The following is a 57,475-nucleotide window of genomic DNA, read 5'->3' as shown; positions in this document are numbered from 1 at the left end:
TCACCGAGGAGGCTTCGCGCGGCGACCGCCTGCAGCTTGTAGGCCTGACGGTGCCGCAAGGCGAAGCGCCTCTGCCAACCGGCGCGCATGGCGTCAAGCGGAGCGATGGCAGACTGCACAGTCAGGGCTTTGTCACCTCCAGTTATCAGAGCCCCACCCTCGGCCAGCCGATTGCGCTTGGCCTGATCGAACGGGGTGCGGCGCGGCACGGCGAAACGATCGAAATCCAACATCTCGGCAAGCTCGGGACGGCGACGATCGCCGCCCCTTGCGCCTACGACCCGTCGGGAGACCGGCTCAATGCGTGATCTCGCGGAAAAATGGTCTGTCGCGCCGGACTGGCCGTCGGCGACCATCAATTCACCCGGCCTGGCGGTGCGCGCTGTCCCTGGCCTCGACCAGATATTGGTCAGCGGCGACCTCGACGCCTGGGCTCGCCTGTCCGACATGGACGGGACTGGCGTGGGCGCCCTTGGCGCGGCTCAGGGTGACCGCTATGGCGCGCGGCTGGCGCGCGACCGGCTGCTCGCCGTGTCGAACACGCCGCTTGCCCTTGCCGCCGGTTGGCACGCGGAAGGCTTCGCGGTGACGGCGATCGGCGCCGGGCTGCAGGTGTTCGAGGCCGAAGGCCCGGCACTCGATGCTTTCATCGCGCGTGGAACGACGCTCCACCCAAGGCAGCCAAGTGCCAGCGCGGCGCTATCCTTCGCCGGCATCAGCGCCGTCGTCTATCGCCATGACGGCAAGCTGCGCATCCACGTCGATCGCGGTCTCGCCGCCTATCTCTGGACGTGGATGGAGACGGCTGCCGCCAACATCGCCGCCGAATCACCGAGTTAGGCAGGCGGCGACATTCACGCTCAGAGCGTGAAAGACCAGAACAGGCAGGCCAGCGTCGCGACGGCAAAGATCACGAAGAACAGGCTGCGCAGCAGCACGTTGCGGCGCAGCTCGTTCATGACGAAGTGGCAGCCGATGATCGCGGCCGCAAACAGGAAACGCCAGTTCAGCACCGCCCACAAGACATCCCGCTGACCGAAAGCCCATCTGGCGACGAGGCAGCCAAGGATAGCCGCAAACAGTACGATGACGGTCCAGAAGATCGCGTCCGCGGCGTTGGTCAGCACAATGCTGGCTGCCCTGATCGGCAGGAGCATCATCAGCAGGGCGCTGAAGAAATAGACCGCGGCAAGTGGAATGAACGTGCCGGCATCGGCGATGCCGTCAAGCCGTCTCACACCGATGGCGCCATAGGGATAGCCGTGCCTGGCCACCGCCAGGCTGAGCGCCATGAGCAAGGCGGTCAGCACCGCGACCAGTGCGAAGGATGTGAGGGCTTTGCTCATGATGTTCCTGTCCCGGGCGAATCAGACAGGAACCGGTGTAGCCGATGGTCGTAAATTGCGCGTAAGCTTTCCCCGCCACCGGCACCCCGAAGGGGGTAACCGGCAGGGCGAAATCACTTGGCGATGACCGTATCGACGATGGCGCGCGTCCGGCCGCCGGTGGGAAATCAGCTCCAGGCGTGCAGCGGCGGATTCTCGCCATTGAGGAAATATTTGCCGAGGATCGAATATTTCCAGCGCACCGGATCGTGCAGCGTGTGCGTCCGGGCGTTGCGCCAATGGCGGTCGAGATTGTGCTCGGCCAATGTCGAGCGCGTGCCGGCCAGTTCGAACAGCTTGTTCGTCGCCGCAATGGCGATCTCGGTCGACAGGATTTTTGCTTCCGCGGTGACGATCTGGGCGTGCGCCACGATCTCGGCGGTCGGCTCGGCCACCGCCTTGTCGATCGCGTGGCCAGCCTTTTCGAGCAGCGCCTGCGCCGCGTGCAGGCGCAGCGTCAGGTCGCCGATCGCCTGGATGGTGTAGGGATCGTCCCAGGCATTGTCGACACCGCTGTCGATCCAGGCGCGGCTCCTGGTCCTGACGAAGTGGACCGTCTCGTCGATCGCCGCCTGGGCGATACCGGTATCCACCGCCACCTGGATGATCTGGAAGATGGCGCCGTCGGCGGTCGGCTTGTCGTAGCCCTTGTAGCCGGGCACCAGATGCGTCTTCGGCACCTTGACATTGTCGATGATGACAGTGCCCGACAGCGTCGTGCGCTGGCCGAAGCTCGACCAGTCGTCGACGACCGTCAGGCCCGGCGCGCCGCGATCGGCGATAGCATACCAGGCACGGCCCTCGTCATCGAGCGCGACGATCGGCACCAGATGGGCGAGCAGCGCGCCAGAGGAATAGAATTTGCGGCCATTGACGACGACATGGTCGCCGGCATCGGTGAAGCGGGTTTCGAAATCGGCGGCGCGTTTGGAGCCGAACTCGGAAAAGGCGTTGCCGAACCGCGTGCCCTTCAGCGCCTCGGCGAAAAGCAGCTTCTGCTGCTCGATGTCGGAGACGGTGCGGATGGCGGCGACGACGCCGAGATGGTTCTGCGCGACCTGGCCGATCGAAGAATCGGCCGCCGAGATGATCTCGATCACCTTGGCCAGCGTTGCATAGGAGACTTCGGGACCGCCGAATGCCCTGGGCACGTTGATCGACCAGAGGCCGCTTTGCGAAAAGGCGTCGAGTTCGGCTACCGGCCAAATTCGCTCGCGGTCGCGCTTCGACGAATCCTTGACGAATTCGGCGGCCAGAGCGTGGGCGACGGCGATCGCTTCGGCGTCGTCCCTGATGATATGTGCCGGCGCCGAGGGCCTTGCGACCGGCGGTACGGCGGCGGAAGCATGGTCGGTCTTGACGGTCGAGACGGTCATTTCATTGCTCCTTCAAATTTCGGTTCAGGCAACGGCATGGAGATGGGGGGACTTGGGGGCGGGCGTCGGCTGCTGGCCGAGATAGAGCGCCCTGATATCCTCGCGCTGGCGGAGATCGGCGGCTGTGCCGGAGAGCACGGAGACGCCGTTTTCGAGCACGGTGGCGTGGTCGGCATAGCGAAGTGCTACCGCCGAGTTCTGCTCGGCGACCAGGATCGACAGGCCGGTCTCGCTGTTGAGTTTCCTCAACGTCTGGAAAATATCCTGCACGATGAGCGGGGCGAGCCCCATCGACGGTTCGTCCAGCACGAGCAAGCGCGGCCGCGACATCAGCGCCCGGCCTATTGCCGTCATCTGCTGTTCGCCGCCAGAGGTCAGGCCCGACAAGGTCCGGCGCTTTTCCTTCAGACGTGGGAAAAAGGCATAGATCCGTTCGAGGTCGGCGCTGATCTCGGCGCGGCGGCCGCCGCGGCCGATGCCGCCGGCGACCAGATTGTCCTCGACGGTGAGGCTCTTGAAGCAGTGGCGGCCTTCCAGTACCGGCACCAGGCCGGCACGCACCAGATCGCCGGGCTTGCGGCGCGCGACATCCGAGCCCTCATAGCGGATGGTGCCGGCGTTGACCTGGCCCCGTTCGGCCGGCAGCAGGTTGGAGACGGCCTTCAGCGTGGTGGTCTTGCCCGCGCCATTGGCGCCGAGGAGCGCCAGGATCTCACCGCGCCTGATCTCGAAGCTGACGCCGTGCAGCGCCGTGATGGCGTGGTTGTAGGTGGCGTGGACCGCGTCGACAGCAAGGATGATTTCGGTGTCGGGCATGACTGTCTTCCGTACTTGTCGGAACCGAACCGGCCCGGCGCCGCGGAAGGCATCCGCGGCACCCGGCCTGTTGATCAGTTGGTGGTCACTGCGTTGGCATCGTCGGCGGTGCGTAGCTTGATGCCCTTCTCGGCGGCATAGGCTTCGGCGGACTTTTCGATAATCGGCCGCAGCAGCGCCCAGTCCGGGGCGATCCAGTCGGAGACGACGTTCCACTTCTTGCCGTCCCACTGCTGGAAGGTGACGTAGCCCTCGCCCTCATGGTTGTCCCAGCTGACATTGATCGAGTGGAACAGGTCCTTGGCGCCGAGCGCCTCGACCTTGGCCGGATCGAGCTTGAGATGCTCGAAACCCCAGCGGACCTCGTCGCCGGTCAGCGTGCGGTGGCCGAACTTCTCCTGGGCGACGCGGATCGCCTCGACGTTGAGAATGCCGTTGACGATGCCGAGATTGTGGTAGACCGAGCCGATACGGGACTTGTCCTCGAGGTTGCCCTTGCCTGCGCCGTAGACGGTCTTCACGATTTCCTTCACCACGGGATAGGAATTGCCCGAAGCCTGGGTGGTGATGGCGGTGTAGCCCTTGGCGGCGTCGCCGGCGGGAATGACGTCCTCTTCCGAGTTCGACCAGACATTGCCGACGATGTGATCGACGGGGTAGCCGACCTTAACGGCGGTCTTCAGCGCCACCGGGTTCATGACGCCCCAGCCGCGCAGGACGACGAAATCAGTCTTGGCGCGGCGGATGGTCAGCCACTGCGACTGCTGCTCGTTGCCGGGATGCGGCACTTCGATCTGCTGCACGGCGAAGCCGTATTTCTGCGCCAGCAGTTCGTAGATCGGTATGGTCTCCTTGCCATAGGGCGAGCCGTGATAGAGCACGACGATCTTCTTGCCCTTGAGCTTGTCGATGCCGCCCTCCTTCGAGGCGATGTAGTTCACGATGCCCGACGTCTCGCTGTAGGGGTTGAGCAGCAGCGGGAAGACGTAGGGGAAAACACGCCCATCGGTGGAATCGGTGCGGCCGTGGTTGACCGTTATCAGCGGCACCTTGTCGGCGGTGATGCGGTCGATCATGGCGTAGGCGATGCCGACCGAGAGCGGGTTCCAGGCGGCCGCGCCGGCATGGCTCTTCTGGCGCTCATAGCATTCGACGCCGCGCTCGACCTCATACTGGGTCTCGCATTCGTCCCAGGTCAGCTTGACGCCGTTGACGCCGCCGTCGCGGATGTTGATGAGGTTGAGATAGTCGATGAAGCCGCCGAAGAAGCCGGTGCCGCCGGCCGCATAAGGCCCGACGCGGTAGCTCTGCAGCGGGAAATATTGTTCGTCGGCATGGGCTGATGGCAAGGCCACCGACACGATCATCGCCGCGGACAAAGCCGCCGCCTTGAGTGTGCTGAGGAAGGTCATGGTTGGGGTACTCCCGGTATGGGCCGTCTTGGGTTCGGCCTCTGGTTCATTTTCAGGCGTGAATGCGGGGCTCAGGTCGACTGCCAGGCGAACAGGAGCCGTCTTCGGACCCTGTCCCACAGGGCCACCAGCCCATCGGGTTCCAGGATCAGAAACAGGATGATGAGGGCGCCGAGCACGATGCGCTGGCTCATGTCGAGCACGCCCGAGTCAAAGACGTCTCCAAGCAGGAAGCCGCCAAGGCGCGACAGGGCGAGCGGGAACACGACGATGAGGGCGGCACCGAAGAAGGCGCCACGGATCGAGGCCAGGCCGCCGATGATGATGATGAACAGGATCTGGAACGAGCGGTCGAGGTCGAAGCCATCAGGCTCGACTGTCCTGAGATAAGCGAAGGCCCAGATGACGCCGGCGACGCCGATGATGAAGGAGGAGATGGCGAAGGCCAGCAGCTTGGTCTTCAGCACCGGAATGCCGATGATGCGGGCGGCGATTTCATTGTCGCGGATGGCGATGAAGTTTCGTCCCGTCTGCGACGACACCAGCCGGTAGGCGAGGAAGGTGAGGATGCTGACGATGGTCAACGCGAAGAGATAGCGGCCGACGGCGCCGTCGAGCGCGAAGCCTCCTATCGAAAGCCTCGGCGCGTCGATGACGCCGGAGGCGGAGTTGTTCGAGAACCAGCTGAACTTGGTCAGCGCCCATTGCACGAAGAACTGAGCGGCAAGCGTCGAGACGGCGAGATAAAAGCCCTTCAACCGCAGGCTCGGCAGGCCGAAGACGATGCCGATCGAAGCGGCGACGATGCCGGCGAGAACGATACTGCCGATCAGCGGCAGGCCCTCGACGCGCAAGTTGAAATTATAGGCGGCGAAGGCGCCGGCCGCCATGAAGGCGGCGCTGCCCAGCGAGACCTGGCCGGCATAGCCTGTGAGGATGTTCAACCCCACACCGGCGAGACCGAGCGCCAGGAACGGCAGCAGTATGGCCTCGAACAAATAGCTCGATCCGATCAGCGGCACCACGCCATAGGCGAAGGCAAGCAACAGGACGGGCGCGATCCATTTCGGCAGCACCGGCGCGGAGAAGTCGGCTGCAATAGCGGCCATGGTCAGACCCTTTCCACGAGCTTCTGGCCGAACAGGCCGGAGGGACGGATCAAGAGGAAAACCAGCGCGACGACATAGGCGAACCAGCTCTCGATGCCGCCGCCGAAATAGTCGCCGATATAGACCTCGGCGAGCTTCTCACTGGCGCCGATCAGGAGCCCGCCGGCAATGGCGCCAAGGATGGAATCGAAGCCGCCCAGCACCAGCACCGGCAGCGCCTTGAGCACCACCAGCGACAGCGAGAACTGCACGCCGAGGCGGGCACCCCAGAGCAGCCCGGCGACCAGCGCGACGAGGCCGGCCGCCGCCCAGACGGTCGCCCAGATCAGCGGCAGCCTGAGGCCGACCGCGAGTGCGGCGAACTGGTCGTCGGCGACGGCGCGGAAGGCGAGGCCGATGCGGGTGTAGCGGAAGAACAGCGACAACACGACAACCATGCCGGCCGCGACCACCGCCGCGAAGATGTCGAACTGGCTGATCAGCACGCCGCCGATTTCCAGCGGCACGTCCTCGATGCCGAGATCGAGACCGTGGACCTGCGTACCCCAGATCAATTGGGCAGCGCCCTCGATGATGTAGGACAGGCCAAGCGTCGCCATGAACAGGGTAATCGGCGGCTTGTTGGTGAGCGGCCGGAGCACCGTGCGCTCGATGGCGATGCCGATCACCACCATGATGGCGAAGGTTGCCACCAATGCCAGTGCAAACGGAACACCGCGTTCGACAAGGCTGACGAAAGTCAGCGCGGCGAACAGCAGCATCGCGCCTTGGGCGAAGTTGAGCACGCCCGAGGTCTTGTAGATCAGCACGAAGCCGATCGCGACCAGCGAGTACATGACACCGGACAGCAGGCCGCCGACGAGCACTTCGATGAAGAACTGGTAGTCGAAATCGGCGATCATATGCCCGCCCTTCCTTCATCACAGGAGAGGGCCTCATTGTCGGAGGCGATGCCGAGATAGGCATCGATGACGCGCTGGTCGTTGCGGACCTCTTCGGGGGTGCCGTCAGCGATCTTGCGGCCATAGTCCAGAACGGCGATGCGGTCGGACAGGCCCATGACGACGCCGACATCATGCTCGATCAGGACGACCGTGGTGGCAAAGCGGTCGCGCGCGGCGCGGACGAAATCAGCCATTTCGCTTTTCTCACTCGCTGTCATGCCGGCCATCGGTTCGTCGAGCAGCAGCAGGCGCGGTTCCGCCACCAGCGCCCGGGCGAGTTCGACCCGTTTCTGCAATCCATAGGGCAGCGTGCCGGCAAGACGATCGCGAACGGCGGCGAGGTCGAGAAATTCCAGGATCTGGGCGGAGCGGCTCAAGGCGTCGCGCCGCTCGCCGCGCGAGCGGCCGATGCCGAGCACCTGGCCGGCGAAGTTGGAACGGACCTTGTAGGCGAGGCCGGAGGCAACATTGTCGAGGACGCTGAGCCCTTTGAACAGAGCGAGGTTCTGGAAGGTCCTGGCGACGCCCAAATGCGCCAGCCGCTGCGTCGGCACCTGGGTATAGCCGACGCCGGCGAGCCGGACCTGGCCACGATCTGGGCGGTAGACGCCGCTAATGACGTTGATCAGCGAGCTCTTGCCGGCGCCGTTCGGGCCGATGATGGCGCGGATTTCACCTGATCGAACCGATAGGTCGATATCGGCCAGCGCGACGACACCGCCGAACGACAGGGCGATGCCCTGAAGCGACAGCAGCGGAGCAGTTGCATTGGCAGTAGATCCGGCCGCCCCAGCGTCGCCTTCGGACAACTGTGCAGGCTGGAGCACGGAGGGCAGGCCGCGCGCAAAGACTTCCGGCGCGTAGACCGAGGCTTCCATCGCTCCTAAGGCATAGCTGGGCAACGGCATTCCAATCGTCCTCGATTTCGCCCGCAGGCGCACGAATTCTCGATGCCGCCCGAAAGATCGAGCGCGCTTGAAAACCTGTGCTGGCCGGGCTGCCCGGCCAGCTTTTGGGGGAGATGACTATTCCGCTGCCAGCGACGCTGCCTGCTCGGCGTTTTCCAGCTCGCGAACGAGCGGAATGACGTGCTTGCCGAAATACTCGACCTCCTCCTGGAAGTGCAGGAAGCCGAGCAGGATGAGATCGGCGCCGGCGCGCTTCAGGTCGACGATGCGCTCGGCGACCTGCCTCGGCGTGCCGATCAGGTTCGAACGAAAACCGTCATTGTACTGGACCAGATCGTCGAAGGAGGATTTTGCCCAGTTGCCCTCGCCTTCCGGCGAGGCCTTGCCGGCATTCTTGACCTCGTGGCCGAAGGCGTTGACAGCCTCGGGGTTAGCCTTGGCGATAATTTCGGCGAGCACCGCCTTGGCCTCGTCCTCGGTCTCGCGGACGATGGCGAAGGCGTTGACGCCGACCTTGACGGAATGATTGCTGGCCTGTGCCTTGGTCTTGAGATCATCGACCTGCTTGGCGATTTCGGCCGGCGAGTTGCCGTTGGTGAAGTACCAGTCCGAAACACGCGATGCCATGTCGCGGGCGGCGCGCGAGGAACCGCCCTGGAAGATTTCGGGCAGGGGCTGCGGCGGCTTCGGCTTCAGGGAGTATTCGTTGAAGCGGTAGAAATCACCCCGGAAGGTGAAGCTGTCCTGCGTCCATATTCCGCGCAGCGCGCGGATGAATTCCTCCGAGCGGCGATAGCGCTCGTCATGGTCGAGCCAGTGTTCGCCGATGGCGTGGAATTCGCCACGGAACCAGCCGGAGACGAGGTTGATGGCGACACGGCCATTGGTCAGATAGCTGATGGTGGCAAGCTGCTTGGCCGCCAGCGCCGGGTTCCAGGGGCCAGGCAGGATCGCGGCGATGACTTTCAGCGTGGTGGTGGCCGCCAGCAGATCATGGCTGAACGCGACCGATTCATGCTGCTCGTCGGCACCGTAGCCGGCGGTGAAACGGATCTGGCTCAGCGCGTAGTCGAAGCCCGCCTTTTCGGCGATCTGGGCCAGCTTGCGGTTGTACTCGGCCGAATGGTTGGTGCGCTGCTCGATGTTGGAAATCACCAGGCCGCCCGAAACATTGGGCACCCAATAGGCGAATTTGACCGCGTCGGTTCCTGCATGTGCCATGAACTGTCTCCCATTCCAGGCCGTGTCGTTGATCGGTCCGGCGCGTAGCCGGGTTTCTTCAATATTTATTATGTTTATGGAATTTATATACAAAGAAGGATTTTCCGTTTTTGGAGCCCTTGCGGGACGGAAATACCAATTTTCGCCGGCCGGGCCGGCTTGCGCTTGTCAGCGCGCGACCGCAACGCTCCCGGCATTGGCGCCAACCGGCTCGGCTGAGGGGAGCGTGTCGAACAACCCAGTGATTTCGGCCGCGACCCTTTGTGCATGACGAGCGACCTCCGGCAGGCCCATGAGTTCGCCAAACGTGCCCCGCGCCAACGGACCGGCGACGAAAAGCCCGGCAACCGGCTTGGCATCGCTGCCGATCGCAAGGCTATCGAGGCTGGTCTCGATACCGAGCCCGTATGTGTCGGCCCTGATCAGCCCGGCCTCAGTCAGCGAAAGCAGCGCCGGGTTTGACTGGAGCGCCTGGCCATGAGCCGGCCCTGTCGTGTTGATGACGGCATCGAAGCGTGCCGTCTCGATCCGCGTCTGTCCGCGCCGTTGGAAGCTGACCGCGAGGCTCTCGCCCTCGTCGTTCGACGCGACAAGCCTGGCGGCGATGGTGTCGAACGCGCCGTCCGTCTGGCGGCGGTCGAGCACGGCAGCGACCTGGGGGGCGATCCTGAAGCGATGCACGTCCCAGAACACGCGCAGCTGGCGGACCAGCCTTGCACGCTCCGGCGGAGAAAGGGCCGCCCACAGCGCCGGCCCCTGCAGGCGCAGCTGGTCGAAGACCGACTGCCAGTTGACCCTGGCGGCCTGCGCCGCCGCCAGTGTGCCGCGAATGTTCTTCAGCAGGCCGAGCGCCGATGTGGCCGGTGCCGACGCAAAGTCGCCGAAAGGCTCATGTCTGATATCCGGGTGGCCGCGCGAGCGCAGGCCGCGGCGCGACAGTGCCAGGATGCGGCCGCGATGGCCGCGGCGATCAAGTTCGGCCACCATGTCGGCCGAGGTCAGCCCGGAGCCGACGATCAGGACCCACGCCTCCGGGCCGATCCCGGCAAGTGCCGACGGTGCATAGGGATCGGCGATGAAGCCAGGTGCTTCAGCCAAGGAGGCAAGTGGAGTTGGGATCGCCGGCAGAGGATGCGTCGCGGCAAGCACGACGATGTCCGCCGCGACAGGTCCGGCGGAGGTCTGCACGGTCCAGGCCGCGCCATTGGCTTCTCGTATTACCTGCGTAGCCTGAGCTTCGACATGGCGGATAGCACCGGAGTCGAGCCAGGGTGCAAGGTGCTCGGCGACATAGCGGCCGAACACACGCCGGCGCGGAAACACATCGCCGTTCTTCCACAAGGCATCCGGGTTCCGTTCGATTTCGCCACTGCCGGCCAACCAGCGCGCAAAATGCTGCGGGTCTTCAGGAGCCATGCTCATGCGGATGGCCGGGACGTTGACGCGGTGGGATGGTTCTTCGCTGGAATAGGCAAGGCCGCCGCCAAGCGCGGAACGCGGCTCGATCACCGAGATCGACAGGCGCTCCGGCCGATTTGTCCGCGCAAGGTGCCAGGCCACGGCGGCACCGGAAAAACCGCCGCCGATGATGGCGATGCGCAATCGGCGGGCCGGAGGCAGCGCGTTCACGAGGCGCTGGCGAGCGACTTCGGCCGATGGTCGCCGGCGATGGTCTCGCCGAACGGTCCGGTGTTGACCGAAGAGCTGGCGGCCTTGACCGGATGATCGGTCGGCAGTCTCGGCAGCACCAGTTCGCCAAAACGGTAGGCTTCCTCCAGATGCGGGTAGCCGGACAGGATGAAGGTGTCGATGCCGAGGCGCCGGTATTCGTCGATGCGCTCGGCGACCGTGTCCGGGTCGCCGACCAGTGCGGTTCCGGCGCCGCCGCGCACCAAGCCGACGCCGGCCCACAGATTGGGCGCGATCTCGAGCTTGTCGCGGCGGCCGCCATGCAGCGCGCTCATGCGCGCCTGGCCGACCGAATCCATGCGGGCAAAAACCTTCTGCGCCGAGGCGATGGTCGCGTCGTCGAGCCGGCTGATCAGGCGGTCGGCGGCGGCCCAGGCCTGTTCGGTCGTCTCGCGGGCGATGACATGCAGGCGAATGCCAAAGGAAAGTTTGCGGCCGGCCTTTTCGGCCAACTCGCGCACGGCGTCGAGCTTGCGTTCGACATCGGCCGGGGGTTCCCCCCAGGTCAGATATTTATCGATTTCCTGCGCCGCCACTTGCGATCCGGCGTCCGACGAGCCACCGAAATAGAGCGGCGGATACGGCGTCTGCACTGGCGGGAACAGCAGGCGACCGTCCTCGATGCGGAAATGCTTGCCCTGGTGCTCGACCGTCTCGCCGCTCAGCACGCGCTTGTAGATGTGGAGGAATTCCTGCGTCACCTCGTAGCGCTCGGCATGCGAGAGAAAAATGCCGTCGCCCTTGTTCTCCAGCGGATCGCCGCCGGTGACGACGTTGATCAGCAGGCGGCCGTTGGAGATGCGGTCGAGCGTGGCGGTCATGCGCGCGGCAAGCGTTGGGGACTGCAGGCCGGGCCGCACGGCTACGAGGAAACGCAGCTGCTCGGTCAGCGGCGCCAACGCCGAGGCAATCACCCAGGAATCCTCGCAGGCCCGGCCGGTCGGCAACAGCACGCCGTAATAGCCCAGCGTGTCGGCCGCTTTCGCCACCTGCGTCAGATAGGGCAGGTCAACAGCCCTGCCGCCTTCGGTCGTGCCGAGATAGCGGCTGTCGCCATGTGTCGGCAGGAACCAGAGCACCTTGATGCGGTCGGCGACATCGCGGCTCATGACCTGCCTCCCGCTGGATGGCGGCGGTGACGGCCTAGGTCTGGGGCGGTTGAAGGCAGGCGCAAAAGGTCGGGCATGGCGTGGTCCTGTCCGGGAAACAGATCGCCGATGCAGATTGCTTATTCTATAAATTCTGTAGAGTTAGTTTATTCCAAATCCTCCGCCGCAATTAGAAATTCTTCCTCATGCTGCGCCGTCCGCAACGAGCGGAGAGGCCGGCCAACTATGCAGGGCCGGCCTTGGCCTTGTCAGAACGCCGGTTCCACCGCGTTGACATTGTCCTTGGTGACGACGGTCAGCGGGATCGGCAGCCGGTCCTTGACCTCCTTGCCGTCGATGATCTCGGCCATGGTGTCGATTGCCAGGCGGCCGTCCTCGACCGGCGACTGCACGATGGTCGAATACATTTCGTTGGTGCGGATCGATTCGAACGCGTCCTTCTGGCCGTTGATGCCGACGATCGGCGGCGCCGCCTTGGAGGGATTGGCCTCCTTCCAGGCGTCGATGAAGCCGCGTGCCATGGTGTCGTCATTGGCATAGACGCCGCTGATCTGGTCACCGAAGCGAGTGATGAGGTCGCGGCTCACGACCAGCGCCTTCTGCTGGTCGAAGTCGGCATTGACGGTGTCGAGCACCTTGATGTCGGCGCTGGTTTCCTTGAGGCGGTCGGTGAAGCCGCTGACACGGCCGATCGTCGTGCCGTTGCCGGCCTGGCCGGCGATGATCACGACAGAGCCCTTGCCGCCGAGCGCCTTGCTCAGCGAATCCGCCGCCAGCTTGCCTTCCTCGTAGACGTCAGGTCCGGTGAAGGACTTGATGAACGGCTTGGCGTCGTCGCTCATCGGCGAATTGATGAGGATCGCCGGGATGTTGGCCTGCTGCGCGCGGGCCAGGCCAGGGATGTAGGCCTGCGGGTCGAGCGGCCACAGGATGATGCCGTCAACCTTGCGCGCCACGCAGGTGTTGAGCTGCTCGGTGCCCTTCTGGACGTCGAAGTCCTGACTCAGGCTGAGAATCTCGACGCCGAGTTCCTTGGCACGGGCCTCGAGCGCCTTGTTGGCCGGCGTCGCATAGGCGTGCGAATCCGCCGCCGTCACATAGCAGACCGTCTTGGCATTGGCCCAGCCTGTCGACGCCAGCAACGCCACGGCGGCGATCTGGAGCATGCTTCTCTTGCCAATCATATCTTTCCTCCCAATCATGCTTTTCCTCCCAATCATGCTTTTCCTCCTTGAGTGATTGGATTGTCGCGAACGAGCGCGGGGCGTGTGCCCTGAGCCCTCCCCGTGGTGGTAACGGCCCGATCGAGCATGACGAGCAGGATCAGGATGAGCCCCGATACGACCTGCTGGACGTATGCGGGAACGGACTGGAACTCCATCGCGATGGTCAGCGAGCCGATCGTCAGCACGCCGCCAAGCGTGCCGAGCGCGGATCCCCTGCCGCCTTCGAGGCGGGTACCGCCGACAACGACCGCGGCGATGACGGCAACCGTCAGTTCCGAGCCGAAGACGGGCGACCCGGTGTTGGTGACGAGGCTCTGGAGAACCCCGGCGAAGCCAGCAAGCGTGCCGGCAAAGACAAAGCCGAGAAAGACGATGCGGTCCGAAGCGATGCCGCTCTCCTTGGCGGCCGCCGGATTGGAGCCGACGGCAAAGACATTGCGGCCCGGAATGGTGCGCGTCAGCCAGAAATGCAGCAGTACGATCAGGATGATGAACAGTGCGCTGCGAATGGTGAAGACATCGAGGTAGATCTTGGCCAGAGCCAGCGAAAGCATGATGTCAGTGCCCGACACCGGCTGGCTGTTGGTGATCCAGTGCGCCAGCGAGCGGAAGATCAGCATCGTGGCCAGTGTCAGGACGAGCGAATTCACCTTCAGCCCGACGACCAGGGCGCCGTTGATGGCGCCCGCCAGCGTGCCGGCAAGGATGGCGACGATCGCGGCGGGCAGGATGCCGATCTCTCGCTGCAGGATGACGGATACGATCCCGGCCAGCGCGAACACCGCGCCACCGGATAGGTCGATCTGGCCCGATATCAGAAGCACGGTAAGCCCAATGGCGATCAGGCCGATCGTGGCCGCCCTGTCGAGGCCGAGGCTGAGCGTCGAAGCCGACAGATAACCCGGAACGAGCAGCGCGGAAGCGACCAGGGTAAGGCCGAGGATGATCACGACCCGGTATCGCGAGGCGAGGACGAGAAGACGCATCAAGCCACTCCCCGCTTGCGCAACGCGGCATCCATGCCGACAGCCCCGACAATCAGGATGCCGAGCACGAAACCCTGGATCGGCGTGCGCACGCCGTCGAGCACCATGACGTTGGTCAGAAGCTGCACGAAGATCAGCCCGGCGATCGCCCGCGGCACGGAGCCGAAGCCGCCGATGATCGAGACGCCGCCGACCACCACCGCGGTGATGGCGCTGAATTCATAGCCGGCGCCGATGAGCGGTCGTGCGCTTTGCAAGGTCAGGCCGAGCAGCCCGCCTGAAATGCCAGAGGCGAGTGCCGTGATCACAAAGGCGCCGGCCTTCACGGCCTGCACGGGGACGGCACTTGCCTCGGCGGCGCTGTAATTGCCGCCGGTGGCGAGCGTCCATCGGTCCCAGAAGGAGCGCGACAGGACGAAATGGCCGATGAGGGCAATGACCAGGAAGATCAGCACCACGACCGGAATGCCGAACAGGCGGCCCTTGGCGAATTCGGCCGAGGCGGGATTGCTGCCATAGACGATGACGCCGCCAACGGCAGCCTGGACGATGCCCAGCCCGATGGTGCCGATGCCGAGTGTGGCGATGATGGGGTTGATGCCGACATAGCCGACCAGCACGCCGTTGAGCAGGCCGATCAGACCGGCGAGGCCGACCGCAAGGACAAAGGCGGGCAGAGGCCCGATCATCGGCTGCAGGCCGAGCGACAGGATGGCGCCGCAGGCTATCGTGGCCGGCACCGACAGGTCAGCCAGGCCACCGACCACCAGCACGAAGGTCATGCCAATGACGACGATGCCGACGATGGACATCGACGTCAGTACATTGAGCAAATTGCCTGACGTGAAAAAAGCGGGACTGACAGAGGAGCCGTAGAGCATGACGGCCAGGATGGCGAAAGCGAGGCCCGCCTTAGACAGGGCATCGACAAGCTTGCTGCCGCGCGTAAAACGGTCGGGGGTGACGATCTTCACGGCCGCGTCGGTCACGCCACTTCCTCCCCGGTCGCCAGGGCCATGATGCGCTCCTCGCTGAGTTCGGCGCGCTCCAGCGGCTCGCAGGCATGTCCGTCGCGCATGACCACTACACGGTCGCAGACGCCCAGGATCTCGGGCAGTTCGGACGAGATCATCACCACCGCCATGCCGCTTGCGACGAGCTGGCCGATGATGTTGTGGATCTCGGCCTTGGCGCCGACGTCGACGCCGCGCGTCGGCTCGTCGAGGATCAGCGCCGACGGCCTGGCGGCAAGCCATTTGGCGATGACCGCCTTCTGCTGATTGCCGCCGGAAAGGAGATTGATGCGCCGTTCGCCATCGGGCGGCGAAATCGAAAACTGCTTCACGTAGTCCGCCGCCAATGCCCGGTCGGCACTTCGCCTGATGCGCCCGAAACGGCTCAGGCGCCGCAAGATGGGCAGGCTGATGTTCTCCCGGATCGACATGCCAGGCACGATGCCATCGCCCTTGCGGTCCTCCGGAACGTACGCAATCCCGGCCTTAACGGCCTGCGATGGGGAATTGATCGAGACCTCGCGGCCGTTGACGCTGACCGTGCCCTCGACGAGGCGCGACAGGCCGAAGATTGCGCGCGCCACCTCGGTGCGGCCGGCACCAACCAGGCCGGTCAGGCCCAGTATCTCGCCGGCTCGCACCTCGAAGCTGACATTGCGGAAGCGCGTGCCGTCGCTGATGCGCTCGACGCGCAGCACCGACTTGCCGATCTCGGCCTGGCTTTTGGGAAAGACGTTACTGACCTCGCGGCCGACCATCAGCCTGATCATCTGCGCGGCGGTGATGCCTTCGATCGGGCGCGTCTCGATCATGGAGCCGTCGCGCAGCACGGTCACCTCGTCGGCGATCTCGAGCACGTCCTTCAAGCGATGACTGATGTAGATGATGGCGATGCCGTCATCGCGCATCTTGCGCAGGATCCTGAACAGCGCTGTTGTTTCATGCTCGCTGAGGCTCGATGTCGGCTCATCCAGCACGATGATCCGGGGTTGCGCGGCATAGGCCTTGGCGATCTCGACGAGCTGCTGCTGGCTGATCGACAGATTGCCCAGCCGCTCGCGCGGATTGATGGCCGCTCCGAGTTCGGCAAGGACGGCGCCGGCCTTCCTGACCATCTCGCCCTTGCGCAGAAAGGTCCATTTGCCGGGCATGCGGCCGAGATAGACGTTTTCCGCGACAGTCAGGTCCGGCACCAGATTGATTTCCTGGTGCACCATGCGGATGCCGAGAGCCTGGGCGTCGGCGGGACGGCGCATGCGTACCTCGGCGCCACCGACCTTGATGGTGCCGCTGGTTGGCGCGTAGGAGCCGTTGAGCACTTTCATCAGCGTCGATTTGCCGGCGCCGTTCTCGCCCACGACCGCATGCACGGTGCCGAATCTGACGGCAAAATTGACGTTTGACAGAGCCTTCACGCCGGAAACGTCTTGCTGATGCCTCTCATGTCCAAGGCGCAGTCGGCGGCGACAGTCATGTCTGGCTAGGTTCCTCCCGGCAGGCCGGCCCGTTGTCCCTGGCATCGAGCTGTTGTGTTATTTTAGTATAATTCTATTTTAGAGCGCGGAACCAATGCGGCCAGAAGGCATGCCCTCTCGGCGTGCAGCTTGGTTCAGGCCTTCACTTCGCGGTGAAATTCATCACTATCGAGGATCTATTGCACTAATATAACAGTTCTGGCAAGCTGGATTCCGATGACCTGCGCGACCATCCCATTGTCGATAGAGACCACCCCTCGCATCGGGTGCATTCCGATTTACATTCTAATATAATCTGATCATTTCCGGTGAACGAAGCTACGGATTTGCCATGGACCTTGACCCTTCGACCCTCAATCGGGCTCTGCCGCTCCGCGATCAGATCTATCACAAGATCCGCAACCTGATCGTCGTCGGGCAGATGAAGCCGGGGGAAGTGATCAACGAGGTGGCGATCGCCGAAGCGCTCGGCGTCTCGCGCACGCCGGTGCGGGAAGCCGTCAAGCGCATCAGCGACGAAGGCCTGGTGAAGATCCTGGCGCAGACCGGCACCTATGTCGCGCCGATCAGTCGTGCCGATCTGGAAGAAGCCTATGTCATCCGGCGGGCACTGGAGATGGAGAGCGCACGGCGCGCGGCCGTCAAGCTCACACCGGCGTCGGCCGAACTGCTGGAGGACAATATGGCGGCACATCGGCTTGCCATATCGCGCGGCCGATACGCCACCGCGATCCAGCTCGACGACGTCTTCCATCGCACCATTGCCGAGATTTGCGGCCTGCCGATGATTTGGCGCGCCGTCGATATTTCCAAGGCGCAGATGGATCGCGGCCGCTACCTCGCCATTCCAAAGCCCGGCTACGGCGAACAGACGATCGAGCAGCACGAAGCCATCCTCGACGCGCTGAAGCGTCACGATGCCGAAGGCGCCGCGCGGGCGATGGAGCACCACCTCGAAACGTCCTTCCGCAACACGCTCGAAGTCGCCGCCGAGCTTCTCGGCTGAAGCCGGACGGCACCGCAGCCGGGACATGATTGGCACATGCGAAGAATGGGACTTTGTATAGCCTGAAGGCATAGGCGATCGCGGAATACCAGCGCGCACGCCGCGGTCTGGCCGGAGGTGCTGGCCGTCATCCGTTCCGCCACCAACTCTCTTCCTTAACGCCCGGCGAACGCAGCTTATCCAGGCGACGCTTGACCACTAACATTCTATTATATTAGTATTCCTTGTGCCTTTCGCCCCCCGGCTTTGTTCGGGGTGGCCTTTTCAGAGTTTGGGTAATGACGCGCTTCATCAAGCTATCGCACGCCGACAACATCCTACTGGCGGTCGATCCATTGGCGGCCGGCGAAAAGGCCGGCGACGTGGCTGCGAGGGCTCGCATCCCGCGCGGCCACAAGATGGCCATGCTCGACATCGGGGCGGATGAACCGATCGTAAAGTATGGCCAAACCATCGGCTTCGCGCGTGGGCCGATCGCGGCCGGAGATTGGGTGCACGAGCACAATGTCTACCTGCGCGATTTCGAGCGCGACTACGAGCATGGCACCGACGTCAGGGAAACGCCGTTCCTTCCAGATGGCGAACGGGCGACTTTCATGGGCTACCGCAGGTCCAACGGCAAAGTCGGCACGCGCAATTTCATCGCCGTCCTGACCTCGGTAAACTGCTCGGCCAGCGTCGCCCGCTTCATCGTGGAAGAGGTCAACCGCTCAGGCATGCTGCGCGACCATCCCAATGTCGACGGCGCCATTGCGCTCGTGCACGGCACCGGATGCGGCATCGACACCAAGGGCCCGGCCTACGATCTGCTGAAGCGCACGCAGTGGGGTTTTGCCACCAATCCCAATGTCGGCGGCGTGCTGATGGTCGGACTTGGCTGCGAAGCTTTCCAGATCCCGCGTTGGATGCAATCTTATAACATCGAAGAAAGCACCACGTTCCGCACAATGACGATCCAGGAAACCGGCGGCACCCGCAAGACCGTCGATGCCGGGGTGAAGGCCATCGTCGAGATGCTGCCGATCGTCAATGCCGCGGAGCGGACGCCGCAGCCGGCTTCCGAGCTGGTGCTGGCGCTACAATGCGGCGGCTCGGACGGCTATTCCGGTATCAGCGCCAATCCGGCACTGGGCGCGGCAGTGGATCTGCTGGTCGCCCAGGGAGGGACCGCCATCCTTTCTGAAACACCCGAAATCTACGGCGCGGAGCATCTCTTGACGCGGCGAGCCGAAAGCCGGGCCGTCGGCGAAAAGCTGGTCGAGCGTATCCGCTGGTGGGAGGACTATACCGCCAGGCACGACATGGAGATGAACAACAATCCGTCTCCCGGCAACAAGCTCGGCGGGCTGACCACCATCCTGGAGAAGTCGCTGGGCGCCTCCGCCAAGGGCGGCACGACCAATCTGCGCGCGGTGCTGGAATATGCCGAGCCTATCAACGAGCACGGCCTCGTCTTCATGGACACGCCAGGCTACGACCCGGTCTCGGCGACCGGTCAGGTGGCGGGCGGCGCCAACATATTGTGCTTCACCACCGGGCGCGGTTCGGCCTTCGGCTGCAAGCCGACGCCGTCGATCAAGCTCGCCTCCAACTCCTTCATCTTCGAGCAGATGCCCGACGACATGGACATCAATTGCGGCGACATCCTCGACGGCGTGACGCTGGCGGACAAGGGCGAGGAGATCTTCGCCGAGATCCTGCGCGTGGCATCGGGCGGGCGCACCAAGTCGGAAGCGCTCGGCTATGGCGACAATGAGTTCGTACCCTGGAGCCTCGGCGCGACGATGTAGCAGTACCGCTCACTTTCAACACGTACCCCCCAGTATCTCAGACGGAAAGAACCGCTCGGCATGAACAGGATAGACCTTGACGGCCAACACGCCGTGGTTACCGGAGGCGCGCAAGGCCTCGGCTTCGCGATGGCAAAGCGTTTTGTCGCCTCGGGCGCGACGGTCACCTTGTGGGACCTCGACGAGGCGCGCCTCGATACGGCCAAGCGGGAACTCGGCAAGGCAGCCACGACGCTTGTCGTGGACATAGCCGATTGGGGTTCGGTGGACGCCGCGCGTGCCAGGACGGAGGAGATCGCGAACAAGATCTCCATCCTCGTCAATTCGGCGGGCATTGCCGGCCCCGCCGCCCCGCTCGACACCTACGACGTCGATGTGTGGAAGAAAATCATCGACGTCAACGTCAACGGCACCTTCTACGTCAACCGCGCCGTGGTGCCGGGGATGAAGGAGCGCAATTACGGGCGCATCGTCAACATCGCCTCGGTCGCAGGCAAGGAGGGCAACCCCAACGCCGCCGCCTATTCGGCCTCGAAGGCCGCCGTCATCGGCATGACCAAGTCGCTCGGCAAGGAGCTGGCGCAGTACGACATCGCCGTCAACTGCATCTCGCCGGCCACTGCGCAGACGCGCATCCTCGAACAGCTGACGGCCGAGCACATCGAATACATGCGCTCGCGCATCCCGCGCGGCCGCCTGCTGGAGGTCGACGAGGCCGCCGCCATGGTCGCCTGGCTCGTCTCCAAGGAAAACAGTTTTACAACCGCTTCCACCTTCGACCTGTCGGGTGGGCGAACGACCTACTGACGAAAAGACGCTGTTCAGGCGGGCAGCCGACCAAGGCTGGCGGCGAAGCGCTGCACCATCGCAAGCCCGGTCTCGTTTGGCCGCATCGCTGGCGCACGGTCGTGAATCTGGATACCGGCGCGGGCGCCGAACAGCCGCTTGCCGTAGCAGATCAGGTTCTCGATGCCTTGCATGACGAAGACCGCCGCCGGCAACATTCTTTCGTAGGCCGCCTCGGCCGCTGCTTCGTCTTCGGCGCGGAACGCATGATAGGCGCGCACGGCGTGGTCGATGCCATCAGGCGCCAGGATCATGCCACGGCAACCGATGCGGAAATTGTCGGTCAATTCCAGCCCGCCCCGCCCGTTGAAGACGGGGATGCGGCCTTCGGTGCGCTCGATCAGGCCGGCAATGTCGGTGACCGGGCCTTCGCCCTTGATCAGCCTGATGTTGGGGTGGAGCGTGACGAGCTCGCGAATCTCGTCCGATGTCAGGCCACGGCCGAAAAAGGCCGGCGCGTTCTGGATCGCCACCGGCAGGTCGGTTGCCTCGGCGACGCGGCCAAAAAAGCGGATGTATTCGGGCGCTCCATAGGATCCAACTGGCGGCGGCTGCAGGATGACCCAATCTGCGCCGAGGCTTTCCGCATGCCGGACCTGGGATATCTGCTCGGCAACGGAAGACCCGAAGATGGTGAAGGCGAGCGGTACCTTGCCGGCGGTGTCCTGCGCCGTCCACTCCATGATCGTGCGGCGCTCCGCCTCGGTCAGCTTGGCGACTTCTGTCGCGAGGCCAAGCGCCGCCATCCCATGCACGCCGCTCGCCAGGCAGATCTCGACCTGCCTGCGCATCGCCGCGCGGTCGAGTTTTTCCTGGGCGTCGAACAGGGCGTAGAGGATGGCGTGAATGCCGTGGAAATCATCGGGCTGGAATTTTGGCATCCCACGCGCCCTCAATGGCTTTCGCGCGGAATGGCGTGGCCACGGTTGCCGACCAGAAAGTCGAGATCGGCGCCACGGTCGGCCTGCAGGACATGGTCGACATAGAGGCCCTGATAGCCGCCGCGCATCGCCGGCTCGGGCGGCTGCCAGGATTGGCGCCGCCGCGCCAGCTCCTGTTCCGACACGTCGAGATCCAGCTTCCGCGCCTCGACATCGAGTTCGATCATGTCGCCGCTCCTGACCAGCGCCAGCGGACCACCGACGGCGGCTTCGGGTGCGGCATGCAGCACGACCGTGCCGAAGGCGGTGCCGGACATGCGGGCGTCGGAAATGCGGATCATGTCGCGGACGCCCTTTTTCAGGAGCTTTTGCGGCAGCGCCATGTTGCCGACCTCGGCCATGCCCGGATAGCCCTTGGGGCCGCAATTCCTGAGCACCATGATCGAGGTCTCGTCGATGTCGAGTGCGGGATCGTCGATGCGCGCCTTGTAGTCGTCTATGTCCTCGAAGACGACGGCGCGGCCGCGATGCTTCATCAGGGATGGTGAAGCGGCCGACGGTTTGATGATGGCGCCATCGGGTGCCAGATTGCCACGCAGCACCGCGATACCGCCATGCAGCGTCAGCGCCCTGTTGCGCGGACGGATGACCTCGGGATTGTCATTCCGGGCGTCGGCGATGTTGTCGCGTACGCTCTTGCCGGTGACCGTCAGCGCGTCGAGATCGAGCATGTCGGCGATCTCTTTCATGACCGCCGGAATGCCGCCGGCGTAGCAGAAATCCTCCATCAGGAAACGGCCTGATGGCATCAGGTCGAGGATGGTCGGCACGTCGCGACCGAAGGCATCCCAGTCATCGAGGCTGAGTTCGGTGCCGACGCGGCCTGCAATCGCCAGCAGATGCACGACCGCATTGGTCGAGCCGCCGATGGCGCCGTTGACGCGGATGGCGTTGGCGAAAGCCTGCTTGGTAAGAATGGCCGAGGGGCGCAGATCGTCATTGACCATCTCGACGATACGCCGCCCGGTCATGCGGGCGATGCGGTTGCGTCGCGCGTCGACGGCGGGATAGGCGGCGTTGCCCGGCAACGCCAGTCCGAGCGCTTCGACCATCGAGGCCATGGTCGAGGCCGTGCCCATGGTCATGCAGTGCCCAGGCGAGCGCGACATGGCGCTCTCGGCATTGGCGAAATCGTGCTCGCTCATGATGCCGGCTCGCACATCCTCGGAGAATTTCCACACATCGGTGCCGGAGCCGATCTGACGACCCTGGAAGCGGCCATTGAGCATCGGCCCACCGGAAATGACGATCGACGGCAGGTCGCAGGAGGCGGCCCCCATGGCCAGCGACGGCGTGGTCTTGTCGCATCCGGCCATAAGCACGACGCCATCCATCGGATTGCCGCGGATCGCCTCCTCGACATCCATCGAGGCGAGGTTGCGGAACAGCATCGCCGTCGGCCGCAGATTGGATTCGCCGCAGGAGAACACGGGGAATTCCAGAGGCAGGCCGCCGGCCTCCAGCACGCCGGCCTTGATGTGCTCGACCAGGCCGCGAAAATGCACATGACACGGGGTGAATTCGGAGAAGGTATTGCAGATGCCGATCACCGGGCGGCCATCGAAAGCATCGTCGGGCAGGCCGTTGTTCTTCATCCAGCTGCGATGGATGAAGGCATCCTTGCCTTGGCCGCCGAACCAATGCTGCGATCGTCTCCTGGTCAATGGCCTTCTCCCGGTGCTCAGGCGGGATGCTGAAGCTGGCTCAGCCCGCCATCGACGACGAGGGTCGCCGCGTTCATGAACGGGCACTCGTCGGAAATCATGAACACGGCGGCAAGGGCGATCTCGCGCGCCGAGGCAATGCGGCCGCCGGGATGCAGCGCCATGGTGTTGGCGCGCGCCGCCGCCGGATCAGGAAAACTGTTCCAGTAGTCGATGGCCTTCTGCGTCTCGACATAGCCCGGCGCCAGCGCGTTCACGCGCACGCCCTGCCCGGCATATTCGAGCGCCAGCGATTTGGTCAGCCCAAGCAGAGCGTGCTTGGCGACAGGATAGGGAAAAGTGTGTGGGATGATGGTGAAGCCGTGGGTCGAGGCGATGTTGAGGATCGCCCCGCCGCCATTCGCCAGCATGCCCGGCAGCACCGCCTTGCTGCAGTTCCAGGCGCCCTTGACGTTGACGTCAAAATTGCGGGTCCACTCTTCTTCGGTGGCCTCCAGCGGCGTCGAGAAAACGTTCATCCCGGCATTGTTGATCAATGCGTTAACCGGACCTATCTCGGCGTTCGCGCGGGCAACGGCTGCTTTTATCGCGACCCCGTCGCTGATGTCGGCTGTCGCATGCCCGACATGCCCCTTGGGTGCCGCGAGACCCGCGACGGTCTTCTCCAGCAACGTGCCGTCCTGGTCGACGAGGAACAATTTCGCACCCTCGGCAAGACAGGCCTCGGCGATGGCCAGCCCGATGCCTTGCGCGGCGCCTGTCAGGAAGATGCGTTTGCCGGACAGGCGCTCAGCCATGAGTGTCACTCCAGTCGAACATGGTCAACGCCTGCCCAAGGCCGACGAACGCAGATTGTCGAGCAGCACGGCGAGCAGCAGGATCACGCCGCGCACGATGTATTGGTAGAAGGCCGGGATGTTGAGCAGGTTCATGGCGTTCTCGGCGATGCCCATGATCAGCACGCCGACGATGACGCCCGACATTGTGGCGCGGCCGCCGGCAAGCGACACGCCGCCGAGCACGCAGGCCGAGATGACCGAGAGTTCAAGCCCGACCGCCGCGTTGGGCTGTCCGGAGGTGATGCGTGACGCCAGCAGGATGCCGGCGATGCCGCAGACGACGCCTTGCAGGGCGAAAATCCAGATGCGCGTGCGGTCGACATTGACGCCGGCCAGCCGTGACGCTTCAGGATTGCCGCCAATGGCCAGCGTGTTCTTGCCGAAGACGGTGCGGTTGAGCACGAAGCCAAAAATGCCGAACAGAACCGCCAGCACCCAGACGGGCGTCGGTATGCCTAGGAATTTCGACAGCGCGAGCTGATAGAAATCCGGGCTGTTGATGCCGACGGCGCGCCCGTCGGATGCGATGAGTGCAAGGCCGCGCACGATCTGCATGGTCGCCAGCGTCGTGATCAGCGCGTTGATGCGGAATTTGGCGATGACGACACCGTTGATGAAGCCGACAAAGGCACCGCAGGCGATCGCCGCCAGCAGCCCGAGCAGGATCGAGCCTGTGTAGTTCGACGCCATCACCGCGACCATGCCGGCGAAGGCAACGATGGAGCCAACCGACAGGTCGAAGTCGCGCGCCGCGAGACAGAACATCATGGTGCAGGCAACGATGCCGACGGTTACCACCGACTGCAGCAGGCCAAGCATATTGCGATCGGTGAGGAAATTGGGAACCAGCAGCGAGACCAGCGCGAAGGCAACGACGAAGATGACGACGAGGCCCTGTTCGCCGAGCACAATCTTCTTCAGCTGATCGGTCATGTCAGGTCCTCAGGATGCGATGGCGTCGGGGGTTTTGGTGTCGGGAAGTGCTGCGGCCAGGATCGCCTTCTCGGCGAACTGGTTGCGTGCAAGCTCGGCATTGATGCGCCCGCCGCACATCACCAGGATACGGTCGCAAATGCCCATCACCTCCGGCAGGTCGGACGAGACGACGACGATCGCCATGCCATCCTCGGCAAGCTGGTAGAGCAGTTCGTAGATTTCCGACTTGGCGCCGACGTCGATGCCGCGTGTCGGCTCATCGACGATGAGGACGCGTACGCCCTGCTCCGACAGCCAGCGGCCAAGGATGACCTTCTGCTGGTTGCCGCCGGAGAGATTGATGATGTCCTGCTTGCGCGATGGCGTGCGCACCTTGAGCTTCTTGATGAAGGTTTCGGCCGTGGCGATCTCGCTGGCGCGGTTCAGGATGCCGAAGCGCGCGTGATGGCGCCGCGACGAGATGTTGATGTTCTCCTCGATCGAGCGGCCCTGGATGATGCCGTCATGCTTGCGGTCTTCCGAACACAGCACGATGCCGGCGCGGATCGCGCCATGCGGGTCGGCGGCATGGATCGCCTTGCCATCCACCGTGATGGTGCCGCCCGAGCGCGGGTCGGCGCCGAAGACCAGCCGCATCAGTTCCGAGCGGCCTGCACCGATGAGGCCGAAGAAGCCGACGATCTCGCCGGCCCTTGCCTCGAAACTGGCTGGTGTCTTCAGTTTTGCTCCGGAGATGGCTTCGACCTCTAGCCTGATGTCGCCGGCCTTGCGTGGCCGAAACCCCCAGATGTCGGAGATTTCGCGGCCGACCATTTCGGCGACGACCTGGTCGCGGGTGACGCCTTTCAGCGATGTGTGGTGCGCCGCGAGCTTGCCGTCGCGCAGCACGGTCAGGCTGTCGCAGAGGCGGAACACCTCGTCGAGCCGGTGCGAGACATAGATGATGACCTTGCCCTCGCCGCGCAGGCGGTCGATCAGGGCAAACAGGATTTCGCTCTCGCGCGACGACAGCGACGAGGTCGGCTCGTCCAGGGCGATGACGCGCGCGTCGAGCATGATTGCCTTGGCGATCTCGATCATCTGGCGCTCGCCGATCGACAGCGTCTTGACCTTGCGGCTGATATCGATGTCGATGCCGGCCGATTTCAGCTTGGCGCCGACATCCTCCAGCATCTTGCCGCGCGCGATGACGCCGGCGCTGGCGGGAAAGCGGCCGAGGCTGAGGTTCTCGGCGACGGTGAGTTCCGGCACGAGCTGCAATTCCTGATGAATGACGATGACGCCATTGTCGAAGGCATCCCTTGTCGAGGCATAGGCCTGGACCTTGCCGTCGATGCGGATCTCGCCTTCGTCCGCATGCTGGTCGCCCGACAGGATCTTGATCAGGGTCGATTTGCCGGCGCCGTTTTCGCCCATCAGGCCATGCACGGCGCCCCTGTCGACGCCGAACGAGACGTCCGACAACGCCTTGACACCCGGATAGGTCTTGGTGATGTGCGAGAAGTCGAGAAAGGACACGGGCGTCGATCCTTCTTGTGCCACGGCAAACAGGCGGCGGCATGAGCCGCCGCCTGTTTGTACAGGGAGGATTATTCGATGCCGAGGCCCTGGCGGACCTTCTGGTAGTCGTCGCGTTTGGCCAGCGCGCCGGAGGTCAGGATCAGCTTCTCCGGTTCCTTGTTGTTGGCGACCCAGTCATACATGTTGAGCGCCGTCTCGTAGCCATGGCGCTTCGGCGAGATGATCACGGTGCCGACAAAGCCAGTGGCGGTCGGCTTCTTGAATTCGTTGATCGCCGAATCCGCGCCGCCGATGCCGACGCCGATCATGCCGTCAGCAGCAATGCCGACGCTTTCGGATGCGCGCACTGCACCGAGCACCGCTTCGTCGTTGAGGCCGAAAGAGACCCACTTCTTGATGTCGGCATGGGCGTTGAGCACCACCGTCGCGGCATTGAGGGCTGCTTCGGTGTCGGTCTTGGCCTGGGGAGCGTCGAAAATGTTCTCGGCCTTGAAGCCGTTGGCCTTCAGCACCGAGATGGCGCCTTCGACACGGTCGACGGCGGTCGGCAACTGGTCATAGGAAACGCGGATCGCACCGACTTCGTCGGCCTTCCAGCCGCGCGCCTTCATCTCATCGACGATCGCCTGGCCGACGGCCTCACCGATCTTGGTGGCCGAGATGCCCATATGCGGCACGTCTTCGAGCGCCTTGCCGTCGGCGCCGACCAGACGGTCGTCGACGGTCATCAGCTTGAGATTGTTGGCGGTGGCCTTGGCGACGATGCCGGGGCCGAGCTTCACGTCCGGCGTGCAGACGATGAAGCCCTGGGCGCCTTGCGCGCCGAGATTGTCGATCGCCGACATCAGCTTCTCACCGTCCTCGGCGCCGATCTTGACGAGGGTAAAACCCTTTTCCTTGGCGGCCTGGTCGGCGAACTTCCATTCGTCCTGGAACCACGGCTCCTCGGGCTGTTTGACGATGAAGCCGATCTTGGTGTCCTGAGCATATGCAGCGATGGTCGTGACGGACAGCACGGCAAGCGCGCCCGCGACGAGCGCGGTCTTCAGAAGTCGCATGATTACCTCCCAGCGATGGCCGGGCGCTCAGCCCGGATGCAGGAGTCTCTAATTGTTTTTATCATACTCGTCAATTGATCTGGTATGATAATTAAGATACATGCTCTGACCAGGGATCGCTGGCGCAAATCATCCGCATCCGGTAAGGCCGGGCTGGTTGTGCGAAACCAGTGGGTTCGCCGCCTTGGAGGAGGGCTGAGGTGACCGAAACGTCTAAGAAGGCTTCAGCCGACACGACCACGCGCCGCCCGCGCGTCATGCCCGATGTGACGAAGGCGATCGCCTCCGACATCTTTTCCGGGCGCTATCCGGCCGGCTCTTCCCTGCCCACCGAAAACGAACTCGGCGTCGAGTATGGCGTCAGCCGCACCGTCATCCGCGAAGCCCTGAAGGTGCTGGCCGCCAAGGGGCTGGTGCTATCGCGGCCGCGCGTCGGCACCATCGTGTGCAACGAGGACGACTGGAACATCATCGACCCGCAAGTGCTGGCCTGGCACGCGCCGCATGCGCTTGACGACAAGCTGTTCGATGCCATCCTGGAGACACGCCGGGCCATCGAGCCGCTGGTCGCCGAGTTGGCCGCCACGCGCGCGACACTGCAGGAGATCGCCGATCTGGAAGCCGCGTGGCGCGGCATGGCTGATGCCGGCGAGAACCTCGCCGCCTTCTCGCGCAGCGACATCGCTTTCCACCAGATCGTCTATGCCGCCAGCCACAATCCGATCTTTCGCCAGATCGGCAACCTGATCGACACCGGGCTGAAATTCTCGCTGGAAGCGACGGCAACCATCTCGCTCGACCGCCGCATGAAAGCCGTGGCGGCGCACCGCGAAGTGGTGGAGGCGCTGCGCATGCGCGACGCCGAGGCAGCGCGTGGTGCCGCCAACCGGATTCTCGACCTTGCGGCGCGCGACCTCGTCAGCGCCAAGAAACTCAAGAACAACTGAGACCGCGCATGAAAATCATCTCGCTCACCACCTACATCGTTCCGCCACGCTGGCTGTTCCTGAAGATCGAGACAGATGCCGGCGTCACCGGCTGGGGCGAGCCGGTGGTCGAAGGCCGCGCGTTGACCGTCGAAGCGGCGGTCAAGGAGCTTGGCGATTATCTGATCGGCAAGGATCCTCGCCTGATCGAGGATCATTGGACGGTGATGCATCGCGGCGGCTTCTACCGCGGCGGGCCGATCCTGATGAGCGCCATTGCAGGCATCGACCAGGCGCTGTGGGACATCAAGGGCAAGGCGCTCGGCGTGCCCGTCCATGAACTGCTCGGCGGCAGGCTGCGCGACACCATCAAGGTCTATTCCTGGATCGGCGGCGACCGGCCGGCGGAAGTGGCGGCTGGCGCCAAGGAAGTCGTGGCCCGCGGCTTCCTGGCGCTCAAGATGAACGGCACGGAGGAACTGCAGATCGTCGACAGCCACGACAGAATAGATGCCGCCATCGAACGCGTCGCCATGGTGCGCGAGGCGGTCGGGCCCAATATCGGCATCGCCGTCGATTTCCATGGCCGCGTCCACCGGCCGATGGCCCGCATCCTCGTCAAGGAATTGGAGCCCTACCGCCTGATGTTCATCGAGGAGCCGGTGCTCAGCGAAAACCGCGAGGCGCTGAAGGAGATCGCCGCCCTTGGCTCGACGCCGATCGCGCTCGGCGAGCGGCTCTACAGCCGCTGGGACTTCAAATCCGTGTTCGAGGAAGGCGTCGTCGACATCATCCAGCCCGATCTGTCGCATGCCGGCGGCATCACCGAGTGCCGCAAGATCGCGGCTATGGCGGAGGCGTATGACGTGGCGGTGGCGCCGCACTGCCCGCTCGGACCGATCGCGCTCGCCGCCTGCCTGCAGCTCGATGCCGTGAGCTACAACTGTTTCATCCAGGAGCAGAGCCTGGGCATCCACTACAACGCCGCCAACGACCTGCTCGACTACGCCGCCAACAAGGACGTCTTCCGCTACGAGGATGGCTATGTCGCCATCCCCGACGGCCCGGGGCTCGGCGTCGAGATCGACGAGGACTATGTCAAGGAGCGGGCCAAGGAAGGCCACCGCTGGCGCAACCCGATCTGGCGCCACAAGGACGGCTCCTTCGCCGAGTGGTGAGCAGCGAGGTCAGCAGCCAAGCTACCACATTTTTTTCTCAGCATTATCGAGCAACGGTCTTCTGACACGTCACCAACGCCGTCCGTGTTCACGATGAGATCAGACGGGAAACTCTTTTCGATAACGAACCCAGCTTCTCACAAGCGGCAACGCATCGAACGACGGAAATCGATGCGTTGTTCCCAAGCGAGTTGCGTCCAGAGTTATCCGCCCCGATGAAGCATAGAGCCTGTTTGTTGTCGCTATCGCGGCGCATCCTGACGATGCCCGGCGGAGGGTCGCATGCGGTAAGTGCCAGCGCCAACCCAGCAAGAGCGAGTGTAATCAGACTGCCGTTCCGCATTGACCTATCCCACCCCGCTGAAACGGAGACGGACCAGTTAGCATGCGCGCTGACAAAAAAGCTGAAACTCTAGAGAACTTGGTGGAGCCAATCGGGATCGAACCGACGACCTCTTGAATGCCATTCAAGCGCTCTCCCAACTGAGCTATGGCCCCACTCCCGGCAGTCTGCCGGCGCCGTTTCCGGCGAGAGATCGGCGAGGGTTGGAAGACCGCGCCGTTAGTGCAGGCGGCTTCTAACCCCGCCTTTCCCAGATATCAAGCCTTCATCGGCGGCTTTTTCTTCACAGGCCGTGAAAGCCGGCAAACGCTTACGTTCGAGACCTTATCAGACCTCGTCGTCGTCGTCGCCGACGCCGATCATGTCGGCAACGTCGTCGTCTTCTTCCTCTTCGTCGGCAAGGAAGGTGTCATCCTCGTCGTCGCCGAGATCGACATCATCCTCGTCGTCGCCGAGATCGGGAAGATCGTCGCCGCCCTTGGCCTCGTCATCGGCCTCTTCCAGCGAAACGACTTCGGCGCCCTCTTCGTCCTCGGCGTCCACTTCCTTCTCGGCCACTTCCTCCTCCTCCTCGACGGCGGCGATCTTGCCTTCGTCGAAATAGGAACGCGGATAGCTCTTGCCGGTATAGGGCGAGACGATCGGGTCTTTGTTCAGGTCGTAGAATTTCCGGCCCGTTTCAGGGTCGATGCGTTTTGTGCCAAGTTCGGTTTTTGCCACGGCAAGCCTCGTCAATAAAAGAGTGGTCCCCTTAACCACAGTTTGCAGCGCTGTCAAAGCGAAAAGCCGGCGTCACAAAACCAAGCATTCAAAGGCCTCGCGCCAAGTGACGACCATGGGGATGACCATTTCGCCCCGCCGTGATAGGAGACCGCCGCAACAAATGAAAAGCGCCGGACCGCCGGCATTCCGTCCAGGGAAATTCCATGTCACACGCCGCCGCTGCCAAGCCGGCCACCGCCCGCAAATCATCCGCCCTTTCCGGCACGGCCCGTGTGCCGGGCGACAAATCGATCTCGCACCGCTCCTTCATGTTCGGGGGGCTTGCTTCCGGCGAAACGCGCATCACCGGCCTGCTCGAGGGCGAGGACGTGATGCGCACCGGCGCGGCCATGAAGGCGATGGGCGCGCATATAGAGAAGCACGGCGCAGAATGGGTGATCCGCGGCACCGGCAACGGCGCGCTGCTGCAGCCGGAAGGCCCGCTCGACTTCGGCAATGCCGGCACCGGCTCGCGGCTGACCATGGGGCTTGTCGGCACCTACGACATGGAAACGACCTTCATCGGCGATGCCTCGCTGTCCGGCCGGCCGATGGGCCGCGTGCTGGAACCCCTGCGCCAGATGGGCGTGCAGGTGCTGAAGGCGACGCCCGGCGACCGCATGCCGATCACGCTGCATGGCCCAAAGCACGCAGCCCCGATCACCTACCGCGTGCCGATGGCCTCGGCACAGGTGAAGTCGGCGGTGCTGCTGGCCGGCCTCAACACGCCGGGCATCACCACCGTGATCGAGCCGGTGATGACGCGCGACCACACCGAAAAGATGCTGAAAGGCTTTGGCGCCAATCTGTCGGTCGAGACCGACGAGCGCGGCGTGCGCCACATTTTTATCGAAGGCCAGGGCAAGCTCACCGGCCAGACCATCGCGGTGCCGGGCGACCCTTCCTCGGCCGGTTTCCCGCTGGTGGCGGCGCTGATCGTGCCGGGCTCGGATATCACGATCGAGAACGTGCTGATGAACCCGACCCGCACCGGCCTGCTTCTGACGCTGCAGGAAATGGGCGGCCAGATCGACATTTTGAACCGGCGCAATGCCGGCGGCGAGGATGTCGCCGACCTGCGCGTGCGTTACTCCGAGCTGAAAGGCGTCACCGTGCCGCCGGAGCGGGCGCCGTCGATGATCGACGAATATCCGGTGCTCGCCGTTGCCGCGAGCTTCGCCGAAGGCGAAACGCTGATGCAGGGGCTGGAGGAACTGCGGGTGAAGGAATCCGACCGGCTGTCGGCGGTGGCCAACGGGCTCAAGCTCAACGGCGTCGACTGCACCGAGGGCGAGGCTTCGCTCGCCGTGCGCGGCAAACCCGGCGGCAAGGGCCTGGGAGGCCATCCCAACGGCCTGGATACGACCGTGCAGACGCATCTCGACCACCGCATCGCCATGAGCTTCCTGGTCATGGGGTTGGCGACGGAAAAGCCGGTCACCATCGACGACCAGGCGATGATCGCGACGAGTTTTCCGGAGTTCATGGGATTGATGAAGGGGCTGGGCGCGGAGATCGGGTGATTGTCGATGGCAATTGCAAACCTCGGAGATTGGATGCCGACATCCCTCCCTTCGTCATCCCGGCGCGAAGCAAGGAGCGGAGCGACGCCGCGCAGACCCCAGGATCCATGCCGTGACTTCAACGCTCCGCAACGGTGCAATATTCTGGTCCGCGGCATCCTTCGGTTGAGGACACGGCATGGATCCCAGGGTCTCCGCGACGGAGCTTCGCTCCTGCTCCGCCCTAGGATGACGAACGCGTTGGGATCGACGGCCTGCCAATGACCCACCCCTTCACCATCGCCATCGACGGACCGGCCGGCGCCGGCAAGGGCACGCTCGCCCGCCGGCTCGCCGATCACTATCGCCTGAATCTGCTCGACACCGGGCTTACCTATCGCGCCGTCGCACATGCGCTGCTGCGGCTTGGCCTGCCGCTCGACAATGTCTCAGCGGCAGAGACCGCGGCGCGCCAGGTCGACCTGGCAAAGCTCGACCGCGCGGTGCTGTCGGCGCATGCGGTTGGCGAAGCGGCTTCGAAGGTCGCGGTTTTCCCGACCGTGCGCCGCATCCTGGTCGAAAAGCAGCGCGATTTCGCCAGGACGCCGCCGGGCGCGGTGCTTGACGGGCGCGATATCGGCACCGTCGTGTGTCCCGACGCCGACATCAAACTCTATGTGACGGCGAGTGCCGAAGTGCGGGCACGCCGCCGGCTGGCCGAGATCGAAAGCATCGGCGGCACCGCCAATTTCGCCGAAATCCTTGCCGATATCCAACGCCGCGACGAGCGCGACATGGGCCGGGCCGACTCGCCGCTGAAGCCGGCCGCCGACGCGCACTTGCTTGATACCAGCGAAATGGCTATAGAAGCCGCGTTTCTCGCGGCCATGTCTGTTATCGACGACGTGCTGGCCAAGAGAAACAAGGCCTGATCCGGGTTTTCTCCCGCGTTTCCGTTGCCGGAGGCGAAGAAAATACCCATATCGGGCACGAACCAGCCTGCCAGCATTCTTCATGCGCCGGAATTGCCGCTCGAAAAGCGGCCCAGGGCTTTTTAGCCCGGAACGCCGGCAGGCCAACGCAACGCTAACCCACGGCGCCCGTCCCGCTCGAGATGCGGGGCACTCCAGGAGAAACAATGTCAGCTGCAAATCCCACTCGCGATGATTTCGCGAGCCTGCTCGAAGAATCATTCACCACCGGCCATTCCGGCGAAGGTCAGGTCGTCAAGGGTACGATCACGGCGATCGAAAAGGACATGGCCATCATCGACGTCGGCCTGAAGGTCGAAGGCCGCGTGCCGCTGAAGGAATTCGGCGTCAAGGGCAAGGACACCACCCTCAAGGTCGGTGACACCGTCGAAGTCTATGTCGAGCGCATCGAGAACGCGCTTGGCGAAGCCATGCTTTCCCGTGAGAAGGCCCGCCGCGAAGAGAGCTGGGTCCGCCTCGAAGAGAAGTTCACCAAGGGTGAGCGCGTCGAAGGCGTCATCTTCAACCAGGTCAAGGGCGGCTTCACCGTCGACCTCGACGGCGCCGTGGCCTTCCTGCCGCGCAGCCAGGTCGATATCCGCCCGATCCGCGACGTTTCCCCGCTGATGCACAACCCGCAGCCCTTCGAGATCCTCAAGATGGATCGCCGCCGCGGCAACATCGTGGTTTCGCGCCGCACCGTGCTCGAGGAGAGCCGCGCCGAACAGCGTTCGGAAATCGTGCAGAACCTTGAAGAAGGCCAGGTGGTCGAAGGCGTCGTCAAGAACATCACCGACTACGGTGCGTTCGTCGACCTCGGCGGCATCGACGGCCTGCTGCACGTCACCGACATGGCATGGCGCCGCGTCAACCATCCGACCGAAATCCTCAACATCGGTCAGACGGTCAAGGTGCAGATCATCCGCATCAACCAGGAAACCCACCGCATCTCGCTCGGCATGAAGCAGCTCGAGAGCGATCCGTGGTCCGAGATCGGCACCAAGTTCCCGATCGGCAAGAAGATCAAGGGTACCGTCACCAACATCACCGACTACGGCGCATTCGTCGAGCTGGAGCCGGGCATCGAGGGTCTCATCCACGTTTCGGAAATGTCGTGGACCAAGAAGAACGTGCACCCCGGCAAGATCCTGTCGACGACGCAGGAAGTCGACGTGGTGGTGCTCGAGGTCGATCCGGCCAAGCGCCGCATCTCGCTCGGCCTCAAGCAGACGCTGGAGAATCCGTGGCAGGCTTTCGCCTCGAGCCATCCGGTCGGCAGCCAGGTCGAGGGCGAGGTCAAGAACAAGACCGAGTTCGGCCTGTTCATCGGCCTCGAAGGCGACGTGGACGGCATGGTCCACCTCTCCGACCTCGACTGGACCCGTCCGGGCGAGCAGGTCATCGAAGAGTACAATCGCGGCGACATGGTCAAGGCGCAGGTGCTCGACGTCGACATCGACAAGGAGCGCATCTCGCTCGGCATCAAGCAGCTGGCCAAGGACACGGTCGGCGAAGCCGCGACTTCGGGCGAACTGCGCAAGAACGCGGTCGTCACCTGCGAAGTCATCGGCGTCAAGGATGGCGGTCTGGAAGTGCGGCTGGTCGACAGCGGCATCGAGACATTCATCAAGCGCTCCGACCTCAGCCGTGATCGCGACGAGCAGCGCCCCGAGCGCTTCACCGTCGGCCAGAAGGTCGACGCCCGCGTCATCGCCTTCGACAAGAAGACCCGCAAGCTGCAGGTCTCGATCAAGGCGCTGGAAATCGCCGAAGAGAAGGAAGCGGTCGCACAGTACGGCTCGACCGACTCCGGCGCTTCGCTGGGCGACATCCTGGGTGCCGCGCTGAAGAAGCAGGGCAACTAAGTCCTTCGCAACGCGAAGTCCTTCCACAGTCCAAAAACAAAACCCCGCCGGATCGCTCCGGCGGGGTTTTTCTTTGGAGCGGTTCAGCGTTTGATTGAATCGCCGACCCGCTCCAACTCTTTGTTTTCACGCAATTCCCAAGGGAAACCGCTACGCGTTCTTCCCGGGAAAACCGTTACGCACTTTCCCTGGAATTGCTCTCGGCGAAATGCTCTTGAAGTTCAGGCCCTGCCGTAGAGCGGCACCAGCGTTCCGCTCATTGCCCGGTTGGTGGGCGAGACGAGATAGGCGATTGATTCGGCCGCAGCTTCGAGGCTGACCCATTTGGTGAAATCGGCATCCGGCATGTCGGCGCGGTTCGCGGGCGTGTCGAGCGTCGAGGGAGCCACGGCATTGACCAGGATGCCATTGGCCTTGAGCTCTTCCGCCATGGCCACCGTCATGGCAGCGACCGCCGCCTTGCTGGCGGTGTAGGCGACCATCCCGGCGCCGCGCCTGGGGTCGAGCCCGGCGCGCGCGGTGACATTGACGATGCGGCCGGCAGAGCCCGACGCCAGCATCGAGCGGATAGCCGCGCGGCTGCACAGGAAGGTGGTGCGGGCGTTGGTGTCCATCATCTCGGCGAAGGATGCCGATTCGATCTTTTCCACCGGTGCCATGGCAAAGCCGCCCGCCAGATGGATCGATCCCCACAAGGCAGGGACCTGAGAATAGAAGGCTTCGACCTTGGCGGAGTCCGACAGGTCGACATTGTGCGCCAGCTTCACATTGTCGTGCGCGGTGAAGGGGAAGTGCTGAGGTGCCGCGGCGTGCGCGTTCGGCACATGACAGATCGCGCCCTGCTCCAGCAGCCTGCCGACCACCGCCCCACCGAGCGCGCCGGTTCCACCGGTCACAACGATATGCCTGCCTTCAAGTGTTTCCGTCATCCTGGACCGCTCCTGTCATTTTTATGACTTTTGTCGTTGGTTAGCCGCGCCGACGCGAAGCGTCGCGCCTTTCAGTCGATCACTCAACCGATATCTCGACATGGCAGCCGTCACGTCTTTGCATGCGTCAGCGCACCGTCGAATAGCGAAGCCTCATGCCTTCCAAGACCAAGCCGGCAAATGGTCCGCTTCCGGTCGGGGACCAAGGCCGGCCTGGATGGTTCAAACGACCGTGATTTCGATGACACGTGGCAGTCCCGTTGCCCGGGCGTGCCTCAACGCCTGTGGCAAGGCGTCGATGTCGGCCAGCCTTTCGGCTGATATGCCATAGGCTTCGGCAAGCTTGCAGAAATCCGGCGGCGCCGGCGACACGCCGACAGGTTCCACGCCGACATCGAGCATCGAGGTTTCGATCTCGCGATAGCCCCTGTTGTTCCAGACGACGAAGATGACGGGCGCTTCGGAATCCAGCGCTACGGCTATCTCCGGCAAGGTGAACTGGAAGCCGCCGTCGCCGGTCAGGCAGACAACCGGGGCATCGGGCATGGCGAGTGCCGCGCCGATCGCCGCCGGAGGGCCATAGCCCAGCGCGCCGAAGCCGGTCGCGGCATTGAACCAGCCGCCGGGCCGGTCGTGGTCGTAGTAGAGGTTGGCGGCGTAAATCGGCTGGGTGGAGTCGCCGACGATGATGGCTCCGGGCAAGGCATCGCGGATCATTTCCACGGCATGCACCTGCGCCGCATAGGCCGGGCTCAACTCGGCAAAGGCGGCCTTTCGCCCCGCCGCGGCGCGGCCATGGCCGTCTTCGCGGGCGCTGTGGGCGGGATCGATCGCCGCAAGCAGGGCCTCGATCGCCACGGCGCAATCGGCCTGGATGGCGATCGTCGCCGGGCGCCGCGCAAGCTGGTCGGCGCCGATGTCGATACGGATCAGGTTCGAAGGCAGCACGAAGCCGCCGTCGCCATAGCCGTCATAGTCGGTCGGACCGAATTCGGTGCCGGCGGCGATCACCAGATCTGCCTCGGCCATCAGTGCGCGAACCGCTTTCAGGCTTGGGCTTGCCGGCACGCAAAGCGGATGACCATGCATCAGGCCGCGTGCGTTGGTGGTCTCGACAACCGGCGCGCCCAGTCTTTCGGCAAGCCGCCGCAGTGGGGCTTCCGCCTTCCTGGCGCCGCCGCCGGCAAGGATCATCGGACGGCGCGCTACCTTGATTAGCTTCGCCGCCTCGGCAATTGCCCTGGCGTCCGGAGCGGGCGGGGCGGCATTGCTCAGCGCAGCCGCAAGACCGTCGGCAGGCTTCACCATGACGTCGGTCGGAATTTCGATGTGCACCGGTCCTGGACGCGCGGACGAAAACAAGGCGAAGGCACGAGCGAGCGCGCCCGGCAGTTCTGCGGCCTCGGTGATGCGCTCCGAGAACAGTGCTACCTTCTCCATCATGCCGCGCTGGTCGGGCAATTCATGCAGGAAGCCCAGCCCCTTGCCGAGCGTGTCGGTGGCGTTGACGCCAGAGATCACCAGCATCGGCACCGAATCGGCGCGCGCCTGGCCCATGGCGGTGATGGTGTTGGTCAACCCCGGCCCGGTGATGACGAAGGCGACGCCCGGCCTGCCGCTGGCCCGGGCGTAGCCGTCGGCCATGAAGCCGGCGCCCTGTTCGTGGCGCGGCGTGACATGGCGGATCCTAGACCTCGCCAGGCCGCGATAGAGCTCGACCGTGTGGACGCCGGGGATGCCGAAGACGGTGTCGACACCATGGGCCTCGAGTAGCGAAATGAGCGCTTCGCCGATGGTGGTCATTGCTTTACTCCCCTGTCTCTTTCTTCTTAGTTCTTACGCAATTCCCAAGCGAAAGCGCTACGCGCTTTTCCCGGGAAAACCGCTTCTCATTTTTCCTGGAATTGCTTGAGCGGCGCGAGGCCGAGCTCGGCCTCGACAGCCTTGATGCCAATCGCCGCCAATTCGCCGGGCGAGAACATCTCGCCGGCCAGGCAGCCTTCGATCCAGAGCCCGTCGATGATCGCATTGATCGCGATGGCATGGTGGCGCAGCTCGCCTGCGTCCGGCTTGTGCTGTTCGGCGGCGAGCACTTCGGCCACGACCGCTTCCACCTCGTTGCGAAAGCCAAGGTAGCCGTCGCGGTGGGCGCGGGCCAAGGCAGGATCGGCACCGGCGCGGCCGAGGAAGGTTGCCCAGAGCGAAAACACCCGCGCGTCGATGATCGGCGCATTGAGGTTGGCGGTGACGAAGGCCGCGAGGCGTTGGCGCGGCGAGGCATCATCCATGACCAGTGCCGCTTTCGCCTGCTCGGTCATGCGGCCGACCAGCGCCGTATAGGCTTCCTGCAGCAATTCTTCCTTGCCCGGGAAATAATGCCGGATCAGCCCGGCGGTGACGCCGGCGCGCAATGCGATGGTACGCAAGGTGGCACCCTGCAGGCCATATTCCGCCACGCTGTCCAAAGTCGCTTCAATCAGATCCTGCCGCCGCCGCCCCTCGCCCTCGCGACGGAACTTACGGCGCGCATTCATTGACGCAGGATCGGTCGCGTCAGGCATGTCGGCCCGCCTTCGCAGGCGATGCAGAGCGCATCCGCCTCGAAGATTTCAACCGTGCAGCCGGCGGCTTCCATGGCTGCCTTGGTCCTGGGAAAGCCCGCGACGGCAATGACCTTGTGCGGGCTGGTCGGCAGGACGTTCAGGCTGAGGCCGTTGGAAGCGGCGAATTCTTCGGCGTCGCCTTCGACCAGCCGGATGCCGCGCGTCTTCAGCGTCTGGTAGAACGGGGCAGGCAAAAGCGGCGAATAGACCAAGGCGAGGTCGTCGGCCAGCGGGCTGATCACCGACATCAGATGCAGGCACGCTTCTTCGCCCTGCCACAGCGGCAGATCAAAGCCGTAGACGGAAATGCCCAACGGCGTCAGCAGGTTGGAAACCTGCTGGATGCCTTCCTGGTTGGAGCGGACACCGCGCCCGATCGCCAGCGTGCGGGCATCCACCCATACACAGTCGCCACCTTCGACCTGGCCGGGAGCCTCGACGCGGCCAAGGATCGGAATGCCCAGTCTTCTGTAGGTTTCCTCATGCAGCGAGGGCTCGCTGGCGCGCAACGGCTTACCCATGGACAGGATCAGCGCGCCGCGGTCGGTCATCAGCGAGGGGTCGTGCGTGAACACCGAATCCGAAAGGCCGTCCGCCCTGTCCTCGATCCATTCGATCTCGGCGCCGGACGCCGCCACCAGTTCAGCAAGGACCGCGTGCTGCGAGGCTGCTTTCGCCGGGTTGAATCCCGGGCCATAGTGCCAGGCGGCCCTGTCGGCATCACGCATGGCGTTGGCCGCCGACCGCATCAGTACGCGCCGCAGTGGCGCCGCCATGGACTGTGATCCGAAAGCGCTCATCGATGCCCTTTTTAAGCTGAAAAAAATCGGGAAAATTTCATGAGAGGTTATTTATACACTTGCACAACAAGGCCGCAAGTGCCGTAATGAGCGGGATTGACGGGCTCGCTCTGTTGGGTCCATGCTTGAAGTCTGGAGCGGGGCAGTACAGCGTATGTTGATTAGCCGGATAGACGTTCGACGAACCGCCGGCGGCCATATGGAGGTCATTTGGTGAGCGCTGTGGCAGCTGCCAAACTCCCATCAGGCGAGGTGCAGGACTGCGCCGCAGAAGCCATCCATGTCGAGAACCTGCACAAGAAATTCGGTCAACTGCATGTGCTGAAGGGCGTATCGCTGTCGGCGCGCGACGGCGAGGTCATCGCCATCATCGGCGGCTCGGGCTCGGGTAAATCGACGCTGCTGCGCTGCATCAACTGCCTGGAAAATCCGACCAGCGGCATCATCCGGGTCAATGGCGAGGAGATCAAGCTTAAGGCGGACAGCCACGGCCACACCATCCCGGCCGACCGCAGGCAGATCGAACGCATCCGCTCCAAGCTCGGCATGGTGTTCCAGAACTTCAACCTGTGGAGCCATATGACGCTGATCGAAAACGTCATCGAGGTTCCCGTGCATGTGCTGGGCGTGAAGCGCGACCAGGCAATCGCCCAGGCCGAAAAGCTGCTGGCGCGGGTCGGGCTCGCCGAGAAACGCGATGTCTATCCGGCCTATCTCTCCGGTGGTCAGCAGCAGCGCGCCGCGATCGCTCGCGCCTTGGCCATCAATCCGCGCGTCATGCTGTTCGACGAACCGACCTCGGCCCTCGATCCCGAACTGGTGGGCGAAGTGCTGAAGGTGATCGGCGATCTGGCTCGCGAAGGCCGCACCATGGTGCTGGTCACCCACGAAATGAAATTCGCCCGCGAGGTCGCGACCCACGTCGTCTACCTCTACAACGGGCTGGTCGAGGAGGAAGGCCCGCCGGAGCAGATCTTTGGCGCGCCCAAATCCGAAAGGCTCAAGCAGTTCATCCGCAACATCGGCTAGGGACAGGCCGGGACGGAAGAAAACCGGGAACCAACAACAAACTGGGAGTTCTGAAAATGAAGACTGTTCTGAATACATTGGCCGCGGCACTGCTGCTCGGCGTCGCCGCCATGGGCGTGGCCAAGGCCGATCCGGTCAAGATCGGCGTCGCCGCCGAACCCTACGCGCCCTTCACCTCGCCCGATGCTTCGGGCAAATGGGTCGGCTGGGAAATCGACTTCATCGACGCCGTATGCGCCGAGGAAAAGCTCGACTGCGTCATCACCCCTGTCGCCTGGGACGGCATCATCCCGGCGCTGACCACCAAGAAGATCGACCTTATCGTCTCGTCGATGTCGATCACCGACGAACGCAAGAAGACCATCGACTTCTCCGACAAGTACTACAACACGCCGACCGCGATCATCGGCCCCAAGGACCAGAAATTCGGCGCCACGCCCGACGATCTCAAGGGCAAGGTCCTCGGCGTCCAGGTGTCGACGGTGCATGCCGTCTACGCCAAGAAGCACTTCGGCCCGACCGCATCCGAGATCAAGGAATACCAGACGCAGGACGAAGCCAACAACGACCTTGCCGCCGGCCGCCTCGACGCGGTGCAGGCCGATTCCATCGCGCTCAAGGAGTTCCTCAAGACCGACCAGGGCAAGGCCTGCTGCGATCTCAAGGGCATGGTGGCCCCTGACGACGAGGTGCTCGGACCGGGCGTCGGCGCCGGCGTGCGCAAGGAAGACACCGATCTGAAAGAGAAGATCAACGCCGGCATCAAGGCGATCCGCGCCAACGGCAAATATGACGAAATCTCGAAGAAATACTTCGATTTCGACATTTACGGCGGCGCCACGCAGTCGAACTGACGACCCTCGCATGGCCGGAGGACAGGGCGTTGACGCCTCATCCTCCGGCCGGCCTGTCCACGCATGCTTGCCGCCGGCCGCAGGTGCCGGCGGATCGAGCCAGCAATCCGGGGGCGACGCTGATCGAATCCTTTCTTCCGGCCTCGGCGGCCGGCATCGTCGAACTTCTCTCGCCCGCGCCCGTCGGCTGGGGCGGGACGCTCCTGGTCGGGCTCCTGCATTCGCTGGAGATCGCCGTCGGCGCCACCATCGTCGGCCTGCTTATTGGAACCTGGGGTGCCTATGGCAAGCTTTACGGCGGACCCGTGGTGCGCGACCTGTTCGCGGTCTACACCACCGTGGTGCGGGCCGTGCCGGAACTGGTGCTGATCCTGCTGCTCTATTATGCCGGCACCGACCTGATAAACCAGGTGCTGGCCGCCATGGGCTACCAGCGTGTCGACATAAGCGGGCTGGTGGCCGGCATCGCCGTGCTCGGCTTCGTCCAAGGCGCCTATTCGACGGAAGTCATCCGCGGCGCGATCCTCGCCATTCCGCAGGGCCAGATCGAAGCCGCCCGCGCCTTCGGCATGTCTCCCGGCCTTCTGTTGCGGCGCATCACGCTGCCGGCGATGTTGCCTTTCGCCATTCCGGGCCTCGCCAATCTGTGGCTGATCGCCACCAAGGACACCGCTCTGCTGGCCGTCGTCGGCTTCTTCGAACTGACGCTGGCGACACGACAGGCGGCGGGCGTCACCAAGGCCTATCTGATTTTCTTCCTCGCCGCCGGCGTGCTCTATCTCTGCGTGACGCTGGTTTCGAACTTCCTGCTTGGCCGCGCCGAAAAATGGGCGCGGCGTGGCATGCCTTCGATCAAGGATGCCCGCTGATGACCGGTGAAACAGTCATCATCGATACGGCGGCGCGCGCTTCGCTCTGGCTGCAGCCGCATCGCATCGTGCTGATTCTCATCGCGGTGGGGCTGGTGGCGTCGGCTGCCTTCTTCATGCGCTGGGACTGGCTGCCGCAATATTGGGAAATGGGCCTGATGGGCATCTGGCGTGCCCTGTGGATCCTAGCCGTCACCTGCGCGCTCGGCTTCATGATCGCCGTGCCCGTCGGGCTGGCGCAGGCGGCAGGCTCGATCTGGGTCGCGGCTCCGGCGAAAGTCTTCTGCACCATCATTCGCGGCACGCCGCTGCTTCTCCAGCTATGGCTGCTTTATTACGGGCTGGGCTCGCTGTTTCCGCAATATCCATGGATCCGCGAATCCTGGATGTGGCCCTATCTCAGGCAGGCATGGCCATACGGCGTGCTGGCGTTGACCTTGTCCTTCGCCGGCTATGAGGGCGAAGTGATGCGCGGCGCCTTTGCCGGCGTGCCCAAGGGGCAGTTGGAAGCGGCCCGCGCCTTCGGCATGAGCCGCTGGAAGATTTTCCGGCGCATCTGGCTGCCACAAGCCTTCTACAGGGCGCTGCCAACGCTGACCGGCGAGACCGTGCTGCAGCTGAAATCGACGCCGCTGGTGGCGACGATCAGCGTGATCGATATCTTCGCGGTCTCGTCCAAGGTGCGGCAGGACACCTACCTCACCTACGAGCCCCTGCTGCTCTTGGCGTTGATCTATATGGCGATCACCGGCATTCTGGTCTTCGCCTTCAGCCGGATCGAGGCGCGGATCCCGGTCAAGATAGGTTAGGGGAGTAGGGGAGTAGGGGAGTAGGGGAGTAGGGGAGTAGCCAGCCACTTCCGCATTCACATTTCCATCCCCGTTCGCTATTCACTGCGCACAATTCCCTATTCCCTAATTCCTTAGGACCGTCATGATGCAACTCAGTCTCGACCAGGCAAAAGGACTGTGCCGGATGGCGGCACTTGGCGCCGGCGCCAATGAGGAGGCGGCGCAATCGCTCACCGCCTCGATCATCGCCGCCGAGGCCGAAGGACTTGCAGCCGTCGGGCTGTCGCATTTCATCGACTACCTCGAAGCGCTCGAGGCCGGGCGCATCGACGGCAATGCCGACCCGGTGATCACCCGGCCGGCGCTGGCCATTTATTTCTCGGACGCACGCGGCGGGCTGGCGCATACCGGCTTCGACCGTACCATCGACGACCTCGCCAAGGCGGCAAGACTGTTCGGCGTCGCCATCTTCTCGCAGAAGAACGCCTATACGTGCGGGGCGCTCGGCTACTTCACCGGCCGGCTGGCGGCGCAGGGGCTGGTGTCCTTTGCCGCCACCAATGGACCGGCCGTCCTGGCCGGCTCGGGCTCGGTCAAGCCGGTCTACTGCACCAATCCGATGTCGTTCGCCGCGCCCGCCGCCGACGGCGCGCCGCTGGTCATCGACCAGTCGTCGAGCGCGACCGCTTTCGTCAACATCCGCAAGGCCGCGGAAGACGGCAAGAAGATCCCCGAAGGCTGGGCGCTGGACGCCAGCGGCAATTCGACGACCGATCCAGCCGCCGCCATGAAGGGCGCCATGCTTGCCTTTGGCGGCCAGCGCGGCGCCAACATCGCCCTGATGGTCGAGGTGCTGGCGGCGGGCCTGTCGGGCGCCAACTGGTCGCTCGACGCGCCGTGGTTCAGTGGCGGCTCCGACAGTCCGGGAACCGGCCTGTTCGTGCTCGCGGTCGAGCCCAAGCTGCTCGATCCGGATTTCGAGCAGCGCATGAAAGGCCAGCTCGACCGGCTGCGCCGGCGCTATGGCGTGCATGTGCCCGGCCGTGCCAGGGCCGAAGCGGCCGAGAAGGCGCAGGCGCGCGGCATCAACGCGCCCAAAGCAGTGATCCAGCGTATCTCCGAATTCGCCGAGCGCTATTCGGCCTGAAGAAATCGGCGAATTTTTTCCCGCGCCTCGGTGAACCTTCCCGCGCGTCCCGACGACGAATAGCTATCCAGGTCGGGTTTGCCCGGTCGGTGTCTTCTGTCGGATGCGTCCAGGGCCGAGGCGGGCGTACTTGCTTCACGCCCATGCTGATACCGTCTCAGGTCAGGCCGCCTCGTTGGCCCTGGTTTCGACACGAAACTCACCCGGAAAACCCCGCTTCGGCGGGGTTTTCTGCGTTTGTCGTTCGATCCTGCTGTTCTTCGTCATTCGCGGCGGCAACCGGCACTCGGTCGATGCCCGCCTCGGCAAGGCGTTCTGACACGCCCGAAAGAAGGGCGGCAGCGACGACGCGTCACCCTTTGCCTTTGGCGCAAAACGGACTATGAAACGGCTCAGCCAAGCCATCTGGAACGCGCGCCGGAGCCCGTCATGACCGAAATCCTGCAGACCCCAAAGCTTGTCGTCGTCTTTGGCGGGTCAGGCTTTGTCGGCCGCCATGTCGTGCGGGCGCTGGCCAAGCGCGGCTATCGCATCCGGGTCGCCTGCCGGAGGCCCGATCTTGCCGGTCATCTGCAGCCGCTCGGCAATGTCGGCCAGATCCAGCCGGTGCAGGCCAATGTGCGCGTGCGCTGGTCGGTCGACCGCGCCGTGCAAGGTGCCGACCACGTCGTCAATCTCGTCGCCATCCTGCATGAGAGCGGCCGGCAGAAATTCTCCGCCGTACATGAATTCGGTGCTCGCGCGATCGCCGAAGCCGCCCGCTCCGTCGGCGCCGGGCTTACCCATATTTCGGCGCTCGGCGCCGATCTGGACTCCGAATCGGATTATGCGCGCACCAAGGCGCTGGGCGAGAAGGCGGTGCTGGAGACGATCGCCGATGCCGTGATTTTCCGGCCGTCGATCAATTTCGGGCCGGAAGACAGCTTCTTCAACCGTTTCGCCAATATGGCGCGTTATTCTCCGGTGCTGCCGCTGATCGGCGGCGGCCACACCAAGTTCCAGCCGGTCTATGTCGGCGACGTCGCCGAGGCGGTGGCGCGCTCGGTCGACGGCAAGATCGATGGCGGCCAAGTCTACGAGCTTGGCGGCCCCAACGTGCTCACTTTCAAGGAGTGCATGCAGGAACTGCTCACCGTGATCGAGCGCAAGCGCATGCTGGTGCCGGTGCCGTGGTGGGTGGCAAACATCCAGGCCTCGATCCTCGGGCTCCTGCCCAATCCGCTGCTGACCAAGGACCAGGTGATGCAGTTGCGCGAGCACAACATCGTTTCGGACGAAGCCGCCAAGGCGAACCGGACACTGGCGGGGCTCGGCATCCAGCCGCAATCGATCGCGACGATCCTGCCCAGCTACCTCTGGCGCTTCCGCGCCGCCGGCCAGTTCCAGCAGCGCAAACCAGCCGTATAAGTGAGTGCAGTAGGCCAAAGGCGTGTTGGGATTCAGGTCAGGCCGAGTCGAGAACGCAGGCGGGCATCACCTGAATATCGGCACACCTAGCGAGGCGTGACCTGCATCGGCAGACCGCCTTGCGGCTGCGTGGTCAATTTCTGCACCGGCCAGGGTTTTGTGTCGGCCGTCGTGTCGAAGCGGAAGCGGGACAAAAGTACGGCGAGCGCGATGATCGCCTCCTGCATGGCGAAGCTGGCGCCGATGCAGACGCGCGGACCCGCGCCGAAGGGCAGATACTGGAAACGGTCGATCTTTTCACGGTTCCCCGGGTGGAAGCGTTCGGGCAGGAAGGCGTCAGGCCTGTCCCACAGCTTCCTGTGGCGGTGGACGACCCACGGCATCACCAGCACGGCGGCGTACTTGGGGATGTAGAGATCCTTCCACATTTCGGGCTCGATTGGCTCGCGATTGATCGACGGCGCCGGCGGATAGAGCCGCAGCGCCTCGTCGAAGGCGGCGCGGGTCAGCGGCATGGCGTCGAGCCACTTCGTCGGATCGGGCTCGCGCGCCAGCACCTGGTCGATCTCCCGTTCGATCCGGTCACGCTCCCAGGGCGATTCGGCCAGGCAATACAGCGTCCAGCCGAGCGCGCGCGCCGTCGTCTCGTGGCCGGCGCCGATGAAGGTGATGATGTTGTCCTCGACTTCCGAGCGCGTCAGTCCGTCGGGGCCTTCGGCCTTGAGCAGCAGCGTCAGGAAATCCTGGGGCACGGCATCGGGATCGCGCCTGAACTTTTCTTCGCGCATCCTGACCGTGTCGGTCACGATCTTGCGGAAATAGGCCATCGTCTTGCGGCCGCGGATGCGGGTCAGCCGCGGCAGCCAGTCGGGGGCGCGCAACAGGTCGAGCGGATCGACGCGGCCCATGGTTTCGAACAGGCGATCGATCTCGTTTTCGAAACTGCCCGGCTCGCCCGCGATCTCACCGGAAAACAGCGTCTCGGCCAGGATGTCGTAGGTGAGCAGCGTCATGTCTTGGGCGATATCGGACGTGCCGCCCGCCTCGTAACGGGTGACAAACTCCAGCGTGCGTTTCAGCATCGGCTGTGCGAAGCCGAAAATGTGGCGCGGCGTGAACACCGGCGCCATTGCCTTGCGCGACCGCTTCCACACCTCGCCCTCGGCGGTCAGCAAGCCGTCGCGCAGGATTGGCCTCAGGATCTTCTGGCGCACCGTCGCCATCTTGTAGTTCTTGGCGTTGTCGACCAGCACATGGCGGATCAGTCCGGGATCATTGGCGATGACCAGCGGCCCACCGGCGCCCTTGGCCGAAATCCAGGGTTCGTTGTAGGTCGGCTCGCCCCAGAGTTCGAGCGGATTGCGATAGACGATGCGGATCATCTCCAGCGTCGAAGGCGGCGATGTGCGCGGCTTCGGGGCGGGAGGAACGAAGGGGGCGGGCTGAGTATCCATGAAGTGCTCCGCTGCTCCCATCAATGTAGTGGCTGGCACACCAGGCGTCCATGTGACCGAACGGCAGACCGGACCGTGGCGGAAGGAACACCAGGGCGGACGGTCTGTTCATCCGATCGTGACCGTTCCGCCAGGGTTCCATCTTGTCCGCTGGAACGCTCTGCCGTAGTGACGGTCACCAACGGATACCGCCCGACAAAGGAGCCTGCCTTGAAGCACCAGTTGAACATCATCATCGGCAGCACGCGGCCCGGCCGCGCCGGTCCGGTTTTTGCCGAGTGGCTGGAGACGTTCGTGCGCGAGCACGGAAAATTCGAGCCAGTGCTGACCGACATCGCCGCCTTCAACCTGCCGGTGCTGGACGAACCGCATCATCCAAGGCTCGGCAACTATCAGAACGACCACACCAAGGCCTGGTCGAAGGCGATCGACGCCGCCGACGCCTTTGTCTTCGTGGCGCCGGAATACAACTATTTCGCGGCACCCGCGATCGTCAACGCGATCGACTATCTCGCCCGCGAATGGAAATACAAGCCCGCCGCCATCTTCAGCTATGGCGGTGTCTCCGGCGGCCTGCGCGCGGCGCAGGCGCTGAAGCCGCTGCTGACCGCTGTCGGGATCATGCCGATCCCGGAAGGCGTCGCGCTGCCGCTGTACCAGAAACTGCTCGACGAGAACGGCGCCTTCGATGCCAGCGAGCAGGTGCGGGGCGGGAGCAAGACCATGCTGGACGAACTGTCGCGCTGGAGCGAGGCGTTGAAACCAATGCGCGCAGCCTGAAAGAGCCGCTCTCAACCCGGCTTGCTCGTGCCATAAAGAGATGGAATGGTCGCCAAATGACTGAGCCGGGGGCGGTTCGACTTGCGGTTGCTGTTTGCCTTGCTGCTGGTGCTTGCGACCACCGCTATCGCGGTGGCGGAGCGGCGCGTGGCATTGGTCATGGCCGATGACGACTACCGGCTGGTCCGGCCGCTGGCCAACCCCATCCATGACGGCGAAGCGATGGAAGCGGCGCTGAAGAAACTTGGTTTCGACGTGGTGCTCGAAACCAACCGCGATCTCAGGCGCATGCGCCGCGCGCTCGACGATTTCCGCGAAGACGCCAGGGGCGCGGACGTGGCGCTGGTGTATTTCTCAGGGCACGGCGTCGAAATATCGGGCGACAACCGGCTGCTGCCGGTCGATGCCGATGCGTCCTCGCTTATGCGCTGGACAAGACCAGCCTGCCGCTGGAAGAGGTGCGCGACGCGGTCGCGGCCACCGCGAAAGTCGGGCTGATCGTGCTCGATGCCTGCCGCAGCGATCCGTTCTCGGGGCGTGGCGGCGACGGGCGCGGCGCGACCTCGCTGGCCAACGATGTCGCCGACAAGGTCAAGCCGGGTCTTGGCCGCATCGGGCGGGCGGAAAACATCCTGTTCGCTTTCTCTGCCGCGCCCGGCGAGACAGCCGCCGATGGCACCGGTCAAAACTCACCCTTCACCACGGCGCTGACCAAATATCTCGGCACGGACGGGCTCGAAATCCGATCGGTGCTGACGCTGGTGCAACAGGAGGTCTACGACCTGTCGCGCGGCAGGCAACTGCCCTATGTCGAGAGCGGCCTGCCGAAACTGTTCTTCGCCGCCGCGGCCAAGGAGCAGTTGCCGGAGCGCGAACGGCTGCTGCTGGCCATGGCCGACGTGACGCCGGACATGCGCGGCGAGGTCGAGCGGATCGCCAGCGACGCCGACATACCGCTGGCGCCGCTCTATGGGGCGTTGATCAGCGCCGACACCAGCCATTTGTCGGCCGAGAGCCTGAATGCAAGGCTGCGCGAGGCGGCCGACGCCTTCGTCAAGGTACGCGCCGAGATGAAGACGCTGGGCGCCGACGATCCGCGTGTGACGGAACTGCGCCGTCAGGCCGAGGAGCAGTTGGCCCTGGGCGCCTTCGGCGCGGCACAGGCGAAGCTGGCCGAGGCGGTCGATATCGACGAGGTGTCGCGCAAGGCGCTGAAGGCGAATTTCGCCGACCGGACGCTGTCACAGGCGGCGACGCTGTTCCTGTCGGCGGGCGCGGCGCGCGCCGACCTCAACTATGCGGCGGCCATCAAGGGCTATGAAACCGTGCTGTCGCTGTATGGCGAGGCCGGGCAGACCTCGCTCAGCCTGGAACAGGCCGACCGTCAGAGCCGCACGCTGGAGGAACTCGGTATTCTTTACACGACGGTGGGCAATGTCGACGCGGCCGGCCGGGCCTTCGCCGCGCTGTTGGCCAATCTCGAGCAGCGGTCGCGTCAGGAAACCGATCCCAGCGTCAAGCGCGATCTCGCCATCAGCCATATCAAGCTCGCCAACACTGAGGTGGCGCAAGGCAACCTGCCGAGCTCGCTCGAAAACTATGAGGCGGCCAGGGGCATGCTGCAGGAGTTGACCGCAAGCGTGCCGGACAAGAAAGACTGGCTCGGTGATCTTGCCATGGCCAATGACAAGATCGGCAACGTCCTGGCGACACAAGGCGATGTGGCCGCGGCCGCCCAGGCCTATCAACAAAGCCTGTCGATCAAGCAGAAATTGGCCGACGCCGAGCCGAACAGCGCCTATCTGCTGCGCGACCTGACCATAACCTATGACGAAATCGGCGACCTTGCCCGTACCGCCGGCCAGTTGGACAGCGCCCAGACGGCCTTTGAAGAGAGCCTGAGAATCCGGCAGGCGCTGGCCGAGAACAAACCCGACGACCTTGAGCGCCAGCGCGCGGTCTCCGTAAGCCACGAGAGGATCGGTGACGTGCTGCGCGAGCGTGGCGCCGCCGCCGATGCGCTCGTGGCCTACAACAAGAGCCAGGCGATCGCCGAAGACCTGGTGCGCCGCGACCCTGACGATACCGACTTGAAGCGCGACCTGTCGATCAGCTACGCCAAGATCGGCAACGCGCTCAACGACCAGGAGAGCTGGCCGGCAGCGCTGGCTTCCTATCAACAAGCGCTGGCTGTAGCGCGTGAACTTGCAGCGAGCGACCCAGGCAACACCGACTGGCAGCGCGACCTTTCGGTCTGTCTGGAAAAGGTTGCCGGTGTGCTTGATGTCCAGGGCAATGTCAGCGACGCACTGCGAAACTACCAGGACAGTCTTGCCATTGCCGACCGGCTGGCCAAGCTCGACCCGGGCAATTCCGACTGGCAACGCGACCTGTCGATCACATTCTCGGAAATCGGCATGCTGGAGACCAAGCAGCGGCATTTCGAGGGTTCCAGGAAGGCCTTCGAAGCCAGCCTCGGCATCCGCCAGAAACTGGCTCAATCCGATCCGAACAATGCGCTTTGGCAATTTGATCTGGTTCAGGCCTACATCAACTATGCGTATGTGGCCAAGGATCCGAAGGCGGTGCTGACCAAGGCGCTGAACCTGACGCTGGAGCTAGACCGCACGGGCCGGCTGGCGCCAAGGGACAAATCCACGATCAAATATTTGCACGGCCTTCTCGCTAAATTCAACGCTCGAAAAAAATAGCCGGCTGGCGGCTCGGCATTTGAGCCGGAAATGCCTGCAAACCTTGGAAAAACCGCCTTTAGCGCCTATATCTAGTCGATATCAGAAGCGCGATTCGGGGCCGATTTTTCGCGCTGTACAAGCGGCATCTAGACAACAGGTTTTCATGAGCGACCAGACCGAGAACACCAACGGCGCTGAAGCCGAATACGGCGCCGATTCCATCAAGGTTTTGAAGGGGTTGGATGCTGTCCGCAAGCGGCCGGGCATGTATATCGGCGACACCGATGACGGCTCGGGCCTGCATCACATGGTCTACGAGGTGGTCGACAACGCCATCGACGAGGCGCTGGCCGGCCATGCCGACCTGGTTTCGGTGACGCTTAATCCCGATGGCTCGGTGACGGTTATCGACAATGGCCGTGGCATTCCGACCGACATTCACCCCAGCGAGGGCATTTCGGCGGCCGAAGTGATCATGACGCAGCTGCATGCCGGCGGAAAGTTCGACCAGAACTCCTACAAGGTTTCTGGCGGCCTGCATGGCGTCGGCGTCTCGGTCGTCAACGCGCTGTCGGCCTGGCTGAAGCTCAAGATCCGCCGCAACGGCCAGATCTTCGAAATGAGTTTCACCCATGGCGATGCCGACGCGCCGCTGAAGGCGACCGGCAGCTACGAGCAGGACAAGCGCCCGGGCACCAATGAGGGCCGCAGCGGCAGCGAGATCACCTTCTTTCCGTCCGCCGAGACCTTCACCATGGTCGAGTTCGACTTCGGCACGCTGGAGCACCGGCTGCGCGAACTCGCCTTCCTGAACTCCGGTGTGCGCATCGTGCTGACAGACGCCCGTCATGCGGACGTCGTGAGGCATGAACTGCACTATGACGGGGGCCTCGAAGAGTTCGTCAAATATCTCGACCGCGTCAAGAAACCGCTGATCGAGAAGCCGATCGCCATCAGGGCCGAGCGCGACGGCATCACCGTCGAAGTGGCGATGTGGTGGAACGACAGCTACCACGAGAATGTGCTGGCCTTCACCAACAACATTCCGCAGCGCGACGGCGGCACGCATCTGGCCGGTTTTCGCGGTGCGCTGACCCGCCAGATCACCGGCTATGGCGAATCCTCGGGCCTGACCAAGAAGGAAAAGGTCTCGCTGATCGGCGACGATTGCCGCGAAGGCCTGACGGCGGTGCTGTCGGTCAAGGTTCCCGATCCGAAATTCTCGTCGCAGACCAAGGACAAGCTGGTCTCGTCGGAAGTCCGTCCCGTGGTCGAAGGGCTGGTCAATGAAGCACTCGGCACGTGGCTCGAAGAGCATCCGACCGAGGGCAAGGTGGTCGTCGACAAGGTGATCCAGGCCGCGGCGGCGCGCGAAGCCGCGCGCAAGGCGCGCGACATCACCCGCAAGACCTCGCTTGGGGTCACCTCGCTGCCCGGCAAGCTGGCCGACTGCCAGGAACGCGACCCGGCGAAGTCCGAAATCTTCATCGTCGAGGGTGACTCGGCAGGCGGCTCCGCCAAGGGCGGCCGTTCGCGGCAGAACCAGGCGATCCTTCCCTTGCGCGGCAAGATCCTCAATGTCGAGCGGGCCCGCTTCGACCGCATGCTCTCGTCCGACATGATCGGCACACTGATCACCGCGCTCGGCACCTCGATTGGCAAGGACGAATTCAACGCCGACAAGCTGCGTTACCACAAGATCATCCTGATGACCGACGCCGACGTCGATGGCGCCCATATCAGGACCCTGCTGCTCACCTTCTTCTTCCGGCAGATGCCGGAGCTGATCGAGCGCGGCCATCTCTACATCGCCCAGCCGCCGCTCTACAAAGTGACGCGCGGCAAGAGCTCGCAATACATCAAGAATGAGAGCGCCTTCGAGGAATTCCTGATCGATTCAGGGTTGGAGGAGGCTTCGCTTACACTTGGCTCGGGGGAAGTGCGGACCGGACAGGATCTGCACGGCGCCGTTGCCGACGCGCTGGCCGTGCGCCAGCTCATCAACGGCTTGCACACGCGCTACAACCGCAACGTCGTCGAGCAGGCGGCGATCGCCGGCGGGCTCAATCCCGATGTCTTCGCCGATCTTGGCCGTGCCAACGCGATGGCGGAGCGGATCGCGCAACGCCTCGACATCATTGCCGAGGACACCGAGCGCGGCTGGACCGGCCGCATGTCGACGTCGAACGAGGGTATCGGCGGCTATGTCTTCGAACGCACCGTGCGCAGCGTGAAGGAATACGCCCATCTCGACATGGCGCTGATCAATTCCGCCGATGCACGCCAGCTCGACCGCTACGCGCAGCGCCTCAGCGAGATCTACGAGATGCCGCCGGTGCTGCGCCGCAAGGATGTGTCCGAAACTGTCTCGGGGCCGCTGGCGCTGCTCAACGCGGTCTTCGCGACCGGCCGCAAAGGACTGACCATGCAACGCTACAAGGGGCTCGGCGAGATGAATGCCGAGCAGTTGTGGGAGACCACGCTCGACCCGAATGTGCGCTCGCTGCTGCAGGTCAAGGTCAACGACGCGACCGACGCCGACAGCCTGTTCTCGCGGCTGATGGGCGACGAGGTGGAACCACGGCGCGAATTCATCCAGGACAACGCCCTGTCGGTCGCCAACCTGGATATTTGACCGACCGCCCATCGGCGCGCCAGGCAATTCCAGAAAGTGCGGAACGGTTTTCCGGGGAAAAGCGATAGCGCTTTCCCCTGGGGGACTTCGTCAAGACAACGAATAGAGCGGTTCCGCGTTTTCGTGAGACAATGAACCGTTCTACGCCGCGCCAGTTTGTCCACCGCCGGCAAACAAAATCATTTCATAGCCCATCGGAACGGAAGCTCCCGAGAGACATTGTGACAGTATCGATCACAATTTCTCACAAGGAGACATCCATGGGACGCGGCATCTTGCTCTGGTTGCTCGGCATTCCGATTCCGATCATCATCCTCATCATGCTGTTCGTACGGTAGGGGGCCTGAAATGCAGTCCGCCCTATCGGCTGTCAACGTATCCGCTTCGACGGAATCGTCCTCCACCGCGGTCAGCTGGGGACCGATCATTGCCGGCGCCTTCGCGGCCTCGACGCTGACATTCATCCTCATGCTGCTCGGCTCGGGCCTCGGGCTCACTATGGTTTCGCCATGGTCGGGCTCCAGCGCATCGATCACCACCTTCGCGGTGTCCACCGCCGTCTGGCTGGTCATCGTGCAATGGCTTTCCTCCGCTGTCGGGGGCTATTTGGCAGGACGGTTGCGTACCAAATGGGTCGGCATCCACACCGACGAGGTCTATTTCCGGGACACCGCCCACGGCTTTCTCGCCTGGGCGTTGGCCACGCTTCTCGTTGTAGGCGTACTTGGCTCGGCGCTTTCCGCCGCGATTGGATCAGGTGTACAGGCCGCGTCCACCGTGGCCTCGGGAGCCGCCATGGGCGCGTCGGCCGGCGCCACAACCAATGCCAGCGGCGCATCGGCCGACAATGCGACCTCCTATCTGGTGGATTCGCTGTTCCGGCCGGCCGATCCGGCCAAGCTCGCGGCCGCCAATCCAGGCGATGAAGCCGCGGCAGCCGGGCAGGCCTCACGTATCCTGATCGCCGGGAGCGTCGCCGGCGAGGTCTCCGCGGAAGACAAGACCTATCTTGCGCAATTGGTCGCCGCGCGCACCGGCCTTTCCGAGGCTGACGCCAAGACACGTGTCGACGCGGTGCTGGCGAAGGCGCAGGACGCGAAGGTCAAGGCGAAGCAGGCGGCCGACACGGCAAGAAAGGCAAGCGCCACCTTTGCGCTTCTCGGTGCCCTGTCGCTGGTCATCGGCGCCTTCATCGCCAGTGCGGCCGCGGCTCTCGGCGGCAGGCAGCGCGATGAAGAGGAAGCGGTGTTCCTGACCAACGGCTGAAGGCAAGCATCAGCCGAGAATCACAGAGCCCGGCATCCACCGGGCTCTTTCTTTATTCGACAGTCAAGATCGGCCGGATCAGTGATCCATCGCCTTGACGATCTCTTCGGTCATCTTCTTGGCGTCGCCGAGCAGCATCATGGTGCCGTCCTTGTAGAACAGCGTGTTGTCGATGCCGGCATAGCCGGAACCGAGCGAGCGCTTGACGAACAGGCAGGTGCGGGCCTTGTCGACGTCGAGGATCGGCATGCCGTAGATCGGGCTGCTCTTGTCATCACGCGCGGACGGGTTGGTGACGTCGTTGGCGCCGATGACATAGGCGACGTCGGCCTGCGCGAATTCGGAGTTGATGTCCTCGAGCTCGAACACTTCGTCGTAAGGCACGTTGGCCTCCGCCAGCAGCACGTTCATGTGGCCAGGCATGCGGCCTGCGACCGGGTGAATGGCGTATTTGACATCGACGCCGTTGGCCTTGAGCTTGTCGGCCATTTCGCGCAGCGCGTGCTGCGCCTGCGCAACCGCCATGCCGTAACCCGGCACGATGATGACCTTCTGCGCGTTCATCATCAGGTAGGCGGCGTCGTCGGCCGAACCCTGCTTGACGGTGCGCTCGATGCCGTCGTCAGCCGCGGCGGCCGCCTCGCCGCCGAAGCCGCCGAGAATGACCGAGATGAAGCTTCGGTTCATGCCCTTGCACATGATGTAGGACAGGATGGCGCCCGACGAGCCGACCAGTGCGCCGGTGATGATCAGCGCCAGATTGCCGAGCGTAAAGCCGAGCGCTGCCGCCGCCCAGCCCGAATAGGAATTCAGCATCGAAACGACGACCGGCATGTCGGCGCCGCCGATCGGGATGATCAGCAGGATGCCGAGCACCAGCGAGGCGGCGACGATCAGCCAGAACACCAGCTTCGATTCCGTACCGACCAGGAGCACGATCAGCACGACCAGGGCGATGCCAAGTGCGGCGTTGATGAAGTGACGGCCGCCGATCATAATCGGCTTGCCGGACATGCGGCCATCGAGCTTGAGGAAGGCAATGACCGAGCCGGTGAAGGTGATGGCGCCTATGGCGACGCCGAGGCTCATCTCGATCAGGGCCTGGGCATGGATGTCGCCAGCGGTGCCGATGCCGAAGCTCTCCGGTGCGTAGATGGCGGCGGCCGCCACCATGACGGCGGCGAGGCCGACCAGCGAGTGAAAGGCTGCGACCAGCTGCGGCATCGAGGTCATGGCGATGCGGCGCGCGGTGACGGCGCCCACGCCGCCGCCAATGGCGAGGCCAAGCACGATCAGGCCGAAGCGGCCAGCGGACGGGGTTGCCAGCGCCAGCGTGGTGGCAATGGCGATGCCCATGCCGATCATGCCGTAGAGATTGCCCTGGCGGCTGGTTGTCGGATGCGACAGGCCGCGCAGCGCCATGATGAACAGGACGCCGGAAACCAGGTAGAGGAAGGACGCAAAGTTGGCGTTCATGGCGCTCTACTTGTCCTTCTTCTTGTACATGGCCAGCATGCGCTGGGTGACGAGGAAGCCGCCGAAGATGTTGACCGAGACCAGCATCAGCGCGACGAAGCCGAAGCCTGCGGCAACGCCCGAAGCCGCGATACCGACGGCGAGCAACGCACCGACGACGATGACCGAGGAGATGGCGTTGGTGACCGCCATCAGCGGGGTATGCAGCGCCGGGGTCACCGACCAGACGACGTAGTAGCCGACGAAGATCGCCAGCACGAAAATGGCGAAGCGGAAGACGAAGGGATCGATGGCGCCGCCCGACAGCGCGTGCGCGGCATTACCGGCGGCCTCGGTGCCGCCCGGGGCATTGGCCAGGTTCTGCACCGCGAGCCTGACGGCAGCACTTGCCTGGTCGAGTTGATCCAGGGCTTTCTGCAAGGTCTGATCCATCACGCGGTCCCTTTCGGCTTAGACGCGGGCGATTTGGGTGCGGCAGGTTTCTTCGCTGCCGCCTTTTTCGGCGCAGGCGTGGACGCATCGGCGACCAAGGTCGTGGCCGGGATCGCCGCCGGCTCGACATAGGGCTGCTGGTCCGCCTTGGCGAAGGCCGGGTGAACGACCTTGCCGCCATCGGTCAGCATCGTCGCCTTGACCAGGTCGTCGTCGCGGTTGATGGCAAGCGTCTTGGTCGTCTTGTCGACCAGAGTCTCGAGGAAGGCGAACAGGTTCTTCGCGTAGAGCAGCGAGGCGGATGCGGCGACACGGCCGGGCACATTGAGGTGGCCGACGATCTTCACATTGTTGGCGGTGGTGACGATCTTGCCTGGCTCGGCACCCTCGACATTGCCGCCGCGGTCGACAGCGAGATCGACCAGCACCGAGCCCGGCTTCATCGAGGCGACCATGGCGGCGGAGACGAGCTTCGGCGCCGGCCGTCCCGGGATCAGCGCCGTGGTGATGACGATGTCCTGCTTGGCGATGTGCTCGGCGGTGAGTGCCGCCTGCTTGGCCTGGTATTCCCTGGACATTTCCTTGGCGTAGCCGCCGGCGGTCTCGGCGGCCTTGAACTCCTCGTCCTCGACCGCCAGGAATTTTGCGCCGAGCGAGGCGACCTGTTCCTTGGCGGCGGGGCGCACATCGGTGGCGGTAACGACGGCACCGAGACGGCGCGCGGTGGCGATCGCCTGCAGCCCGGCGACGCCGACGCCCATGATGAACACTTTCGCTGCAGGCACGGTGCCCGCCGCCGTCATCATCATCGGCAGCGCCCGGTCATATTCCGACGCACCGTCGATCACCGCCTGGTAGCCGGCAAGATTGGCCTGGCTGGACAGGACGTCCATCGACTGGGCGCGGGTGATGCGCGGCATGAATTCCATCGAGAAGGCGGTGACGCCGGCCCTGGCCAAGGCCGAGACAGCGGCATCGTTGCCGTAGGGATCCATGATGGCGATCACCGCGGCGCCAGCTTTGTAACTCTTCAGCTCGGCGTCCGTTGGCCGGCGAACCTTCAGCACGACATCGGCCTTGGCGACATCCGAGGCCTTGCCGATAACGGCACCTGTCTTGGCGAATTCTTCGTCGGGGATGCGCGAGCGGGTTCCGGCACCGGTTTCGACGATGACGTCGAAACCCAGGCCCGCCAGCCGCTTCACCGTATCGGGCGAAGCGGCGACGCGCGGCTCGTTCGCATCGAGCTCACGAGGGATGAAAACCGTCTGTCCCACCGCATGATCCTTTCGGCTGGAACCTGTCTGCGCGACGTGTCGACCGGGATATCCGGCTCCGTCAACCGCAAGAGGGTTTTGGAAGGTCTATCGCAGAATGAAGGCGCCGACGGCCATGATCAGCACGAACAGGATGGTCGCCGAAAAAAAGCCGCCCGCAAAGAAGCCGAAAGCCATCGCCAGAAGTAGAGCGCCGCAGAACAGCGAGCCATATTT

The 57,475-nt window shown here is 64.0% G+C and carries 52 protein-coding genes and 1 tRNA gene (2 of these 53 only partly in view); 22 read left to right on the top strand and 31 right to left on the bottom strand.

Going from position 1 to position 57,475, the window contains the following annotated elements:
* Both EN850_RS12010 and EN850_RS12005 read left to right on the top strand, forming a co-directional pair.
* Nucleotides 1–308 carry the 3' portion of a sarcosine oxidase subunit alpha family protein gene (locus EN850_RS12010; protein WP_136091306.1) on the top strand. Its footprint begins 2,578 nt before the window's first position, so 308 of the gene's 2,886 nt are visible here — the last part of the coding sequence; the start codon falls outside the window, past its left edge; its stop codon occupies nt 306–308.
* Entirely contained in the window at nt 301–840 is a 540-nt protein-coding gene (locus EN850_RS12005; RefSeq protein ID WP_136091305.1) for a hypothetical protein, read from the top strand. The genes EN850_RS12010 and EN850_RS12005 overlap by 8 nt, the downstream gene beginning before the upstream one ends.
* Before the next feature lie 20 nt (nt 841–860).
* Here the strand turns inward: EN850_RS12005 and EN850_RS12000 are convergent, their stop codons facing one another.
* The 14 genes from EN850_RS12000 to EN850_RS11935 form a co-directional block, all read right to left on the bottom strand.
* Nucleotides 861–1,346 (bottom strand): hypothetical protein, encoded by a 486-nt coding sequence (locus tag EN850_RS12000; protein WP_127279150.1) that lies wholly within the window; start codon nt 1,344–1,346, stop codon nt 861–863.
* 167 nt (nt 1,347–1,513) lie between these two features.
* Nucleotides 1,514–2,761, bottom strand: coding sequence for an SfnB family sulfur acquisition oxidoreductase (locus EN850_RS11995; protein WP_127279151.1), 1,248 nt, complete (start codon nt 2,759–2,761; stop codon nt 1,514–1,516).
* 24 nt (nt 2,762–2,785) lie between these two features.
* Nucleotides 2,786–3,577, bottom strand: a complete 792-nt coding sequence (locus tag EN850_RS11990; RefSeq protein ID WP_127279152.1) for an ABC transporter ATP-binding protein — start codon at nt 3,575–3,577, stop codon at nt 2,786–2,788.
* 74 nt (nt 3,578–3,651) lie between these two features.
* A complete protein-coding gene (locus EN850_RS11985) occupies nt 3,652–4,989 on the bottom strand; it encodes an ABC transporter substrate-binding protein (RefSeq protein ID WP_136091304.1) in 1,338 nt (445 codons plus the stop codon).
* Between the two features lie 71 nt (nt 4,990–5,060).
* On the bottom strand, nt 5,061–6,098 hold the full coding sequence (locus tag EN850_RS11980; protein WP_127872965.1) for a branched-chain amino acid ABC transporter permease: 1,038 nt from the start codon (nt 6,096–6,098) through the stop codon (nt 5,061–5,063).
* A gap of 2 nt (nt 6,099–6,100) precedes the next feature.
* Nucleotides 6,101–7,000: a branched-chain amino acid ABC transporter permease gene (locus EN850_RS11975; RefSeq protein ID WP_136091303.1), complete on the bottom strand. Its 900-nt coding sequence runs from the start codon at nt 6,998–7,000 to the stop codon at nt 6,101–6,103.
* Nucleotides 6,997–7,950: an ABC transporter ATP-binding protein gene (locus tag EN850_RS11970; protein WP_127872964.1), complete on the bottom strand. Its 954-nt coding sequence runs from the start codon at nt 7,948–7,950 to the stop codon at nt 6,997–6,999. Before EN850_RS11970 ends, EN850_RS11975 begins: the two co-directional genes overlap by 4 nt.
* Before the next feature lie 117 nt (nt 7,951–8,067).
* A complete protein-coding gene (gene sfnG / locus EN850_RS11965; protein WP_127280761.1) occupies nt 8,068–9,171 on the bottom strand; it encodes a dimethylsulfone monooxygenase SfnG in 1,104 nt (367 codons plus the stop codon).
* 168 nt (nt 9,172–9,339) lie between these two features.
* Nucleotides 9,340–10,800, bottom strand: a complete 1,461-nt coding sequence (locus EN850_RS11960; protein ID WP_136091302.1) for an FAD/NAD(P)-binding protein — start codon at nt 10,798–10,800, stop codon at nt 9,340–9,342.
* Entirely contained in the window at nt 10,797–11,969 is a 1,173-nt protein-coding gene (gene ssuD, locus EN850_RS11955; RefSeq protein ID WP_135862364.1) for an FMNH2-dependent alkanesulfonate monooxygenase, read from the bottom strand. Before ssuD ends, EN850_RS11960 begins: the two co-directional genes overlap by 4 nt.
* 248 nt (nt 11,970–12,217) lie before the next feature.
* Nucleotides 12,218–13,153: a sugar ABC transporter substrate-binding protein gene (locus EN850_RS11950; protein ID WP_135862367.1), complete on the bottom strand. Its 936-nt coding sequence runs from the start codon at nt 13,151–13,153 to the stop codon at nt 12,218–12,220.
* Between the two features lie 32 nt (nt 13,154–13,185).
* The gene (locus EN850_RS11945) at nt 13,186–14,181 is read right to left on the bottom strand and encodes an ABC transporter permease (protein WP_127278179.1); all 996 of its coding nucleotides are present in this window, start codon (nt 14,179–14,181) and stop codon (nt 13,186–13,188) included.
* A complete protein-coding gene (locus tag EN850_RS11940; RefSeq protein WP_189591059.1) occupies nt 14,181–15,170 on the bottom strand; it encodes an ABC transporter permease in 990 nt (329 codons plus the stop codon). Before EN850_RS11940 ends, EN850_RS11945 begins: the two co-directional genes overlap by 1 nt.
* Complete coding sequence (locus tag EN850_RS11935; protein WP_246689179.1) at nt 15,167–16,609, bottom strand: sugar ABC transporter ATP-binding protein; 1,443 nt, start codon at nt 16,607–16,609, stop codon at nt 15,167–15,169. Before EN850_RS11935 ends, EN850_RS11940 begins: the two co-directional genes overlap by 4 nt.
* Before the next feature lie 391 nt (nt 16,610–17,000).
* Between EN850_RS11935 and EN850_RS11930 the strand changes: the two genes are divergently transcribed.
* From EN850_RS11930 to EN850_RS11920, 3 genes are all read left to right on the top strand, one after another.
* On the top strand, nt 17,001–17,675 hold the full coding sequence (locus EN850_RS11930; RefSeq protein WP_127278177.1) for a GntR family transcriptional regulator: 675 nt from the start codon (nt 17,001–17,003) through the stop codon (nt 17,673–17,675).
* A gap of 278 nt (nt 17,676–17,953) precedes the next feature.
* Entirely contained in the window at nt 17,954–19,465 is a 1,512-nt protein-coding gene (locus tag EN850_RS11925) for an altronate dehydratase family protein (RefSeq protein ID WP_136091301.1), read from the top strand.
* Nucleotides 19,466–19,525: 60 nt separating this feature from the next.
* On the top strand, nt 19,526–20,272 hold the full coding sequence (locus EN850_RS11920) for an SDR family NAD(P)-dependent oxidoreductase (RefSeq protein ID WP_127278175.1): 747 nt from the start codon (nt 19,526–19,528) through the stop codon (nt 20,270–20,272).
* A 14-nt stretch (nt 20,273–20,286) separates the two neighbouring features.
* Here the strand turns inward: EN850_RS11920 and EN850_RS11915 are convergent, their stop codons facing one another.
* From EN850_RS11915 to EN850_RS11890, 6 genes are all read right to left on the bottom strand, one after another.
* Complete coding sequence (locus tag EN850_RS11915) at nt 20,287–21,192, bottom strand: dihydrodipicolinate synthase family protein (protein ID WP_136091300.1); 906 nt, start codon at nt 21,190–21,192, stop codon at nt 20,287–20,289.
* An 11-nt stretch (nt 21,193–21,203) separates the two neighbouring features.
* A complete protein-coding gene (gene araD / locus EN850_RS11910) occupies nt 21,204–22,916 on the bottom strand; it encodes an L-arabinonate dehydratase (RefSeq protein ID WP_136091299.1) in 1,713 nt (570 codons plus the stop codon).
* 17 nt (nt 22,917–22,933) lie between these two features.
* Nucleotides 22,934–23,713, bottom strand: a complete 780-nt coding sequence (locus tag EN850_RS11905) for an SDR family oxidoreductase (RefSeq protein WP_135917321.1) — start codon at nt 23,711–23,713, stop codon at nt 22,934–22,936.
* Nucleotides 23,714–23,737: 24 nt separating this feature from the next.
* Nucleotides 23,738–24,688, bottom strand: coding sequence for an L-arabinose ABC transporter permease AraH (araH, locus tag EN850_RS11900; RefSeq protein ID WP_135921633.1), 951 nt, complete (start codon nt 24,686–24,688; stop codon nt 23,738–23,740).
* A gap of 9 nt (nt 24,689–24,697) precedes the next feature.
* A complete protein-coding gene (gene araG, locus EN850_RS11895) occupies nt 24,698–26,209 on the bottom strand; it encodes an L-arabinose ABC transporter ATP-binding protein AraG (protein ID WP_135883714.1) in 1,512 nt (503 codons plus the stop codon).
* A gap of 71 nt (nt 26,210–26,280) precedes the next feature.
* The gene (locus tag EN850_RS11890) at nt 26,281–27,270 is read right to left on the bottom strand and encodes an arabinose ABC transporter substrate-binding protein (RefSeq protein WP_127275810.1); all 990 of its coding nucleotides are present in this window, start codon (nt 27,268–27,270) and stop codon (nt 26,281–26,283) included.
* Nucleotides 27,271–27,527: 257 nt separating this feature from the next.
* Here EN850_RS11890 and EN850_RS11885 point away from each other — a divergent pair, with 257 nt between their 5' ends.
* Nucleotides 27,528–28,217 (top strand): FadR/GntR family transcriptional regulator, encoded by a 690-nt coding sequence (locus EN850_RS11885; RefSeq protein ID WP_246689185.1) that lies wholly within the window; start codon nt 27,528–27,530, stop codon nt 28,215–28,217.
* A gap of 8 nt (nt 28,218–28,225) precedes the next feature.
* The gene (gene dgoD, locus EN850_RS11880; protein ID WP_135862384.1) at nt 28,226–29,374 is read left to right on the top strand and encodes a galactonate dehydratase; all 1,149 of its coding nucleotides are present in this window, start codon (nt 28,226–28,228) and stop codon (nt 29,372–29,374) included.
* Between the two features lie 422 nt (nt 29,375–29,796).
* Here dgoD and EN850_RS11875 read toward each other — a convergent pair.
* A tRNA-Ala gene (locus EN850_RS11875) sits at nt 29,797–29,872 on the bottom strand.
* Nucleotides 29,873–30,044: 172 nt separating this feature from the next.
* On the bottom strand, nt 30,045–30,437 hold the full coding sequence (locus EN850_RS11870; protein WP_127275813.1) for a TIGR02300 family protein: 393 nt from the start codon (nt 30,435–30,437) through the stop codon (nt 30,045–30,047).
* A 206-nt stretch (nt 30,438–30,643) separates the two neighbouring features.
* Here EN850_RS11870 and aroA point away from each other — a divergent pair, with 206 nt between their 5' ends.
* The 3 genes from aroA (at nt 30,644) to rpsA (ending at nt 34,817) form a co-directional block, all read left to right on the top strand.
* Nucleotides 30,644–32,002, top strand: coding sequence for a 3-phosphoshikimate 1-carboxyvinyltransferase (aroA, locus tag EN850_RS11865; RefSeq protein WP_136091297.1), 1,359 nt, complete (start codon nt 30,644–30,646; stop codon nt 32,000–32,002).
* A 260-nt stretch (nt 32,003–32,262) separates the two neighbouring features.
* Nucleotides 32,263–32,913, top strand: a complete 651-nt coding sequence (cmk, locus tag EN850_RS11860) for a (d)CMP kinase (protein WP_127275815.1) — start codon at nt 32,263–32,265, stop codon at nt 32,911–32,913.
* Between the two features lie 206 nt (nt 32,914–33,119).
* Nucleotides 33,120–34,817 carry a 30S ribosomal protein S1 gene (gene rpsA, locus EN850_RS11855; protein ID WP_127275816.1) on the top strand — a complete coding sequence of 566 codons (1,698 nt, stop codon included), beginning with the start codon at nt 33,120–33,122 and terminating at the stop codon, nt 34,815–34,817.
* A 221-nt stretch (nt 34,818–35,038) separates the two neighbouring features.
* Here rpsA and EN850_RS11850 read toward each other — a convergent pair whose 3' ends face one another.
* The 4 genes from EN850_RS11850 to EN850_RS11830 all read right to left on the bottom strand — a co-directional run bounded on the left by EN850_RS11850 (nt 35,039) and on the right by EN850_RS11830 (nt 39,149).
* On the bottom strand, nt 35,039–35,746 hold the full coding sequence (locus EN850_RS11850; RefSeq protein ID WP_127275818.1) for an SDR family NAD(P)-dependent oxidoreductase: 708 nt from the start codon (nt 35,744–35,746) through the stop codon (nt 35,039–35,041).
* 222 nt (nt 35,747–35,968) lie between these two features.
* Nucleotides 35,969–37,549 (bottom strand): 5-guanidino-2-oxopentanoate decarboxylase, encoded by a 1,581-nt coding sequence (locus EN850_RS11845; protein ID WP_136091296.1) that lies wholly within the window; start codon nt 37,547–37,549, stop codon nt 35,969–35,971.
* Nucleotides 37,550–37,635: 86 nt separating this feature from the next.
* On the bottom strand, nt 37,636–38,307 hold the full coding sequence (locus EN850_RS11835) for a TetR family transcriptional regulator C-terminal domain-containing protein (protein WP_135933029.1): 672 nt from the start codon (nt 38,305–38,307) through the stop codon (nt 37,636–37,638).
* A complete protein-coding gene (locus EN850_RS11830) occupies nt 38,277–39,149 on the bottom strand; it encodes a dimethylarginine dimethylaminohydrolase family protein (RefSeq protein WP_135933030.1) in 873 nt (290 codons plus the stop codon). Before EN850_RS11830 ends, EN850_RS11835 begins: the two co-directional genes overlap by 31 nt.
* Before the next feature lie 213 nt (nt 39,150–39,362).
* Between EN850_RS11830 and EN850_RS11825 the strand changes: the two genes are divergently transcribed.
* The 7 genes from EN850_RS11825 (at nt 39,363) to EN850_RS11795 (ending at nt 45,246) form a co-directional block, all read left to right on the top strand.
* The gene (locus tag EN850_RS11825; RefSeq protein WP_136091295.1) at nt 39,363–40,178 is read left to right on the top strand and encodes an ABC transporter ATP-binding protein; all 816 of its coding nucleotides are present in this window, start codon (nt 39,363–39,365) and stop codon (nt 40,176–40,178) included.
* Between the two features lie 56 nt (nt 40,179–40,234).
* Nucleotides 40,235–41,032 carry a transporter substrate-binding domain-containing protein gene (locus EN850_RS11820; protein ID WP_127275823.1) on the top strand — a complete coding sequence of 266 codons (798 nt, stop codon included), beginning with the start codon at nt 40,235–40,237 and terminating at the stop codon, nt 41,030–41,032.
* 203 nt (nt 41,033–41,235) lie between these two features.
* Nucleotides 41,236–41,901 carry an ABC transporter permease gene (locus EN850_RS11815; protein WP_135862970.1) on the top strand — a complete coding sequence of 222 codons (666 nt, stop codon included), beginning with the start codon at nt 41,236–41,238 and terminating at the stop codon, nt 41,899–41,901.
* A complete protein-coding gene (locus tag EN850_RS11810) occupies nt 41,901–42,710 on the top strand; it encodes an ABC transporter permease (RefSeq protein ID WP_127275824.1) in 810 nt (269 codons plus the stop codon). Before EN850_RS11815 ends, EN850_RS11810 begins: the two co-directional genes overlap by 1 nt.
* Nucleotides 42,711–42,837: 127 nt before the next feature.
* Nucleotides 42,838–43,839, top strand: a complete 1,002-nt coding sequence (locus tag EN850_RS11805; RefSeq protein ID WP_189591057.1) for an Ldh family oxidoreductase — start codon at nt 42,838–42,840, stop codon at nt 43,837–43,839.
* Between the two features lie 175 nt (nt 43,840–44,014).
* A complete protein-coding gene (locus EN850_RS37095) occupies nt 44,015–44,158 on the top strand; it encodes a hypothetical protein (protein ID WP_245518367.1) in 144 nt (47 codons plus the stop codon).
* Between the two features lie 110 nt (nt 44,159–44,268).
* Complete coding sequence (locus tag EN850_RS11795; protein ID WP_135930569.1) at nt 44,269–45,246, top strand: complex I NDUFA9 subunit family protein; 978 nt, start codon at nt 44,269–44,271, stop codon at nt 45,244–45,246.
* 86 nt (nt 45,247–45,332) lie between these two features.
* On the opposite strand, the gene EN850_RS11790 is transcribed toward EN850_RS11795, so the two are convergent.
* Nucleotides 45,333–46,700: a cytochrome P450 gene (locus EN850_RS11790; RefSeq protein ID WP_127872945.1), complete on the bottom strand. Its 1,368-nt coding sequence runs from the start codon at nt 46,698–46,700 to the stop codon at nt 45,333–45,335.
* Between the two features lie 210 nt (nt 46,701–46,910).
* Between EN850_RS11790 and EN850_RS11785 the strand changes: the two genes are divergently transcribed.
* The 5 genes from EN850_RS11785 (at nt 46,911) to EN850_RS11770 (ending at nt 54,074) form a co-directional block, all read left to right on the top strand.
* On the top strand, nt 46,911–47,480 hold the full coding sequence (locus tag EN850_RS11785) for an NADPH-dependent FMN reductase (RefSeq protein WP_135862415.1): 570 nt from the start codon (nt 46,911–46,913) through the stop codon (nt 47,478–47,480).
* Nucleotides 47,481–47,561: 81 nt separating this feature from the next.
* Nucleotides 47,562–47,978: a caspase family protein gene (locus tag EN850_RS37710; RefSeq protein ID WP_281407266.1), complete on the top strand. Its 417-nt coding sequence runs from the start codon at nt 47,562–47,564 to the stop codon at nt 47,976–47,978.
* Nucleotides 47,939–50,191, top strand: a complete 2,253-nt coding sequence (locus tag EN850_RS11780; protein WP_281407265.1) for a caspase family protein — start codon at nt 47,939–47,941, stop codon at nt 50,189–50,191. The genes EN850_RS37710 and EN850_RS11780 overlap by 40 nt, the downstream gene beginning before the upstream one ends.
* Nucleotides 50,192–50,336: 145 nt before the next feature.
* Nucleotides 50,337–52,808 carry a DNA topoisomerase (ATP-hydrolyzing) subunit B gene (gyrB, locus tag EN850_RS11775; RefSeq protein WP_135862417.1) on the top strand — a complete coding sequence of 824 codons (2,472 nt, stop codon included), beginning with the start codon at nt 50,337–50,339 and terminating at the stop codon, nt 52,806–52,808.
* 348 nt (nt 52,809–53,156) lie between these two features.
* Complete coding sequence (locus EN850_RS11770) at nt 53,157–54,074, top strand: hypothetical protein (RefSeq protein ID WP_136091293.1); 918 nt, start codon at nt 53,157–53,159, stop codon at nt 54,072–54,074.
* Nucleotides 54,075–54,152: 78 nt separating this feature from the next.
* Here EN850_RS11770 and EN850_RS11765 read toward each other — a convergent pair whose 3' ends face one another.
* The 4 genes from EN850_RS11765 to EN850_RS11750 form a co-directional block, all read right to left on the bottom strand.
* The gene (locus EN850_RS11765) at nt 54,153–55,550 is read right to left on the bottom strand and encodes an NAD(P)(+) transhydrogenase (Re/Si-specific) subunit beta (RefSeq protein ID WP_127872941.1); all 1,398 of its coding nucleotides are present in this window, start codon (nt 55,548–55,550) and stop codon (nt 54,153–54,155) included.
* A gap of 6 nt (nt 55,551–55,556) precedes the next feature.
* On the bottom strand, nt 55,557–55,985 hold the full coding sequence (locus EN850_RS11760; protein WP_189343545.1) for an NAD(P) transhydrogenase subunit alpha: 429 nt from the start codon (nt 55,983–55,985) through the stop codon (nt 55,557–55,559).
* On the bottom strand, nt 55,982–57,259 hold the full coding sequence (locus tag EN850_RS11755; protein ID WP_136091292.1) for a Re/Si-specific NAD(P)(+) transhydrogenase subunit alpha: 1,278 nt from the start codon (nt 57,257–57,259) through the stop codon (nt 55,982–55,984). The genes EN850_RS11760 and EN850_RS11755 overlap by 4 nt, the downstream gene beginning before the upstream one ends.
* 87 nt (nt 57,260–57,346) lie before the next feature.
* A protein-coding gene (locus tag EN850_RS11750; protein WP_127277793.1) for an aa3-type cytochrome c oxidase subunit IV crosses the window boundary here: on the bottom strand, nt 57,347–57,475 show its 3' portion. Its footprint extends 96 nt past the window's final position; 129 of the gene's 225 nt are visible here — the last part of the coding sequence; its start codon lies off the right edge, out of view; its stop codon occupies nt 57,347–57,349.

The organism is Mesorhizobium sp. M8A.F.Ca.ET.207.01.1.1 (genome assembly GCF_004794715.1).
Lineage (GTDB): Bacteria > Pseudomonadota > Alphaproteobacteria > Rhizobiales > Rhizobiaceae > Mesorhizobium.
Note: the sequence above shows the minus strand (reverse complement) of the source record. Positions and strands in the feature narration are given on the sequence as shown.

What these genes read in the sequence shown, in the direction of transcription:
- EN850_RS11845 (WP_136091296.1), bottom strand. Translation starts at nt 37,549, where the DNA reads ATGACCACCATCGGCGAAGCGCTCATTTCGCTACTCGAGGCCCATGGT.
- EN850_RS11830 (WP_135933030.1), bottom strand. Translation starts at nt 39,149, where the DNA reads ATGAGCGCTTTCGGATCACAGTCCATGGCGGCGCCACTGCGGCGCGTA.
- EN850_RS11810 (WP_127275824.1), top strand. Translation starts at nt 41,901, where the DNA reads ATGACCGGTGAAACAGTCATCATCGATACGGCGGCGCGCGCTTCGCTC.
- aroA (WP_136091297.1), top strand. Translation starts at nt 30,644, where the DNA reads ATGTCACACGCCGCCGCTGCCAAGCCGGCCACCGCCCGCAAATCATCC.
- EN850_RS11995 (WP_127279151.1), bottom strand. Translation starts at nt 2,761, where the DNA reads ATGACCGTCTCGACCGTCAAGACCGACCATGCTTCCGCCGCCGTACCG.
- EN850_RS11985 (WP_136091304.1), bottom strand. Translation starts at nt 4,989, where the DNA reads ATGACCTTCCTCAGCACACTCAAGGCGGCGGCTTTGTCCGCGGCGATG.
- EN850_RS11795 (WP_135930569.1), top strand. Translation starts at nt 44,269, where the DNA reads ATGACCGAAATCCTGCAGACCCCAAAGCTTGTCGTCGTCTTTGGCGGG.
- EN850_RS11890 (WP_127275810.1), bottom strand. Translation starts at nt 27,270, where the DNA reads ATGCGACTTCTGAAGACCGCGCTCGTCGCGGGCGCGCTTGCCGTGCTG.
- EN850_RS11805 (WP_189591057.1), top strand. Translation starts at nt 42,838, where the DNA reads ATGCAACTCAGTCTCGACCAGGCAAAAGGACTGTGCCGGATGGCGGCA.
- EN850_RS11885 (WP_246689185.1), top strand. Translation starts at nt 27,528, where the DNA reads ATGCCCGATGTGACGAAGGCGATCGCCTCCGACATCTTTTCCGGGCGC.
- EN850_RS11945 (WP_127278179.1), bottom strand. Translation starts at nt 14,181, where the DNA reads ATGCGTCTTCTCGTCCTCGCCTCGCGATACCGGGTCGTGATCATCCTC.
- dgoD (WP_135862384.1), top strand. Translation starts at nt 28,226, where the DNA reads ATGAAAATCATCTCGCTCACCACCTACATCGTTCCGCCACGCTGGCTG.
- EN850_RS11905 (WP_135917321.1), bottom strand. Translation starts at nt 23,713, where the DNA reads ATGGCTGAGCGCCTGTCCGGCAAACGCATCTTCCTGACAGGCGCCGCG.
- EN850_RS11975 (WP_136091303.1), bottom strand. Translation starts at nt 7,000, where the DNA reads ATGATCGCCGATTTCGACTACCAGTTCTTCATCGAAGTGCTCGTCGGC.
- EN850_RS11820 (WP_127275823.1), top strand. Translation starts at nt 40,235, where the DNA reads ATGAAGACTGTTCTGAATACATTGGCCGCGGCACTGCTGCTCGGCGTC.
- EN850_RS12005 (WP_136091305.1), top strand. Translation starts at nt 301, where the DNA reads ATGCGTGATCTCGCGGAAAAATGGTCTGTCGCGCCGGACTGGCCGTCG.
- araH (WP_135921633.1), bottom strand. Translation starts at nt 24,688, where the DNA reads ATGACCGATCAGCTGAAGAAGATTGTGCTCGGCGAACAGGGCCTCGTC.
- gyrB (WP_135862417.1), top strand. Translation starts at nt 50,337, where the DNA reads ATGAGCGACCAGACCGAGAACACCAACGGCGCTGAAGCCGAATACGGC.
- EN850_RS11790 (WP_127872945.1), bottom strand. Translation starts at nt 46,700, where the DNA reads ATGGATACTCAGCCCGCCCCCTTCGTTCCTCCCGCCCCGAAGCCGCGC.
- EN850_RS11990 (WP_127279152.1), bottom strand. Translation starts at nt 3,577, where the DNA reads ATGCCCGACACCGAAATCATCCTTGCTGTCGACGCGGTCCACGCCACC.
- EN850_RS11765 (WP_127872941.1), bottom strand. Translation starts at nt 55,550, where the DNA reads ATGAACGCCAACTTTGCGTCCTTCCTCTACCTGGTTTCCGGCGTCCTG.
- EN850_RS11980 (WP_127872965.1), bottom strand. Translation starts at nt 6,098, where the DNA reads ATGGCCGCTATTGCAGCCGACTTCTCCGCGCCGGTGCTGCCGAAATGG.
- EN850_RS12000 (WP_127279150.1), bottom strand. Translation starts at nt 1,346, where the DNA reads ATGAGCAAAGCCCTCACATCCTTCGCACTGGTCGCGGTGCTGACCGCC.
- rpsA (WP_127275816.1), top strand. Translation starts at nt 33,120, where the DNA reads ATGTCAGCTGCAAATCCCACTCGCGATGATTTCGCGAGCCTGCTCGAA.
- EN850_RS11930 (WP_127278177.1), top strand. Translation starts at nt 17,001, where the DNA reads ATGGACCTTGACCCTTCGACCCTCAATCGGGCTCTGCCGCTCCGCGAT.
- EN850_RS11920 (WP_127278175.1), top strand. Translation starts at nt 19,526, where the DNA reads ATGAACAGGATAGACCTTGACGGCCAACACGCCGTGGTTACCGGAGGC.
- cmk (WP_127275815.1), top strand. Translation starts at nt 32,263, where the DNA reads ATGACCCACCCCTTCACCATCGCCATCGACGGACCGGCCGGCGCCGGC.
- sfnG (WP_127280761.1), bottom strand. Translation starts at nt 9,171, where the DNA reads ATGGCACATGCAGGAACCGACGCGGTCAAATTCGCCTATTGGGTGCCC.
- EN850_RS11850 (WP_127275818.1), bottom strand. Translation starts at nt 35,746, where the DNA reads ATGACGGAAACACTTGAAGGCAGGCATATCGTTGTGACCGGTGGAACC.
- EN850_RS11950 (WP_135862367.1), bottom strand. Translation starts at nt 13,153, where the DNA reads ATGATTGGCAAGAGAAGCATGCTCCAGATCGCCGCCGTGGCGTTGCTG.
- EN850_RS11970 (WP_127872964.1), bottom strand. Translation starts at nt 7,950, where the DNA reads ATGCCGTTGCCCAGCTATGCCTTAGGAGCGATGGAAGCCTCGGTCTAC.
- EN850_RS11835 (WP_135933029.1), bottom strand. Translation starts at nt 38,307, where the DNA reads ATGCCTGACGCGACCGATCCTGCGTCAATGAATGCGCGCCGTAAGTTC.
- EN850_RS11915 (WP_136091300.1), bottom strand. Translation starts at nt 21,192, where the DNA reads ATGCCAAAATTCCAGCCCGATGATTTCCACGGCATTCACGCCATCCTC.
- EN850_RS11925 (WP_136091301.1), top strand. Translation starts at nt 17,954, where the DNA reads ATGACGCGCTTCATCAAGCTATCGCACGCCGACAACATCCTACTGGCG.
- ssuD (WP_135862364.1), bottom strand. Translation starts at nt 11,969, where the DNA reads ATGAGCCGCGATGTCGCCGACCGCATCAAGGTGCTCTGGTTCCTGCCG.
- EN850_RS11770 (WP_136091293.1), top strand. Translation starts at nt 53,157, where the DNA reads ATGCAGTCCGCCCTATCGGCTGTCAACGTATCCGCTTCGACGGAATCG.